The 56,050-nt window shown below is 63.2% G+C and carries 56 protein-coding genes (1 of these 56 cut by a window edge); 25 read left to right on the plus strand and 31 right to left on the minus strand.

All coding sequences use genetic code 11. From position 1 onward, the window contains the following. Positions 1-136: 136 nt before the first annotated feature. A complete protein-coding gene (gene rlmF, locus ACLCGK_RS04470; protein WP_410951374.1) occupies positions 137-1,090 on the plus strand; it encodes a 23S rRNA (adenine(1618)-N(6))-methyltransferase RlmF in 954 nt (317 codons plus the stop codon). 50 nt (positions 1,091-1,140) lie between these two features. Here the strand turns inward: rlmF and ACLCGK_RS04475 are convergent, their stop codons facing one another. Further along, positions 1,141-1,422 carry an HU family DNA-binding protein gene (locus ACLCGK_RS04475; protein WP_003257928.1) on the minus strand — a complete coding sequence of 94 codons (282 nt, stop codon included), beginning with the start codon at positions 1,420-1,422 and terminating at the stop codon, positions 1,141-1,143. A gap of 370 nt (positions 1,423-1,792) precedes the next feature. On the opposite strand from ACLCGK_RS04475, the gene yejK reads away from it, so the two are divergent. After that, positions 1,793-2,800: a nucleoid-associated protein YejK gene (gene yejK / locus ACLCGK_RS04480; protein ID WP_013971093.1), complete on the plus strand. Its 1,008-nt coding sequence runs from the start codon at positions 1,793-1,795 to the stop codon at positions 2,798-2,800. Between the two features lie 137 nt (positions 2,801-2,937). Here yejK and ACLCGK_RS04485 read toward each other — a convergent pair whose 3' ends face one another. The 14 genes from ACLCGK_RS04485 to ACLCGK_RS04550 all read right to left on the minus strand — a co-directional run bounded on the left by ACLCGK_RS04485 (position 2,938) and on the right by ACLCGK_RS04550 (position 14,042). Then, positions 2,938-3,234 (minus strand): GIY-YIG nuclease family protein, encoded by a 297-nt coding sequence (locus tag ACLCGK_RS04485; protein ID WP_054573144.1) that lies wholly within the window; start codon positions 3,232-3,234, stop codon positions 2,938-2,940. Beyond that, positions 3,227-3,703, minus strand: a complete 477-nt coding sequence (locus ACLCGK_RS04490; RefSeq protein ID WP_015269068.1) for a nuclear transport factor 2 family protein — start codon at positions 3,701-3,703, stop codon at positions 3,227-3,229. The genes ACLCGK_RS04485 and ACLCGK_RS04490 overlap by 8 nt, the downstream gene beginning before the upstream one ends. 180 nt (positions 3,704-3,883) lie before the next feature. Next, a complete protein-coding gene (locus ACLCGK_RS04495; protein ID WP_410951375.1) occupies positions 3,884-5,164 on the minus strand; it encodes a CynX/NimT family MFS transporter in 1,281 nt (426 codons plus the stop codon). 13 nt (positions 5,165-5,177) lie between these two features. Continuing rightward, a complete protein-coding gene (locus tag ACLCGK_RS04500; protein ID WP_013971088.1) occupies positions 5,178-5,828 on the minus strand; it encodes a FadR/GntR family transcriptional regulator in 651 nt (216 codons plus the stop codon). Between the two features lie 208 nt (positions 5,829-6,036). Next, the gene (gene hisC, locus ACLCGK_RS04505) at positions 6,037-7,083 is read right to left on the minus strand and encodes a histidinol-phosphate transaminase (protein WP_013971087.1); all 1,047 of its coding nucleotides are present in this window, start codon (positions 7,081-7,083) and stop codon (positions 6,037-6,039) included. Positions 7,084-7,085: 2 nt separating this feature from the next. Further along, entirely contained in the window at positions 7,086-8,411 is a 1,326-nt protein-coding gene (gene hisD / locus ACLCGK_RS04510) for a histidinol dehydrogenase (RefSeq protein ID WP_013971086.1), read from the minus strand. Between the two features lie 134 nt (positions 8,412-8,545). Beyond that, a complete protein-coding gene (gene hisG / locus ACLCGK_RS04515; RefSeq protein ID WP_003257924.1) occupies positions 8,546-9,181 on the minus strand; it encodes an ATP phosphoribosyltransferase in 636 nt (211 codons plus the stop codon). 167 nt (positions 9,182-9,348) lie between these two features. After that, positions 9,349-10,614, minus strand: a complete 1,266-nt coding sequence (murA, locus tag ACLCGK_RS04520; RefSeq protein WP_309672877.1) for a UDP-N-acetylglucosamine 1-carboxyvinyltransferase — start codon at positions 10,612-10,614, stop codon at positions 9,349-9,351. A gap of 23 nt (positions 10,615-10,637) precedes the next feature. Continuing rightward, on the minus strand, positions 10,638-10,877 hold the full coding sequence (locus ACLCGK_RS04525) for a BolA family protein (RefSeq protein ID WP_003255121.1): 240 nt from the start codon (positions 10,875-10,877) through the stop codon (positions 10,638-10,640). A 117-nt stretch (positions 10,878-10,994) separates the two neighbouring features. Next, the gene (locus ACLCGK_RS04530; protein ID WP_015269065.1) at positions 10,995-11,297 is read right to left on the minus strand and encodes a lipid asymmetry maintenance protein MlaB; all 303 of its coding nucleotides are present in this window, start codon (positions 11,295-11,297) and stop codon (positions 10,995-10,997) included. Further along, complete coding sequence (locus ACLCGK_RS04535) at positions 11,294-11,941, minus strand: phospholipid-binding protein MlaC (RefSeq protein ID WP_003257922.1); 648 nt, start codon at positions 11,939-11,941, stop codon at positions 11,294-11,296. The genes ACLCGK_RS04530 and ACLCGK_RS04535 overlap by 4 nt, the downstream gene beginning before the upstream one ends. Positions 11,942-11,950: 9 nt before the next feature. Continuing rightward, entirely contained in the window at positions 11,951-12,436 is a 486-nt protein-coding gene (gene mlaD, locus ACLCGK_RS04540; RefSeq protein WP_003257921.1) for an outer membrane lipid asymmetry maintenance protein MlaD, read from the minus strand. After that, positions 12,436-13,233, minus strand: a complete 798-nt coding sequence (mlaE, locus tag ACLCGK_RS04545) for a lipid asymmetry maintenance ABC transporter permease subunit MlaE (RefSeq protein WP_013971083.1) — start codon at positions 13,231-13,233, stop codon at positions 12,436-12,438. Before mlaE ends, mlaD begins: the two co-directional genes overlap by 1 nt. Then, a complete protein-coding gene (locus ACLCGK_RS04550) occupies positions 13,233-14,042 on the minus strand; it encodes an ATP-binding cassette domain-containing protein (RefSeq protein WP_012270662.1) in 810 nt (269 codons plus the stop codon). The genes mlaE and ACLCGK_RS04550 overlap by 1 nt, the downstream gene beginning before the upstream one ends. Positions 14,043-14,290: 248 nt before the next feature. Between ACLCGK_RS04550 and ACLCGK_RS04555 the strand changes: the two genes are divergently transcribed. The 10 genes from ACLCGK_RS04555 to ACLCGK_RS04600 all read left to right on the plus strand — a co-directional run bounded on the left by ACLCGK_RS04555 (position 14,291) and on the right by ACLCGK_RS04600 (position 21,303). Continuing rightward, on the plus strand, positions 14,291-15,265 hold the full coding sequence (locus tag ACLCGK_RS04555; protein ID WP_410951376.1) for an SIS domain-containing protein: 975 nt from the start codon (positions 14,291-14,293) through the stop codon (positions 15,263-15,265). A 12-nt stretch (positions 15,266-15,277) separates the two neighbouring features. Beyond that, positions 15,278-15,802, plus strand: coding sequence for a KdsC family phosphatase (locus ACLCGK_RS04560; protein WP_410951377.1), 525 nt, complete (start codon positions 15,278-15,280; stop codon positions 15,800-15,802). An 8-nt stretch (positions 15,803-15,810) separates the two neighbouring features. Continuing rightward, positions 15,811-16,383 carry an LPS export ABC transporter periplasmic protein LptC gene (lptC, locus tag ACLCGK_RS04565; RefSeq protein WP_047594728.1) on the plus strand — a complete coding sequence of 191 codons (573 nt, stop codon included), beginning with the start codon at positions 15,811-15,813 and terminating at the stop codon, positions 16,381-16,383. Then, the gene (lptA, locus tag ACLCGK_RS04570; protein WP_023660773.1) at positions 16,370-16,894 is read left to right on the plus strand and encodes a lipopolysaccharide transport periplasmic protein LptA; all 525 of its coding nucleotides are present in this window, start codon (positions 16,370-16,372) and stop codon (positions 16,892-16,894) included. The genes lptC and lptA overlap by 14 nt, the downstream gene beginning before the upstream one ends. Continuing rightward, entirely contained in the window at positions 16,895-17,620 is a 726-nt protein-coding gene (gene lptB, locus ACLCGK_RS04575; protein WP_003257916.1) for an LPS export ABC transporter ATP-binding protein, read from the plus strand. Positions 17,621-17,795: 175 nt separating this feature from the next. After that, positions 17,796-19,289, plus strand: a complete 1,494-nt coding sequence (locus tag ACLCGK_RS04580; protein ID WP_023660774.1) for an RNA polymerase factor sigma-54 — start codon at positions 17,796-17,798, stop codon at positions 19,287-19,289. Between the two features lie 79 nt (positions 19,290-19,368). Then, positions 19,369-19,677: a ribosome hibernation-promoting factor, HPF/YfiA family gene (hpf, locus tag ACLCGK_RS04585; RefSeq protein ID WP_003255135.1), complete on the plus strand. Its 309-nt coding sequence runs from the start codon at positions 19,369-19,371 to the stop codon at positions 19,675-19,677. Positions 19,678-19,689: 12 nt separating this feature from the next. Then, a complete protein-coding gene (ptsN, locus tag ACLCGK_RS04590) occupies positions 19,690-20,154 on the plus strand; it encodes a PTS IIA-like nitrogen regulatory protein PtsN (RefSeq protein ID WP_015269060.1) in 465 nt (154 codons plus the stop codon). Positions 20,155-20,156: 2 nt separating this feature from the next. Further along, on the plus strand, positions 20,157-21,011 hold the full coding sequence (gene rapZ / locus ACLCGK_RS04595) for an RNase adapter RapZ (RefSeq protein WP_013971076.1): 855 nt from the start codon (positions 20,157-20,159) through the stop codon (positions 21,009-21,011). 19 nt (positions 21,012-21,030) lie between these two features. Beyond that, complete coding sequence (locus tag ACLCGK_RS04600; RefSeq protein ID WP_013971075.1) at positions 21,031-21,303, plus strand: HPr family phosphocarrier protein; 273 nt, start codon at positions 21,031-21,033, stop codon at positions 21,301-21,303. A 391-nt stretch (positions 21,304-21,694) separates the two neighbouring features. Here ACLCGK_RS04600 and ACLCGK_RS04605 read toward each other — a convergent pair whose 3' ends face one another. The 4 genes from ACLCGK_RS04605 to pmbA all read right to left on the minus strand — a co-directional run bounded on the left by ACLCGK_RS04605 (position 21,695) and on the right by pmbA (position 25,739). Beyond that, positions 21,695-22,306, minus strand: a complete 612-nt coding sequence (locus tag ACLCGK_RS04605; RefSeq protein WP_410951378.1) for a superoxide dismutase — start codon at positions 22,304-22,306, stop codon at positions 21,695-21,697. 75 nt (positions 22,307-22,381) lie between these two features. Further along, entirely contained in the window at positions 22,382-23,758 is a 1,377-nt protein-coding gene (locus ACLCGK_RS04610; RefSeq protein WP_410951379.1) for a class II fumarate hydratase, read from the minus strand. After that, a complete protein-coding gene (locus tag ACLCGK_RS04615) occupies positions 23,751-24,152 on the minus strand; it encodes a hypothetical protein (protein WP_013971072.1) in 402 nt (133 codons plus the stop codon). The genes ACLCGK_RS04610 and ACLCGK_RS04615 overlap by 8 nt, the downstream gene beginning before the upstream one ends. Before the next feature lie 240 nt (positions 24,153-24,392). After that, positions 24,393-25,739: a metalloprotease PmbA gene (gene pmbA, locus ACLCGK_RS04620; protein ID WP_410951380.1), complete on the minus strand. Its 1,347-nt coding sequence runs from the start codon at positions 25,737-25,739 to the stop codon at positions 24,393-24,395. 108 nt (positions 25,740-25,847) lie between these two features. Between pmbA and yjgA the strand changes: the two genes are divergently transcribed. Continuing rightward, complete coding sequence (gene yjgA, locus ACLCGK_RS04625) at positions 25,848-26,369, plus strand: ribosome biogenesis factor YjgA (RefSeq protein WP_025337817.1); 522 nt, start codon at positions 25,848-25,850, stop codon at positions 26,367-26,369. Between the two features lie 51 nt (positions 26,370-26,420). Here yjgA and tldD read toward each other — a convergent pair whose 3' ends face one another. The 8 genes from tldD to mreB all read right to left on the minus strand — a co-directional run bounded on the left by tldD (position 26,421) and on the right by mreB (position 37,551). Then, complete coding sequence (gene tldD / locus ACLCGK_RS04630; protein WP_024086333.1) at positions 26,421-27,860, minus strand: metalloprotease TldD; 1,440 nt, start codon at positions 27,858-27,860, stop codon at positions 26,421-26,423. 2 nt (positions 27,861-27,862) lie between these two features. After that, complete coding sequence (locus tag ACLCGK_RS04635; RefSeq protein WP_015269054.1) at positions 27,863-28,714, minus strand: carbon-nitrogen hydrolase family protein; 852 nt, start codon at positions 28,712-28,714, stop codon at positions 27,863-27,865. Between the two features lie 8 nt (positions 28,715-28,722). Further along, positions 28,723-32,556, minus strand: coding sequence for a YhdP family protein (locus tag ACLCGK_RS04640; RefSeq protein WP_410951381.1), 3,834 nt, complete (start codon positions 32,554-32,556; stop codon positions 28,723-28,725). 82 nt (positions 32,557-32,638) lie between these two features. After that, on the minus strand, positions 32,639-34,096 hold the full coding sequence (gene rng, locus ACLCGK_RS04645; protein WP_013971067.1) for a ribonuclease G: 1,458 nt from the start codon (positions 34,094-34,096) through the stop codon (positions 32,639-32,641). Between the two features lie 54 nt (positions 34,097-34,150). Next, positions 34,151-34,762 (minus strand): Maf family protein, encoded by a 612-nt coding sequence (locus ACLCGK_RS04650; protein ID WP_410951382.1) that lies wholly within the window; start codon positions 34,760-34,762, stop codon positions 34,151-34,153. A 33-nt stretch (positions 34,763-34,795) separates the two neighbouring features. Continuing rightward, positions 34,796-35,284 (minus strand): rod shape-determining protein MreD, encoded by a 489-nt coding sequence (mreD, locus tag ACLCGK_RS04655; RefSeq protein WP_015269051.1) that lies wholly within the window; start codon positions 35,282-35,284, stop codon positions 34,796-34,798. Continuing rightward, entirely contained in the window at positions 35,284-36,288 is a 1,005-nt protein-coding gene (gene mreC, locus ACLCGK_RS04660) for a rod shape-determining protein MreC (RefSeq protein WP_410951383.1), read from the minus strand. The genes mreD and mreC overlap by 1 nt, the downstream gene beginning before the upstream one ends. A 225-nt stretch (positions 36,289-36,513) precedes the next feature. Further along, a complete protein-coding gene (gene mreB / locus ACLCGK_RS04665) occupies positions 36,514-37,551 on the minus strand; it encodes a rod shape-determining protein MreB (protein WP_003255163.1) in 1,038 nt (345 codons plus the stop codon). A gap of 205 nt (positions 37,552-37,756) precedes the next feature. Here mreB and gatC point away from each other — a divergent pair, with 205 nt between their 5' ends. From gatC to ACLCGK_RS04695, 6 genes are all read left to right on the plus strand, one after another. Continuing rightward, complete coding sequence (gatC, locus tag ACLCGK_RS04670; protein ID WP_003255165.1) at positions 37,757-38,044, plus strand: Asp-tRNA(Asn)/Glu-tRNA(Gln) amidotransferase subunit GatC; 288 nt, start codon at positions 37,757-37,759, stop codon at positions 38,042-38,044. A 15-nt stretch (positions 38,045-38,059) separates the two neighbouring features. After that, positions 38,060-39,511, plus strand: coding sequence for an Asp-tRNA(Asn)/Glu-tRNA(Gln) amidotransferase subunit GatA (gene gatA, locus ACLCGK_RS04675; protein ID WP_410951384.1), 1,452 nt, complete (start codon positions 38,060-38,062; stop codon positions 39,509-39,511). Positions 39,512-39,522: 11 nt separating this feature from the next. Beyond that, positions 39,523-40,968 (plus strand): Asp-tRNA(Asn)/Glu-tRNA(Gln) amidotransferase subunit GatB, encoded by a 1,446-nt coding sequence (gatB, locus tag ACLCGK_RS04680; protein WP_013971062.1) that lies wholly within the window; start codon positions 39,523-39,525, stop codon positions 40,966-40,968. 136 nt (positions 40,969-41,104) lie between these two features. Further along, positions 41,105-41,479, plus strand: a complete 375-nt coding sequence (locus tag ACLCGK_RS04685; RefSeq protein WP_038408756.1) for a septal ring lytic transglycosylase RlpA family protein — start codon at positions 41,105-41,107, stop codon at positions 41,477-41,479. Positions 41,480-41,539: 60 nt separating this feature from the next. Beyond that, positions 41,540-42,583 carry a calcium/sodium antiporter gene (locus ACLCGK_RS04690; RefSeq protein ID WP_039612734.1) on the plus strand — a complete coding sequence of 348 codons (1,044 nt, stop codon included), beginning with the start codon at positions 41,540-41,542 and terminating at the stop codon, positions 42,581-42,583. Positions 42,584-42,593: 10 nt separating this feature from the next. Next, positions 42,594-42,965, plus strand: a complete 372-nt coding sequence (locus ACLCGK_RS04695) for a carboxymuconolactone decarboxylase family protein (protein WP_046615782.1) — start codon at positions 42,594-42,596, stop codon at positions 42,963-42,965. A 119-nt stretch (positions 42,966-43,084) separates the two neighbouring features. Here ACLCGK_RS04695 and ACLCGK_RS04700 read toward each other — a convergent pair whose 3' ends face one another. The 4 genes from ACLCGK_RS04700 to ACLCGK_RS04715 all read right to left on the minus strand — a co-directional run bounded on the left by ACLCGK_RS04700 (position 43,085) and on the right by ACLCGK_RS04715 (position 47,474). After that, positions 43,085-44,443, minus strand: a complete 1,359-nt coding sequence (locus ACLCGK_RS04700) for an amino acid permease (RefSeq protein ID WP_013971058.1) — start codon at positions 44,441-44,443, stop codon at positions 43,085-43,087. A 55-nt stretch (positions 44,444-44,498) separates the two neighbouring features. Beyond that, entirely contained in the window at positions 44,499-45,440 is a 942-nt protein-coding gene (locus tag ACLCGK_RS04705) for an AEC family transporter (RefSeq protein ID WP_015269046.1), read from the minus strand. A gap of 217 nt (positions 45,441-45,657) precedes the next feature. Further along, positions 45,658-46,218: a response regulator transcription factor gene (locus tag ACLCGK_RS04710; protein WP_015269045.1), complete on the minus strand. Its 561-nt coding sequence runs from the start codon at positions 46,216-46,218 to the stop codon at positions 45,658-45,660. Further along, positions 46,218-47,474 carry an ATP-binding protein gene (locus ACLCGK_RS04715; RefSeq protein WP_003257889.1) on the minus strand — a complete coding sequence of 419 codons (1,257 nt, stop codon included), beginning with the start codon at positions 47,472-47,474 and terminating at the stop codon, positions 46,218-46,220. The genes ACLCGK_RS04710 and ACLCGK_RS04715 overlap by 1 nt, the downstream gene beginning before the upstream one ends. Before the next feature lie 202 nt (positions 47,475-47,676). Between ACLCGK_RS04715 and ACLCGK_RS04720 the strand changes: the two genes are divergently transcribed. From ACLCGK_RS04720 to ACLCGK_RS04745, 6 genes are all read left to right on the plus strand, one after another. Further along, positions 47,677-48,393 carry an SIMPL domain-containing protein gene (locus tag ACLCGK_RS04720; protein WP_015269044.1) on the plus strand — a complete coding sequence of 239 codons (717 nt, stop codon included), beginning with the start codon at positions 47,677-47,679 and terminating at the stop codon, positions 48,391-48,393. 392 nt (positions 48,394-48,785) lie between these two features. After that, positions 48,786-50,411 (plus strand): ABC transporter substrate-binding protein, encoded by a 1,626-nt coding sequence (locus ACLCGK_RS04725; protein ID WP_013971054.1) that lies wholly within the window; start codon positions 48,786-48,788, stop codon positions 50,409-50,411. 146 nt (positions 50,412-50,557) lie between these two features. Continuing rightward, positions 50,558-52,150 (plus strand): ABC transporter substrate-binding protein, encoded by a 1,593-nt coding sequence (locus tag ACLCGK_RS04730; RefSeq protein ID WP_054573151.1) that lies wholly within the window; start codon positions 50,558-50,560, stop codon positions 52,148-52,150. Between the two features lie 224 nt (positions 52,151-52,374). After that, positions 52,375-53,754, plus strand: a complete 1,380-nt coding sequence (locus ACLCGK_RS04735) for an OprD family porin (protein WP_061551942.1) — start codon at positions 52,375-52,377, stop codon at positions 53,752-53,754. Between the two features lie 77 nt (positions 53,755-53,831). Continuing rightward, entirely contained in the window at positions 53,832-55,442 is a 1,611-nt protein-coding gene (locus ACLCGK_RS04740; protein WP_410951385.1) for an ABC transporter substrate-binding protein, read from the plus strand. 91 nt (positions 55,443-55,533) lie between these two features. Continuing rightward, positions 55,534-56,050, plus strand: the 5' portion of a protein-coding gene (locus ACLCGK_RS04745; RefSeq protein WP_012316108.1) for an ABC transporter permease subunit. Its footprint extends 494 nt past the window's final position; the window shows 517 of its 1,011 coding nt (coding positions 1-517); the start codon lies at positions 55,534-55,536; its stop codon lies beyond the right edge, outside the window.

The raw sequence follows: 56,050 nt of genomic DNA on the forward strand, positions 1-56,050 counted from the left end.
GAAAGGGCTTTCCTGAGGGGGCGGCGTTTTTTGGGAGGGGCGCTTTTTTTTGGGGGGAGCGGCTTTGTGTCGCGAAAGGGCTGCAAAGCAGCCCCAGGCTCTATCAGCCACCGCTCGTATAGGGCTGGACACTGCCATGACCCCGAACAAACCCACCCTGCACCCGCGCAACCGCCACCAGGGCCGCTACGACTTCCCCAGCCTGATCAAGGCCCACCCTGACCTGGCGCGCTTCACCATCACCAACCCCCACGGCAAACCCAGCATCGACTTCGCCAACCCCGAGGCCGTGCGGGTGTTCAACCGTGCGCTGCTGAAGGCCCAGTACGGCATCCAGCACTGGGATATCCCCGCCGACTACCTGTGCCCGCCGATTCCTGGCCGCGCCGACTACATCCACGTCGCCGCCGACCTGCTGGCCGATGACAATGCCGGCGAGATCCCCAAGGGCGCCCAGGTGCGTACGCTGGACATCGGCGTGGGTGCCAACTGCATCTACCCGCTGCTGGGCTACAGCGATTACCGCTGGCGCTTCCTTGGCTCGGACATCGACCCCGTAGCCCTGGCTTCGGCCAAGGCCATCGTCCAGGCCAACGGCCTGGGCAAGGCCATCACCCTGCGCCAACAGGCCAACCGTGCGCACATCCTCAGCGGCCTGCTGCAGGAGGGCGAACGCTTCGACCTGACCCTGTGCAACCCGCCCTTCCATGCCTCACGCGACGAAGCCACCCGTGGCAGCCAGCGCAAGTGGAAGAACCTCGGCAAACAGGACCCCAAGCGCAAGCTGCCGGTGCTCAACTTCGGTGGCCAGAACAACGAACTGTGGTGCGAAGGCGGCGAGATCCGCTTTGTCAGCCAACTGGTCAGTGAAAGCGTGCAGTACGCCGAACGGGTACTGTGGTTCACCAGCCTGGTGTCCAAGGCCAGCAACTTGCCGGGGATCGAGGCTGCGCTCAGGAAAGCGGGCGCCAAGGCCGTGCGCATCAGTGAAATGGGCCAGGGGCAGAAGCAAAGCCGCATGGTCGCCTGGAGCTTCCACGACGACGAGGCGCGCCAGGCCTGGCACGCCGCGCGTAAAACCCAGGCATGAAAAAACCGCGTCCGGGCAAGCCGGGCGCGGTTTCGTCAAAGCTTCAACAATTACTTGTTGATGGCGTCGGTCAGCACTTTGGCCGGAACGAACTTGACGACTTTCTTGGCAGCGATTTCGATGGCAGCGCCAGTCGAAGGGTTGCGGCCGGTACGGGCAGGACGCTCAGCGACTTTCAGTTTGCCGATACCTGGCAGAGTGATTTCAGCGCCGTTTTCCAGCTGGTCGGCAACGATCTGGCCCAGTTGCTCCAGAGCATTCTTGGCGGTGGCTTTTGGCGCGGCGATCGATTCGGCGATGTCGGCAATCAGTTGGTCTTTGGTCAATGCCATGGTGGTGTTCCTTCCCTATCAAATTCGATGGTTATGCAGCGGACTACGACGTTATCGGGCCAGCCCCTGAAAGTGGAGGGCCGCGCCAATCGCGTATGTAGATACGCAAATCGACGTTTGGTTCGACACGACGACAGCACGCTGCCAGCAATGCGCCACACAAGGGGCGCAAGACCGCGCAAAACTACCACAGGAGCAGATAAATATCCGCTGCACGCTTCGATTTAATGCAGGTTTTTCGGGGGTTTTAGCCCAAAACGCACAAAATTGAACAAAAAACGAACAACCGGCATTTCTGCCAACATCCGGCCACTGCATCACCTGGTGTCTAGGGTAAACTGGATGACTTTTGCAGCTCGCCGAGAATTCCATGCCAATCCGTCATTGCATCGTTCACCTGATCGACAAAAAGCCCGATGGCAGCCCCGCCGTGCTGCATGCCCGCGATTCCGAACTGGCTGCCTCCGACGCCATCGAAAACCTGCTGGCCGACCTCAATGACAGCTACAACGCCAAGCAAGGCAAGGCCTGGGGCTTTTTCCACGGCGAGTCCGGCGCCTACCCGCTGAGCGGCTGGCTGAAGCAGTACCTGGACGAAGAAAAGGACTTTACTTCCTTCAGCCGTGTGGCCGTGGAGCACCTGCAAAAGCTGATGGAAGAGTCCAACCTGTCCACCGGCGGCCACATCCTTTTTGCCCACTACCAGCAAGGCATGACCGAATACCTGGCGATCGCCCTTCTGCACCACAGCGAAGGTGTGGCAGTGAACGCCGAGCTTGATGTGACGCCTTCGCGGCACCTCGACCTTGGCCAACTGCACCTGGCGGCGCGCATCAACCTGTCGGAGTGGAAGAACAACCAGAACTCCAAACAGTACATTTCGTTCATCAAGGGCAAGAACGGCAAGAAGGTCTCGGACTACTTCCGTGACTTCATCGGCTGCCAGGAGGGCGTCGACGGCCCGGGCGAAACCCGCACCCTGCTCAAGGCCTTCAGCGACTTCGTCGAGAGCGAAGACCTGCCGGAAGAGTCCGCCCGCGAAAAAACCCAGACCCTGGTCGAGTACGCCACTACCCAGACCAAGCTGGGCGAACCGGTCACGCTGGAGGAGCTGTCCAGCCTGATCGACGAGGATCGACCCAAGGCGTTCTACGACCACATCCGCAACAAGGACTACGGTCTGTCGCCGGAAATCCCTGCGGACAAGCGCACCCTCAACCAGTTCCGCCGCTTCACCGGCCGTGCCGAGGGGTTGTCGATCAGCTTCGAAGCGCACCTGCTGGGGGACAAGGTCGAGTATGACGAAGCGGCAGGGACCTTGATCATCAAGGGCCTTCCGACCACCTTGGTGGATCAGTTGAAGCGGCGCAAGGACTGATGACCCCGGGGCTGCTGCGCAGCCCATCGCCGGCAAGCCAGCTCCCACAGGTACTGCACAGGCCTGAGGTCTATGCAGTCGAAGTGGGAGCTGGCTAAGTGGGAGCTGGCTTGCCGGCGATGGGGCGCGAAGCGGCCCTAATTAGCAGCCACTACTGCGCCATAGGAGGCCACCAACGCCTCCTTCGCCGACTTGCGCAGCCGCTTCACCAGCCGCTCCTGGCGTAACGCCTCGCCCTTGTCCGGCCATTGCTCCACATACACCAGCGCCTGGGCCGGGCTGGTCTTGAAGTAACGCGCGCCCTGCCCTTTCTGGTGCGCCAGAAAGCGCCGCTGCGGGTCATCGCTGATACCGCAATACAGCGATCCATTGGCAGCCCTTACCAAGTAGACATACCAGGGTTTGCTGGCGGCAATTTCAACGGGGTCACTCACCCTGGGCCTGCTGGAATGCTCGCAATCCTTTGAACGCCTGCTGGCGTACCTTGTTCTGCACCAGCGGCGACCAGCCCAGCAGCATGCCAGGCACACCCAGCGCCTGCCGCGACCAACGCCACAAGTCGAAGTGGTCATCGTGCTGGCAGATCAAACCGTCACGGATCACGAAACGCGCCTGGATATCATTGACCACGATGCGGCCGGTCTGGCTGAACAGGTAGGTGGCCACCCAATGTGCGGCGCCCGTGCGTTCATCGGCGCGAACGTTGTCGAAGGTCAGGGTGAAGTCCTTGGCCCGGCTGGTGAGCATTCGCCACATGTCGCCTGCATCCTTGCCACGCAAGGTGCCGAAGACCGGGTCGCTGAAGACGATATCGTCGCTGTAGCAGGCGACCATGGCCTCGGCGTCCAGGCGCTGGAAGGCTTGGTAGAAGCGGGTGATCAGGTCGCGGTTGGCGTCGCTCATGGGGGCTGGTCCGTCCTGGGAGTCGAAAGCAGCACGATAATCTGCCCCGGTTGCTTATGCCAGTACCGGCCTCTTCGCGGGCGCGCCCGCTCCCACAAGATCCATGCATGCTTTGATCCTGTGGCTCTCCTGTGGGAGCGGGCGTGCCCGCGAAGAGGCCGGCACTGCCAACATACCCCTTCAGACTTTCTCGCTGCTCACCTGCACATGCAAAGCCCGCCCGGCGCCCAGGCCGAACACGATGGCCCCCACCCCCAGCACGGCAAAGATCCACCCCACTGCCGCCCAGCCCCCGGTCAGGTCATGCACCAGCCCCACCGCAAACGGCCCCATCGACGCCAGGGTATAACCCACCCCCTGCGCCATGCTCGACAGGTTCGCCGCGACATGGGCATCCTTCGAGCGCAGCACGATCAAGGTCAGCGCCAGGGCAAAGGTACCGCCCTGCCCCAGGCCCAGCACAACCGCCCAGCCCCACAGCCCGGAAAGCGGCGCATACAGGCAACCGAACAGGCCGGTCAGGGTAATCAGCATGACCAGCACGATGGCCAGGCGCTGGTCCTTGCCGCGAGTGGCCAGCCAGGGCGCACTGAGCGAACTGACCAGCTGCACGATTACCGACCCCGACAGCACCAGCCCCGCCTCGGTCGGGCTCAGGCCGCGACCGATCAGGATCGATGGCAACCAGCCAAAGACGATATAGGCCAGTGACGACTGCAGGCCCATGTACAGGGTCACCTGCCAGGCCAGCGGGTCCCGCCATAGCCCACGCACGCGATAAGCCACCTTGTGCAGGCCATGACCCTGGCGGGCCTGCGGCAGCCATACCAGCATGGCCAGCAGGGCCGGCAGCATCCAGAAGCCAAGCCCCAGCGCCCAGCTGTCGTTGAAGTGCTGGGCCAGAGGCACCGTGGCGCCTGCAGCCATGGCGGCGCCAAGGCACAGCGCCATGGTGTATACGCCGGTCAAGGTGCCAGCGTGTTGCGGGAAATCGCGCTTGACGATGCCCGGCAACAGCACGCCAATGATGCCGATACTGGCCCCGGCCATCAGGCTGCCGAGGAACACCCCGGTGGCCCCCAGGCTACTGCGCACGACGATACCAAGCGCCAGGGTGGCGAGGATGCCGAGGATCACCCGCTCGCTGCCAAAGCGCCTCGCCAGCACCGGCGCCAAGGGGGCGAACAGGCCCAGGCACAGCACTGGCAAGGTGGTCAGCAAACCGGCCTGTGAGGCATTCAGCCCCAAGCCTTCGGACACCTGGCCCAGCACCGGCGCCATGCTCGACAATGCTGGGCGCAGGTTCAATGCCACCAGCACCAGGCCGAGCAACAACAGCCAAGGCCGCTGTATCTGTACCGGCTGCTGTTGGACCTGCTCGTCGTCAGCCTCGGCGTCGATCAGCAACTCATCGAGGTCCCGCTCGCTCGGTGGGGTGTTACGGGTGATGGAATCAGCCATGGCCTTCTCGGAGTCAGGATTCGATAAGGGTACGGCTCAGGCGCTTGGCCTGCTCCGCATCGCGTTGCTCGATTGCGGCAAGGATCTGCCCGTGCAGGTCGAACGTGGCCTGGCAGCGCGGCACGGTTGCCATGTTGTGCTGCAGCGCGGCAGCCACCACCCCGGAAAAGTATCGATACAGCTCACTCAAGGCCGGGTTGTGGGCGGCATCGACCAGCCGCTGGTGAAACACCAGGTCGCAGGCCACATAAGCATCGATATCACCGTGAAAATGCCCGGCACTGTTGGCCAGGGCATCACGAAGCGCCTGAAGATCGGCGTCGGTTCGGCGCAGCGCGGCCAGGCCGATGGCCTCGGCTTCGAGGATGTGCCGGGTTTCACGGGCCTGCTCGGGCGTGCAGCGCGACATCGCCTGCACCGCCTGTAGCGGGTCCTGGGCCGTGCGCAGGTAGCTGCCATCCCCCTGGCGAATCTCCACCAGGCCACTGAACGCCAGCACACGCATGGCCTCGCGTACGGTGTTGCGGCTTATGCCCAACTGCAGGGCCAGTTCCGGCTCGGTCGGCAAACGCTGGCCAACCTGCCAGTCGCCCAGCAGGATGCGTTCTCGCATGCGCTCGACGGCCAGTTCGACCAGGGAGCGCTTGGTCAATTCGGTACTCATGAAACTCAACCAATCATCCGATGAATTTGGTTAGCATAATGTATACCGGCAATACAGCAAACATTGATGGTTTCTGGCGATAGTGGAAATCCCTGTGGGAGCGGGCATGCCCGCGAAGAATCCAACGCGATGGATGGCACCGGCGTTGCCGGTGTTCGCGGGCACGCCCGCTCCCACAAGGGCCGCGTCACGGCAGCTTGCAATACCGTCAGTTCAATGCATCAAGCAGCGCCTGGTTCATCTCTGGCGTACCGATGGTGATGCGCAGGAACTGGGCAATGCGCGGCTGCTTGAAGTGGCGCACGATCACGCCCTGCTCGCGCAGGCGTGCAGCCAACTCACCGGCATCGTGCTGCGGATGGCGGGCGAAGATGAAGTTGGCCGCCGACGGCAGCACTTCGAAGCCCTTGGCCCGCAGTTGCCCGACCAATACCTCGCGGCTGTCGATCACCTTGCGGCAGGTTTCTTCGAAGTACTCGCGGTCCTCGAACGCCACCGCTGCGCCGACGATCGCGGCACGGTCCAGCGGGTAGGAGTTGAAGCTGTTCTTGATCCGCTCCAGCGCTTCGATCAGGTCCGGGTGGCCAACCGCCAGGCCAACCCGCAGCCCCGCCAGCGAGCGCGACTTCGATAGGGTCTGGGTGACCAGCAGATTGTCGTAGCGGTCCACCAGGCTGATCGCTGTTTCGCCCCCGAAGTCGATGTAGGCTTCATCCACCACCACCACCGAATCACGGTTGGCCTGCAGCAACTGCTCCACCGCCTGCAGCGGCATCAGGCAGCCGGTCGGCGCGTTGGGGTTGGGGAAGATGATGCCGGCGTTGGGCTTGTTGTAGTCCTCGATGCGGATCTGGAACTGCTCGTCCAACGCCACCTGCTCGAAGGCAATACCGTAAAGACCGCAGTAGACCGGGTAGAAGCTGTAGCTGATGTCCGGGAACAGCAGCGGTGCGTCGTGCTGGAACAGCCCGTGGAAGATGTGCGCCAGTACCTCGTCCGAGCCGTTGCCGACGAACACTTGTGCCGGGGTCACGCCGTAGTACTCGGCCACCGCCTGCTTCAGCCGGTCACCATTCGGGTCCGGGTACAGGCGCAGGTTGTCGTTCAGCTCGCCGCGCATGGCCTCCAGCGCCTTGGGCGACGGGCCGTAGGGGTTTTCGTTGGTGTTCAGCTTGACCAGGCGGGCCAGCTTGGGCTGTTCGCCCGGCACGTAAGGCACCAGGTCCTTGACGAAGGGGCTCCAGAATCGACTCATGCTCAGTTCCCCTTCTCTTGGGTCAGAATGCGGTATTCAGCGCTACGGGCGTGGGCGGTAAGCGACTCGCCACGGGCCAGGACCGAGGCGGTGTGGCCCAGTTCGGACGCGCCCTGCTCGGAGCAGAAAATGATCGACGAACGCTTCTGGAAGTCATACACCCCCAGCGGCGACGAGAAACGCGCGGTACCGGAGGTCGGCAGCACGTGGTTGGGCCCTGCGCAGTAGTCGCCGAGCGCTTCGCTGGTGTGGCGGCCCATGAAGATCGCGCCAGCGTGGCGGATGTGCGGCAGCCAGGCCTGCGGGTCGGCGACCGACAGTTCCAGGTGCTCCGGGGCAATGCGGTTGGCCACTTCCATGGCCTGCTGCATGTCACGCACCTGGATCAGCGCGCCACGGCCATTGATCGACTTCTCGATGATCTCGGCACGTTCCATGGTCGGCAGCAACTTGTCGATGCTGGCGGCAACGCGGTCGAGGAAGGCGGCGTCCGGGCTGACCAGGATGGCCTGGGCATCTTCATCGTGCTCGGCCTGGGAGAACAGGTCCATGGCGATCCAGTCCGGGTCGGTCTGGCCGTCGCATACCACGAGGATTTCCGACGGACCGGCGATCATGTCGATACCCACCTGGCCGAACACATGGCGCTTGGCGGTGGCGACGTAGATGTTGCCCGGGCCGACGATCTTGTCCACCTGCGGCACGCTTTCGGTACCGTAGGCCAGCGCGGCAACAGCCTGGGCGCCACCGACGGTGAACACACGGTCGACACCGGCGATGCAGGCAGCCGCCAGCACCAGTTCGTTGACCTCGCCACGCGGGGTCGGCACCACCATCACCACTTCGGCCACGCCGGCGACCTTGGCCGGGATGGCGTTCATCAGCACCGACGATGGGTACGACGCCTTGCCACCCGGCACATACAGGCCGGCGCGGTCCAGCGGGGTGACCTTCTGGCCGAGCACGGTGCCGTCGGCCTCAGTGTACTGCCAGGAGTCCTGCTTCTGCCGCTCGTGGTACATGCGCACACGGTTGGCAGCCTTTTCCAGGGCTTCGCGCTGGGCCGGGGTAATGCGGGTCAGCGCCAGTTCCAGGCGCTCGCGACCGAGGATCAGGTCATCGATGGACTTGGCATCGACACCATCGAAACGCTGGGTGAATTCCACCAGTGCCGCATCGCCGCGCTCGCGCACGGCCTTGATGATGTCGAGCACGCGCTGGTTGACCGCGTCATCGGACACACTTTCCCAGCTCAGCAGATGATCCAGATGTCGGGCGAAATCCGGATCAGCAGCGTTGAGACGGGCAATTGCAGTGGACACGGTCATGGCGAGGGCCTCGATTATTGGCGAATGCTCAGGCGCCCTAGGCTACCAGTCCATCCGCGCGGGCACCCGAGAAAAATGGCTATGACGCGGATAGACGGGCGCGGCAGCGAAGGCCGCGCGCAGTCGGTAGAGAGTCAGCCGCGGTGTCGCGATTCGACCGCTCCGCGCAGCGTGTCGATCAGGCTCTGGATACGGGCGTGCTGCATTTTCATGGAGGCCTTGTTGACCACCAGGCGCGAGCTGATCGTGGCGATCAGTTCCTGGGGCTCCAGGCCGTTGGCACGCAGGGTGTTGCCGGTGTCGACCACGTCGATGATCTTGTCGGCGAGGTTGATCAGCGGTGCCAGTTCCATCGAGCCGTACAGCTTGATGATGTCGACCTGGCGGCCCTGTTCGGCGTAGTAGCGCTTGGCTACGTTGACGAACTTGGTAGCCACGCGCAGACGGCCCTTGGGCTCGGGTGCGCCGACCACGCCAGCGGTCATCAGCTTGCAACGGGCAATCTGCAGGTCCAGGGGCTCGTAAAGGCCCTGGCCGCCGTACTCCATCAGCACATCCTTGCCGGCCACACCCAGGTCGGCGGCACCATGCTCGACATAGGTCGGCACGTCGGTCGCACGCACGATCAGCAGGCGCACATCGTCCTGCGTGGTGGGGATGATCAGTTTGCGGCTCTTGTCCGGGTTCTCGGTCGGCACGATACCGGCCTCGGCCAGCAACGGCAGGGTATCGTCGAGAATACGGCCTTTGGAAAGCGCGATGGTCAACATTGGAACGTCGGTCCTTAAGCGGCTACTGCCGGCCGGGCGTCGAGCCCGACCGCATTTGATTCATTGTGGGAGCGGGCTTGCCCGCAAAGCAACCACCGCGGTGCATGGCACCGGCTCTGCCGGTATTCGCGGGCAGGCCCGCTCCCACACGGTATGCCGACGGGCTACTAGCCCGGTACGCGACGGATCTTCGCGCCCAGCATCTGCAGTTTTTCTTCGATGCACTCGTAACCACGGTCGATGTGGTAGATGCGATCGATCAGGGTATCGCCTTCGGCTACCAGCGCCGACAGCACCAGGCTGGCGGAAGCACGCAGGTCGGTGGCCATTACCGGGGCACCCTTCAGCGCCTTGACGCCAGTGACGATGGCAGTGTTGCCTTCGACCTGGATCTGCGCGCCCATGCGGTGCATTTCGTAGACGTGCATGAAGCGGTTTTCGAAGATCGTCTCGATCACTGCACCGGTGCCTTCGGCAATGGCGTTGAGCGAGATGAACTGCGCCTGCATGTCGGTCGGGAACGCCGGGTACGGGGCGGTACGCAGGTTGACGGCTTTCGGCCGCTTGCCGTGCATGTCCAGCTCGATCCAGTCTTCGCCAGTGTTGATGTCGGCGCCGGCTTCCTTGAGTTTTTCCAGTACGGCTTCAAGGATGGTCGGGTCGGTGTCCTTGACCTTGACGCGGCCGCCGGTCACGGCAGCGGCAACCAGGTAGGTACCGGTCTCGATACGGTCCGGCATCACGCGGTAGTTGGCCGAGTGCAGGCGCTCGACGCCATCGATGACGATGGTGTCGGTACCAGCGCCCTGGACCTTGCCGCCCATGGCGTTGATGAAGTTGGCCAGGTCGACCACTTCCGGCTCGCGCGCGGCGTTCTGCAGCACGCTGCGGCCCTTGGCCAGGGCAGCGGCCATCATGATGTTCTCGGTACCGGTCACGCTGACGGTGTCGAAGAAGAAGTGCGCACCGCGCAGGCCACCCTCAGGTGCCTTGGCCTTGATGTAGCCGCCTTCGACTTCGATCTTCGCGCCCATGGCCTCGAGGCCACGGATGTGCAGGTCGACCGGGCGCGAACCAATGGCGCAACCGCCAGGCAGGGCCACTTCGGCCTCGCCGAAACGGGCAACCATCGGGCCCAGCACCAGAATCGAGGCGCGCATGGTCTTGACCAGCTCGTAAGGTGCAACCAGTGTCTTGATGGTGCGAGGGTCGATCTCGACCGCCAGCTTTTCGTCGATCACCGGCTCGATGCCCATGCGCCCGAACAGCTCGATCATGGTGGTGATGTCGTGCAGGTGCGGCAGGTTGCCCACGGTGACCGGGCCGTCGGCCAGCAGGGTCGCCGCCAGAATCGGCAGGGCTGCGTTCTTCGCGCCCGAAATGCGGATCTCGCCATCAAGGCGAGCGCCGCCAGTAATAATCAGTTTGTCCATTGGAATCTCGCCGCCACGTTGGCTCAGGTGCGCTCAGCCCAGGCTGCGCTGCTGAAAAATTTCATGGTTACCGCATGGATGCTGCCATTGGCGATCCACGGATTCAGGTGAGCATAGATCGCCTGCTGGCGTTTGACCGGGCTCAGGCCAGCCAACTCGTCGCTGATCACGTTCAACTGGAAGTTGCAGCCTTCGCCTTCAACTTCGACCCGGGAACCCGGCAATTTCTCTTCAAGGAAGCTTTTAACTTCTACGGCCTGCATGCTCAACCTCAATCGGCGCCCGATGCGCACGGGTCGGCCATCATACAAAAAAGCCCCCCGCCTGCGAAGCCCAACGAGGGCTTCGCTGACCGAGGGGCCATCATCCGTGCCGGGCCATCAGGTTGCCAGCACTTCATCGAGGTCATAGACCTCGGCAATTTCCCGCATGTCGTCTGGCATGCTGCGCACCTGGCAACCCTTGCCTGCGGCCTGGGCATCGCGCATGAAGGCCAGCAGCAACGACAGGCCGACACTGGTGGAACGCTGCACTGCCGAACAATCGAGCACCAGCTGCGCCTCGCGGCAGGCCGCGATCAGCGCCTTGCCCTGCTTGCGCAGGACCGGCCCGCTGCGGTAGTCCAGCACGCCGGCCAGGCGCAGCACGCCCGGCTCGGCCATGCTTACACCGGCCTCACTCATTTGACGGTCTTCTCCGGGGAGTTGTCGGCGGCCTGCTTGGCCTTGGCCACTTCACCGGCCCAGCCGTCGATGGTCTTGTCCAGGTCGTTGCCATTGCGCTGCATGGCGTCGGCGAACTGGTCGCGGAACAGCTTGCCGATGTTGATGCCGTTGACGATCACGTTGCGCACCTTCCACTCGCCACCGATGTTCTCCAGGGTGTACTGCACTGGATACACGGCACCGTTGTTGCCGGTGACCTTCATCCCAACGCTGGCGCGCTTGCCGTCATCAGCCTTGGCCGGGTCGACGGTGATGCCCTGGTTGTTGTACTCGAGCAGGGCATTGCCATAGAACTGCATCAGGCTGCGCTTGAAGTTTTCCTGGAAGCGCTGCATCTGCTCGGGGGTGGCCTTGCGCGAGTACTTGACGGTCATGATGCTCTTGGAAATACCGTCAGCGTCCACCACCGGGCCGAGGATGCGGTTCAGCGCATCATAGAAGGCATTGGGGTTGGACTTGTACTGTTCCTTGTTGGCCTTGAGGTCGCCCAGCAGTTCAGTGGTGGTGCCCTGAACCACATCGTGTGGCGTCTGCGCAGCCACGGTCAGCAGGGGGAAGGCCGCCAGCAGGACCAGCAGGCCACGTCGCAGGATGGAAATCATGGAAACTCCTTAATTAGCCGGTTGCGCTTCTTTCGGTTCCTTGCCAACGGAGTTGAGCAGGAACTTGCCAATCAGATCTTCCAGCACCAGTGCCGACTGGGTGTCGTGGATGGTCCCGCCGTCCTTGAGCACCTGGTCCTCACCGCCCACGCTGATGCCGATGTACTTCTCGCCAAGCAACCCGGCGGTCAGGATCGAGGCAGTGGAGTCGGTCGGCAGATTGTCCACCGACTTGTCCAGCTGCAGCGTCACCCGACCGGTGTAGGAATCGCGGTCCAGATCGATGGCGGTAACCTTGCCGATGGTCACACCGGCCATGGTCACTTTAGCTCTGACCGTCAAACCGGCGATATTGTCGAAGTAGGCATAAACTTTATAGGTATCGCTGCTCGGGCTGGCCGACAGCCCGCTGACACGCAGGGCCAGCAGCAGCAGCGCCAGGATCCCGGCCAGAAGGAACAGGCCGACACCGATTTCCAGGGTGCGGTTTTGCATCAGAAATCTCCAAACATCAAGGCGGTCAGAATAAAGTCCAGACCCAGCACTGCCAACGAGGCATAGACCACGGTCTTGGTGGTGGCACGGCTGATCCCTTCTGAGGTGGGCTCACAGTCGTACCCCTGGAATACGGCGATCCAGGTCGTGACGAAGGCAAATACCAGGCTCTTGATCAGCCCGTTGAGCACATCGTCCGTGAACGAAACACTGTTCTGCATGTTGGCCCAGAACGAGCCCTCATAGACGCCCAGCCAGTCCACCGCCACCCACGAGCCACCCCAGATGCCGACCACGCTGAAAATCAGCGCCAGCAACGGCAGCGAGATGAAACCGGCCCACAGGCGCGGCGCGACGATGTACTTGAGCGGGTCGACGCCGATCATTTCAAGGCTCGACAACTGCTCGGTGGACTTCATGTTGCCGATTTCTGCGGTCAGCGCCGAACCGGCACGGCCGGCGAACAGCAACGCCGTCACCACCGGGCCGAGCTCACGCAGCAGGGTCAGGGCGACCATCTGCCCCACCGCCTGCTCCGAGCCGTACTTGGTCAGGATGCTGAAGCCCTGTAGCGCCAGCACCATGCCGATGAACACCCCGGACACGACGATGATCGCCAGCGACAGCACGCCCACCGAATACAGCTGCTTGGTCAGCAGCTGGAAGCCGCCGCCGATGCCGCCACGGCCGATCAGCGCATGGAACAGGAACAGGCAGGAGCGCCCCAGCACCGCCAATACGTCGATGGCCGAGCGCCCCAGCAGGCGGACACGTTCGAGTAAGGATTTTCTGCGCATCAACGCGCTCCCAGCAGGTCGGCGCGGTAGTCAGGCGCAGGGAAATGGAAAGGCACCGGGCCGTCCGGGTCGCCCTTCATGAACTGGCGAATCCGCGGATTGTCCGACCCCATCAGCTCGTCAGGCGTCCCCTGGCCCAGCACCTGGCCATCACCTACGACATAGATGTAGTCGGCGATGCTGGCTGTTTCCGCCAGGTCGTGGGAAACGACGATGCTGGTGATACCCAAGGCGTCGTTGAGCAGGCGGATCAGACGCACCAATACACCCATGGCGATCGGGTCCTGGCCGACGAACGGCTCGTCGTACATGAGGATCTGCGGGTCGAGGGCAATCGCCCGGGCCAAGGCCACACGGCGCTTCATGCCACCGGACAGCTCGTCGGGCATCAGGTCGATGGCACCGCGCAGCCCCACGGCCTGCAGCTTCATCAGCACGATATCGCGGATCATCTCATCCGACAGCTGGGTATGCACGCGCAGCGGGAACGCGACGTTCTCGAACACATCGAGATCGGTGAACAGCGCGCCGCTCTGGAACAGCACCCCCATTTGCTTGCGGGCGTCGAACAGGTCGCTGCGCGACAACGTCGGCAGGTTCTGCCCGGCAACCCAGACCTCACCGCTGGAGGGGCGCAACTGCGCGCCCATCAGGCGGAGCAACGTGGTCTTGCCGCAACCCGATGGCCCCATGATGCCGGTGACCTTGCCGCGCGGGATGCGAATGTCGACGTTGCTGAAAATGCTGCGCGAACCACGTTTGAAGGTAACCCCCTTCAACTCGACCGCGTAGGCGCTATCCACACTCATCTAGACTCCTTGCTAGTGCAGCCTCGTCCTAATGGACGTCGGCCTCCATCTGGAAGGCACAAGCGCCCCTGGCAGGCCGAATAGCGGCGAACTATAGCACCGCTGACAGCGCCGCCCCAAGGTCGGCTAGCGAGTCGTTCAGCCCTGCGACAGGCTGGCGAGACATTCACCCCGGCAATCGAAAGCGTGAGGGTTTCTTTCATTGCAGCTATAATCGCCGCCTTTTCATCAGGCATTGCTTTTTCGACATGAGCCAATCCAGCGAGCTGATCCAATCCGCACAACGCACCCTGCGCCTGGAACTCGAGGCCGTAGAGGCCCTGCTGGCGCGCATCGACGAAAATTTCGTCAAGGCCTGCGAACTGATCCTGGCCAGCAAGGGCCGGGTCGTCGTGGTCGGCATGGGCAAGTCCGGGCACATCGGCAACAAGATCGCCGCCACCCTGGCAAGCACTGGTACACCGGCGTTTTTCGTGCACCCGGCCGAAGCCAGCCATGGCGACATGGGCATGATCACCCGCGATGATGTCATCCTTGCCCTGTCGAATTCCGGCAGCACTGCCGAAATCGTCACCCTGCTGCCGCTGATCAAGCGCCTGGGCATCAAGCTGATCAGCCTGACCGGCAACCCGGACTCGCCCCTGGCCCAGGCTGCCGAGGTCAACCTCGACGCCCGCGTCGAGCAAGAGGCCTGCCCGCTGAACCTGGCCCCCACCTCCTCCACCACCGCATCGCTGGTGCTGGGCGACGCGCTGGCCATTGCCCTGCTCGAAGCCCGCGGTTTCACCGCCGAGGACTTTGCCTTCTCGCACCCGGGTGGTGCATTGGGCCGCCGCTTGCTTCTCAAGGTGGAGAACGTGATGCACGCTGGCGACGAACTGCCCCAGGTGCCCCGCGGCACCCTGCTAAAGGACGCGCTCCTTGAAATGTCCCGAAAAAGCCTGGGCATGACCGTGATCGTCGAAGCCGACGGCAAGCTGGCCGGGATCTTCACCGACGGCGACCTGCGCCGCAGCCTGGACCGCAACATCGACATCCACACCACCCTGATCGACCAGGTCATGACCGTGCACGGCAAGACGGCCCGCGCCGAAATGCTCGCGGCCGAGGCACTGAAGATCATGGAAGACCACAAGATCAACGCCCTGGTGGTGGTGGACCGCGAGGACCGCCCCACCGGCGCCCTGAACATGCACGACCTGCTGCGCGCCGGCGTGATGTAAGAGAGCGATGGAATGAACCAGAACCTCATGCAACGCGGCAAGCACATCAAGCTGGCAGTGTTCGACGTGGACGGCGTGCTCACCGACGGGCGCCTGTACTTCCTCGAGGACGGCAGCGAGTTCAAGACCTTCAACACCCTCGACGGCCAGGGCATCAAGATGCTCATGGCCTCGGGCGTGACCACCGCTATCATCAGCGGGCGCAAGACCCCGGTGGTCGAGCGCCGGGCGAAGAACCTCGGCATCCCGCACCTGTATCAGGGCCGCGAAGACAAACTGGTGGTGCTGGACGGCCTGCTCGCCGAACTGGGCCTGGGCTATGATGAAGTGGCCTACCTTGGCGACGACCTGCCCGACCTGCCGGTGATCCGCCGGGTCGCCCTGGGCATGGCGGTGGCCAACGCCGCGCCGTTCGTTCGCCAGCACGCACATGGCGTGACCCAGGCACGTGGCGGCGAAGGCGCGGCCCGTGAATTCTGCGAACTGATCATGCAGGCCCAGGGCACCCTGGACGCTGCCAACGCCAACTACCTGTAAGGCTGCCCATGTTCAGCAAGAAAGCCCGCAACATTACGCTGCTCGCAGTGATCGCCGCCCTGCTGGTGGCGATCGGCTACTGGAATGTCAGCCCGGAAAGCTTCCTCGACAAACCTGTGGCCCAGGTCGACGAAAGCGCCATCGACTACTACGCGGTCAACGCCCACAGCGTGCAGTTCCTGCCCGACGGCAAGCTGCAGTACGAAATGACCGCTGACAAGGTCGAACACCTGAAAGCCAGCGAAATCACCCTGCTGACCACGCCGGACCTGCACCTGTACCGCGGTACCGAATACCCGTGGCACGTACAGAGCACCCGCGCCGAGGTCAACCCGGACGGCAGCGAAGTCGAACTGATCGACAACGTACGGGTCGCCCGCACCGACGAAAAGCAGCGTGAAATGATCATTACCAGCGCACGCATGACCGTGTTCCCGCAGAAGCAATATGCGCAGACCGAGCAAGCCGTTAGAATCGACGGCGCCGGTGGCACAACTACGGGCAAAGGTATGAAAGCGTATTTGAAAGAAGGCAAGATGGACTTGCTCTCTAACGTAAGAGGACAGTATGAGGCTCGTTAAAACCCTCCCCCTTTTGCTCAGCCTGAGCGCAGCACTGGGAAGCGCGAGCGCCCTCGCCCTGCCGAATGACCGTGACCAGCCTATCCGCATCCAGGCCGACAACGCCCACCTGGACGACAAGCAGGGCGTGGCCACCTACACCGGCGACGTGATCATCACCCAGGGTTCGATGATGATCAAAGGCAACACCGTGACCATCACCCGTTCCGCCTCCGGCGACATCGACGTGGTGACCTCGGTGGGCAACCTGGCCTACTTCGAGCAACAGCAGAGCGCAGCCAAGCCAGACAAGATGAAAGGCTGGGCGGTGACCATCCAGTACCAGTCGCAGAAGGACATGGTGATCCTCACCGACCGCGCCAAGGTCGAGAGCGAAGGCAACACCACCGAAGGCGAGAAGATCGTCTACAACACCCAGACCCAGGTGGCGACCGCCGGTCGTGGTGGCAACGTGACCTCGCCGCGTCAGCGTATCGACATGGTGATCCAGCCCAAGAAGAAGGCCGAGTAAATGGCAACCCTCAAAGCCCAGCACCTGGCCAAGAGCTACAAGGGGCGGCAAGTCGTACGCGACGTCAGCCTGTCGATCGACAGCGGCCAGATCGTCGGCCTGCTCGGCCCCAACGGCGCCGGCAAGACCACCTGCTTCTACATGATTGTCGGCCTGGTCCAGGCCGATCAGGGGCGCGTGCTGATCGACAACCTCGATGTCAGCCACCAGCCCATGCACGGTCGCGCCCGCGCCGGCATCGGCTATCTTCCGCAAGAAGCCTCGATCTTCCGCAAGCTGTCGGTGGCCGACAACATCATGGCCATCCTCGAGACCCGCAAGGACCTCGACCGCGACGGCCGGCGCAAAGAGCTGGAAAGCCTGCTGCAGGAGTTCCACATCAGCCACATTCGCGACAACCTCGGCATGAGCCTGTCCGGTGGTGAGCGCCGCCGCGTGGAAATTGCCCGCGCGCTGGCGACCGCCCCCAAGTTCATCCTGCTGGACGAACCGTTTGCCGGTGTCGACCCGATTTCGGTCGGTGACATCAAGCAGATCATCCACCACCTCAAGGCCAAGGGCATCGGTGTACTGATCACCGACCACAATGTGCGTGAGACCCTGGATATCTGCGAAACCGCCTATATCGTCAATGATGGCCGACTGATCGCCGAAGGCGACGCTGAAACCATCCTGGCCAACGACCTGGTCAAAGAAGTTTACCTGGGCCACGAGTTCCGACTCTGAGCCTGGCACGCGCCTGGAGTACTGGCAAATCGCCCTGAAACCCGGGGTAAAGTGTTACGGTACTCTAGGCAAACGCTACAATTTAAGGCATAAAACTTGCTTGATCTGGCGCCCCGGCGCCCTCGTGTAGTGGATGGCGCATGCGCGCCGGCGAACAAGGTATTAAGCCCCAGCCATGAAACCATCGCTCGTCCTTAAAATGGGCCAGCAACTGACGATGACACCGCAGTTGCAACAGGCCATCCGCCTGCTCCAGCTCTCCACCCTGGACCTCCAACAGGAAATCCAGGAAGCGCTGGAGTCGAATCCGATGCTCGAACGTCAGGAAGACGGCGACGACTTCGACAACAGCGATCCGATGGCGGACAACGCCGAAAACAAGCCGGTCGCCGAAGTCCAGGACAACAGCTTCCAGGAAAGCACCACCAGTGCCGACACTCTGGAAGACGGTGAATGGAGCGAGCGCATCCCCAACGAGCTGCCGGTCGACACCGCCTGGGAAGACATCTACCAGACCAGTGCCAGCAGCCTGCCAAGCAACGACGACGACGAGTGGGACTTCACCACCCGCACATCGGCCGGCGAGAGCCTGCAAAGCCACCTGCTGTGGCAACTGAACCTGGCTCCGATGTCCGACACCGACCGCCTGATCGCCGTCACCCTGATCGACAGCATCAACGGCCAGGGCTACCTGGAAGACACCCTCGAGGAGATCTGCGCCGGTTTCGATCCGGAGCTGGATATCGAGCTGGACGAGGTCGAAGCGGTTCTGCACCGCATCCAGCAGTTCGAGCCAGCAGGCGTTGCCGCCCGCACCCTTGGCGAATGCCTGTTGCTGCAATTGCGCCAGCTGCCCGCCAGCACCCCGTGGATGACGGAAGCCAAGCGCCTGGTCACCGACTTCATCGACCTGCTCGGCAGCCGTGATTACAGCCAGCTGATGCGTCGCATGAAAATCAAGGAAGACGAGCTGCGCCAGGTCATCGAGCTGGTACAAAGCCTCAACCCGCGCCCCGGCTCGCAGATCGAGTCCAGCGAGCCTGAGTACGTGGTGCCCGACGTCATCGTGCGCAAGGACAGCGACCGCTGGCTGGTGGAGCTGAACCAGGAGGCCATTCCGCGCCTGCGCGTCAACCCGCAGTACGCCGGTTTTGTGCGCCGGGCCGACACCAGCGCCGACAACACCTTCATGCGCAACCAGTTGCAGGAAGCGCGCTGGTTCATCAAGAGCCTGCAAAGCCGCAACGAAACCCTGATGAAGGTGGCCACGCAGATCGTCGAGCACCAGCGCGGCTTCCTCGACCACGGCGACGAAGCGATGAAGCCCTTGGTACTGCATGACATTGCCGAAGCGGTGGGCATGCACGAGTCGACCATTTCGCGGGTAACCACGCAGAAATACATGCACACCCCGCGTGGCATCTACGAACTGAAATACTTTTTCTCCAGCCACGTCAGCACCTCCGAAGGCGGAGAATGCTCGTCTACGGCTATCCGCGCGATCATCAAGAAACTGGTTGCGGCGGAAAATCAGAAAAAGCCATTGAGTGACAGCAAGATCGCTGGTTTACTGGAGGCACAAGGCATCCAGGTAGCCCGTCGCACCGTCGCCAAGTACCGCGAGTCTCTCGGCATCGCACCGTCGAGCGAGCGCAAGCGACTGATGTAGCCCCTGAGATGTGCCACAGCGTTTGTGGGGCAGGTGCAAGACCTGCCTCTTTATGCACGGGCAACAAAGGAGAAGCTGTATGCAAGTCAATATCAGTGGACAGCATGTAGAAGTCACCCAGCCACTGCGCGATTATGTGCTTGAAAAGCTCGCTCGCGTGGAAAGTCACTTCGACAAGATCACCAACGTGCAGGTCATCATGAAAGTCGAGAAGCTGCAGCAGAAGGTCGAGGCGACCTTGCAGATTCCCGGCGGCGAAGTGGTTGCCAACGCCGAACACGAAGACATGTATGCAGCGATCGACGCCTTGGCAGACAAGCTCGACCGCCAACTGAAAAAACACAAGGAAAAACAGCAAAGCCTGCTGCAAGGTGCAGCTGCCCGCTGATCCCCCTCATCCATGATCCGACTTGAAACCATCCTGACCCCCGGCCGTTCCCTCGTGAACGTGCCGGGCGGCAGCAAGAAGCGCGCCCTGGAAAAGGTCGCCACCGTCATCGCCGAACAAGTGCCCGAACTGGAGATGCAGGACGTCTTCGAAAAACTGGTCGCCCGGGAAAAACTCGGTTCGACCGGTTTCGGCAACGGCATCGCCATCCCGCACTGCCGGCTTGAAGGATGTTCCGCTCCGGTCAGCGCCCTGCTGCACCTGGAAGCGCCTATCGACTACGACGCCATCGATGGCGCGCCGGTGGACCTGCTGTTCGTCCTGTTGGTGCCAGAAGCCGCCACCGATGCCCATCTGGAATTGCTGCGCCAGATTGCCAGCATGCTCGATCGCAAGGAGGTCCGTGATCGCCTGCGTGCGGCCACCAGCAGCGAGGCCCTGTTCCAGGTTGTCCTGGACGTACAGAACGAGCACTGAACATGCGCCTGATCATCGTCAGCGGCCGGTCCGGCTCCGGCAAGAGCACCGCCCTCGATGTCCTGGAAGACAACGGTTTCTACTGCATTGACAACCTGCCCGCCGGGCTGCTGCCGCAACTGGCGGAAAATGCGCTGATCAACACCGAGTTGCAGCAACCCAAGGTCGCCGTGTCGATCGACGCGCGCAACTTGCCAAGCCACCTGACGCGTTTTCCCGAGTTGCTCGAAGAAGCCCGCGCCCGGCATATCCAGTGCGACGTGCTGTACCTGGATGCCGACGAAGACGTACTGCTCAAGCGCTTCTCGGAAACCCGCCGACGCCACCCGCTGACCAACGCCAACCGCTCGCTCGCGGAAGCGATCCGGGTGGAAAGCGAATTGTTGGGGCCGATTGCAGACCTGGCCGACCTGAAGATCGACACCACCAGCCTGAACCTGTACCAGCTGCGTGATTCGATCAAGCTGCGCCTGCTCAACCAGCCAGAGCCTGGCACCGCGTTCCTGGTCGAGTCGTTCGGTTTCAAGCGCGGAATGCCGGTCGATGCCGACCTGGTGTTCGATGTGCGCTGCCTGCCCAACCCCTACTGGAAGCCCGAGCTGCGTGAGCACTCCGGCCTCGACCAGCCGGTGATCGACTACCTGGCCGCACAGCCGGATGTCGAAGAGATGTTCAACGACATTTCCAGCTACCTGCTCAAGTGGCTGCCCCGCTTCGCCGCCAGCAACCGTGCCTACGTCACCATTGCCATTGGCTGCACCGGCGGCCACCACCGCTCGGTGTACATCACCGAACGCCTTGGCCAGTTGTTGCAGCAATCCCTGAAAAACGTCCAGGTCCGCCACCGCGACCTCTAGCCCAAGGATCCGCCCCACGATGCCCGCCCGTGAAATCACCATCATCAACAAGCTGGGTCTGCATGCCCGGGCGGCAGCCAAGTTCGTCGGCGTTGCCGGCCGCTTCCCCTGCCAGGTCAGGGTTGGCCGTGCGCCGGACAAGCTGGTGGATGGCAAGAGCATCATGGCGGTGATGATGCTGGCGGCCGGCAAAGGTACCCAGGTGCACCTGCATACCGAAGGCGAGCAGGACGACGATGCCATGGCAGCGCTGGTCGAACTGATCAACAATTATTTCGACGAAGGCGAATAAAGTTCGCAGGCCCGCACGGTCCGTGTGGGAACAGCTTTTTAGCACAAAACGCCTGTGGGAGATTGCCCAATCCTTTGGGCTGCGCTGTGTGGGAGCGGGCGTGCCCGCGAAGGCAGACGACGCGGTGTATGGCACCGGCTTCGCCGGTGTTCGCGGCGGTTCGACGCCTCGGCACGCCCGCTCCCACAGCGAAGCCGGTGAACACCCCATCATCCGGCGCAAACCGATGCACAGCCCCAAGCTGGCCAAGCCAGGTCCAACCAGGCGAAGCCGCGCGCCAATAGCAACGCAGTGCCTGCCAGCAACAGCAAAGTCCCGAGCGCCAGGCGAAACAGGCGAAACAGGCGCACGCGGCTGACGGACATCATCTGGGAGCGCATACCGGGGAGACTCACTTCAGGGTTTCGAGGTAGCGGCGCTCCACTTCCGCCCAGTCAATGACGTTGTAGAAAGCACCGATGTATTCCGGACGACGGTTCTGGTACTTCAGGTAATAGGCATGCTCCCACACGTCCAGGCCGAGGATTGGCGTGTTGCCGTGCATCAGCGGGCTGTCCTGGTTGCCGCTGCTTTCCACTACCAGGTTTTTCTGCGGGGTCACGCTGAGCCAGGCCCAGCCACTGCCGAAGCGGGTCAGCGCAGCCTTGGTGAAAGCCTCCTTGAAGGCATCGAAGCCGCCCAGTTGGGCATCTATGGCCTGCGCCAGAGCGCCGTGCGGCTCTCCCCCACCCTGCGGCGACATCACGGTCCAGAACAGGCTGTGGTTGGCGTGCCCGCCGCCATGGTTGGTCACTGCACCACGCAGGTTTTCCGGCAGTTGCCCGACCGCGCCGAGCAGTTTTTCCACCGGCCACTCAGCCCACTCGGTGCCTTCGATGGCGGCGTTGAGGCCAGTGACGTAGGTCTGGTGGTGCTTGGTGTGGTGGATTTCCATGGTCTGCGCGTCGATGTGCGGTTCCAGCGCAGCGTAAGCGTAAGGCAGTGCAGGCAAGGTATGGGGCATATCAGTGAATTCCGTAAGCATGGGTTGGGCGATGACCAACGCGGCCACCGCTGGCGCTTGGGCCGTGACTCAGTGTCAGATACCACCGGCGGTGAGTTTTTCCGGGTCCAGTAGCGTTTCCAGCTGGTCACGCGACAGGTCGGTGTGCTCCAGCGCCACGTCGATGATCGGACGGCCTTGCTTGTAAGCGGTCTTGGCGATTTCGGCGGCCTTGAGGTAGCCGATGATCGGGTTCAGCGCCGTGACCAGAATCGGGTTGCGTGCCAGGGCTTCCTTGAGCTTGCTTTCGTTGACCTTGAAGCTGGCGATGGCCTTGTCGGCCAGCAGGCGGCTAACGTTCGCCATCAGCTCGATGCTCTCCAGCAGGTTGCGGGCGATCACCGGCAGCATCACGTTCAGCTCGAAGTTGCCGGACTGGCCAGCGATGGCGATGGTGGCGTCATTGCCGATCACTTGGGCGGCGACCATGGCGGTGGCCTCTGGAATCACCGGGTTGACCTTGCCCGGCATGATCGAAGAGCCCGGCTGCAGGCCTTGCAGCTCGATTTCGCCCAGCCCTGCCAGCGGGCCAGAGTTCATCCAGCGCAGGTCGTTGGCAATCTTCATGAGCGCCACGGCGGTAGTCTTGAGCTGGCCGGACAGGGCCACTGCGGTGTCCTGCGAGCCGATCAGGGCGAACAGGTTCTGCCCGGGGGTGAACTCGACCTGGGTCAGGCCGCTGAGCTGGCGGGCGAAACCAGCAGCGAATTGCGGGTGGGCGTTGATGCCGGTACCCACGGCCGTGCCGCCCTGGGCCAGGGCCTGCAGTCTCGGCAGGGTAGCTTCGATGTGTGTCTTGGCGCCATTGATCTGCGCCGCCCAGCCATCCAGCACCTGGCTCATGCGTACCGGCATGGCGTCCATCAGGTGGGTGCGGCCGGTCTTCACGTACTGATGCACCTGTGCCGACTTGGCCTCGATCACCTGTACCAGATGCGCCAGGGCGGGCAGTAGCTGCTCGTGCAAGGCCAGGGCGGCGCTGACGTGAATCGTGGTGGGGATGATGTCGTTGCTGCTCTGGCCGCAGTTGACGTGGTCGTTGGCGTTGACGACCTCACCCAGCACGCGACTGGCCAGTGTGGCGATCACCTCGTTGGCGTTCATGTTCGAGCTGGTTCCGGAGCCTGTCTGGAACACATCCACCGGGAAATGCTGGATGAAGTCACCCGCCAGGAGTTGCTCGACTGCCGTTACGATGGCCTGGCCTTGCGTGCTCGACAACTGTTCCAGTTCAACGTTGGCCTTGGCCGCGGCAGCCTTGGCCAGCAGTAGTGCACGAATGAACTGGGCCGGCATGCGCTGGCCGCTGATCGGGAAATTGTCGACCGCGCGTTGGGTCTGGGCGCCGTACAGGGCCTGGGCCGGCACCTGCAGTTCGCCCATGCTGTCACGCTCGATACGGGTATCACTCATCATCAAATCCTTGCATCAGTTCATCGGGAGAAATCGACGGCAGCAGGCGGCAATTGGCCAACTGCATGGCGTAGGGCTGCCAGCGCTGGTTCTGTGCCTCGCGGTCGAGGTTGCGCAGGTCCAGCAGAGGGCGCCAGGCCTGGTCCAGGCACAGGCAGCGCCAATGCCAGGGCAGCATGCGGTCGCAGGCGGTATCCAGCAGCAGGCGGAAGGAAGTCAGCGCCACCGTCCATGAAGAGGTCTCGGTACAGCACACCAGGTAGCGGCCTTCAGCCAAGTAGTGCTCGATCAGGCGCGGTTCGTCGGGCTCGAGCGCACAGCGGATGCGTCGGCTGAGCCAGCGCCAGTTTTCCAGGTAGGGCAGTTCGCGGAGGACGGGTTTCATGAACATCATCGCCGAGTTACTGGTTAATGATATTCATTATTAAGTGATAAATATAATCACTTCAAGAGAGGTGATGAAACAAAAAACCCGGCATGGGGCCGGGTCTTCGGTTTCATTGAAAATTCTGTAGTGCCTGCACCGGCCTCTTCGCGGGTAAACCCGCTCCTACAGATTCTGCATAAGACTGGAGCCTTATGCGATTCCTGTAGGAGCGGGTTTACCCGCGAAGAGGCCGGTACAGGCTATGAATCAGCTACCCGCCACAGTCATCCGCTCGATCAGCACCGACCCGGTATGAATGTTGCTGCGGGTCTCAAGATTGCTGCCAATCGCGACAATCTGCTGGAACATGTCTTTCATGTTCCCGGCAATGGTCACTTCCTGCACTGCGTGCTGAATCTCGCCATTCTCGACCCAGAAGCCTGCCGCGCCACGGGAATAATCCCCCGTCACCATGTTCAGGCCATGCCCCATCAACTCGGTCACCAGCAGCCCACGGCCCATGCGCCGGATCAGCGCCGCCTGGTCTTCGACACCATGGCTGACGAACAGATTGTGCACACCACCAGCGTTGGCAGTGCTTGGCAAACCCAGCTTGCGCCCGGAATAGGTACCCAGCAGGTACGACACCAGCTCACCCTTGTCGACGAACGGCTTGGCATAGGTAGCCAGGCCATCGCCGTCGAATGCGGCACTGCCCAGTGCCCGCGGAATGTGCGGACGCTCGTCGAGGGTCAGCCAGGTGGGGAACAGGCGCTGGCCGATGGTCCCCTCCAGGAACGACGACTTGCGGTACAGGTTGCCGCCGGAGATGGCCGACAGGAAGCTGCCGAACAAGCCACCGGCCAGCTCGGCCGAGAACAGCACCGGCACCTCGCAGGTCGGCACCGGACGCGCACCCAGGCGGCTGGCGGCACGCTGGGCAGCGCGCACGCCGATGCTACGCGGGTCGGCCAGCAGGTTGCCCTGGCGGTTCACGTCGTACCAGTAGTCACGCTGCATCTGGCCGTCGCCTTCGGCGATCATCACGCAACTCAGGCTGTGCCGGGTCGAGGCGTAGCCACCGATGAAACCATGGCTGTTGCCATACACGCGGCAACCCTGGTGGGTATTGAGGGTGGTGCCGTCGGCATTGAGGATGCGCGGGTCGGCGTCGAACGCCGCCGCCTCGCAGGCCAGGGCCATCTCGATGGCCTTCTCTGGCTCGAGGTTCCAGTCGTGATACAGGTCCAGGTCCGGGATCTCGCGTGCCATCAACGCTGCGTCGGCCAGGCCGGAACATTCGTCCTCGGAGGTATGCCTGGCAATCGCCAAGGCCGCGGCGACGGTTTCGCGGATCGCTTCCGGGCCACTGGCCGAGGTGCTTGCCGAGCCTTTGCGCTGGCCCACATAGAGGGTGATGCCAAAGCCCTGGTCGCGATTGAATTCGACCGTCTCGACCTCTCGCTGACGTACCGTGGTGGACAGGCCCTGCTCCAGCGACACCGCCACCTCGCAGGCACTGGCCCCCTGGCGGCGCGCCTCGGCGATGATCGCCTCGACCTGCTCCTGCAATGCTGGCAGGTCCTTCGGACCTACGCTCTGGACTGCACTCATGGTTCTCTCCACTCAAATTCTGCGTTCGGCGAGGGTCATTCTACGACCGGGCCGGACAAGCGGCCCCCGACTGGTTATCATGGCGGCGATTTCTAGCGGACTGCCACCATGGTTGATTCAAACGACGACGCCTTCGACGGCGAAAAAAGCAAAACTCAGATCAAGCGCGAGCTGCATGCGCTGGTCGAACTCGGCGAGCGCCTTACCACGCTCAAGGCCGATACTCTGGCTCGCCTGCCGTTGACCGACGAGCTGCGCAAGGCCCTGGCCGAAGCCAGCAAGCACACCGCTCACGGTGCCCGCAAACGCCACATGTCGTTTGTCGGCAAGCTGATGCGCGTGCAGGATCTGGATGCCATCCACGCCCTGCTCGAACAGATGGACAGCTCGACCCGCCAGTACAACGAGCGCTTCCACGGCCTGGAGCGCTGGCGCGACCGGCTGATCGACGGTAACGACGAAGACCTCGAGCGCTTCGTCAGCGAATACCCCGACACCGACCGCCAGCAACTGCGCTCGCTGGTACGCCATGCCCAGCACGAGAAGGCGCGGAACAAACCGCCTGCCGCCGCGCGCAAGGTGTTCAAGTACATCCGCGATCTCGACGAGCTGCAGCGCGGGTTGCGCTGACAGGCTGGGCCCCTGTGGGAGCGGGCAAGCCCGCTCCCACACCCGAAGCCATCACGCCCCTGTACCGCCCACGGTGATCGCATCCAGCTTCAAGGTTGGCTGCCCGACCCCCACCGGCACCGACTGCCCGTCCTTGCCGCAAGTCCCTACCCCGCTGTCCAGCGCCAGGTCGTTACCGACCATCGACACCCGGCTCATCGCCTCCGGGCCGTTGCCGATCAGGGTCGCCCCCTTCACCGGCGCGGTAATCTTGCCGTCTTCGATCAGGTAGGCCTCACTGGTCGAGAACACGAACTTGCCGCTGGTAATGTCCACCTGGCCACCGCCGAGGTTGGCGCAGTAGATACCCTTCTTCACCGAAGCGATGATTTCCTGCGGGTCGCTTTCGCCCGCACGCATGTAGGTGTTGGTCATGCGCGGCATCGGCAGGTGCGCGTAGGATTCGCGGCGGCCGTTGCCGGTCACCGCCATGCCCATCAGGCGCGCGTTCAGCTTGTCCTGCATGTAGCCCTTGAGCACACCGTTCTCGATCAATGTGGTGCACTCGGTCGGGGTGCCTTCGTCATCCACGCTCAGCGAGCCACGGCGGCCTTCGAGGGTGCCGTCGTCGACAATGGTGCACAGGCTCGACGCCACTTTCTCGCCAATGCGGCCGCTGAACGCCGAACTGCCCTTGCGGTTGAAGTCACCCTCCAGGCCATGGCCGACAGCCTCGTGCAGCAGCACGCCCGACCAGCCCGAACCCAGCACCACCGGTAGAGTACCAGCCGGTGCCGGGATCGCCTCCAGGTTCACCAGGGCCTGGCGCAGCGCTTCGCGGGCATAGCCCATGACCCGCTCTTCGGTGAAGAAGCGGTAGTCGGTACGCCCGCCACCACCCTGCCCGCCACGCTCGCGGCGGCCATTCTGCTCGACGATGACGCTGACGTTGAAGCGCACCAGCGGGCGCACGTCGGCGGCCAGGCTGCCATCGGCCGCAGCGATCAGGATGCGCTCCCAGACCCCGGCCATGCTCACACTGACCTGCTGGATACGCGGGTCCAGGGCACGGGTGGCGGCGTCGACACGCTTGAGCAGCTCGACCTTCTCGGCACGGCTGAGCACATCCAGCGGGTTGTCCGCCGGGTAAAGCGCGGTCACGTCCTGGCTGCGGAAGGCCTGCACCTTGCCGTTCTGCCCGGCACGCGAGATCGAACGGGCGGCACGGGCGGCAGAGGTCAGCGCTTCGAGGTTGATCGCGTTGCTGTAGGCAAAGCCGGTCTTTTCACCGGACTGGGCACGCACGCCCACGCCTTGGTCGAGGTTGAAACTGCCCTCTTTGACGATGCCGTCTTCCAGCGCCCAGGTTTCCGAGATCTGGCCCTGGAAATACAGGTCGGCGGCGTCGATGCCGGGGCCGGCCAACTCACCCAGCACGCTCTGCAGGCTGTCCAGGGTCAAGCCGCCTGGGGCCAGGAGCTGCTCGCTGACGGTGGATAACATCTGGCTCATAGTCACTCCGAGGTGTGCGCAGGCCGCAACGCGCCCTGCGAGAAAAAGCGCCGGTGCGATACCACCGGCATGCGCGCCCGGATGGACGCTTGTTCGTCAATGTCGCGTTCGGCGAGCAATACTGCTTCACCTTGCGCCTGTTCAGCGACGATGCGCCCCCAGGGGTCGACGATCGCCGCATGGCCATGGGTTTCCCGTGGCCCCGGGTGGGTGCCGCCCTGTGCCGCAGCCAGCAGGTAGCACTGGGTCTCGATGGCACGGGCGCGCACAAGCACTTCCCAATGTGCCGCGCCCGTTACCGCAGTGAAGGCGGCTGGCGCAGTGATAAGTTCCGCGCCGGCGGCGCGCAGTGCGCTGTACAGTTCGGGGAAGCGCAGGTCGTAGCACACGCTCAGCCCCAGCCGCCCTACTGGCGTATCGGCCACTACCACTTGGGCGCCGTGGGCATAGTCGTCGGACTCGCGGTAACGGCCACGATTGTCGGCAACGTCCACATCGAACAGGTGCAGCTTGTCATAGCGTGCCGCTACCTCACCGTGTTCGTCGATCAGCAGCGAGCAGGCATGGGCCTTGGCTTCAGGTTGGCCGACCGGTGGCAATGGCAAGGTACCGGCGACAATCCATAACTTGAGGTCGCGGGCGGTGCGTTTCAACCATGGCAGGATCGGCCCTTCGCCCAACGCTTCGGCGCGGCCGATGGCAGCGGCGTCCTTGCGGCCCATGGCAGCGAAGTTTTCCGGCAGCACCGCCAGCCGTGCGCCGCCAGAGGCGGCCTGCTCCAACAGGGCACCGGCGCGCTGCAGGTTGGCCAGCACATCGTCCTGGCTGACCATCTGGATTACCGCTGCCTTCATGGGCACTCCTAACGGGATTTCTCGAAAGGTTTCACAAATGTGATTCTAGGCTCTTTCACCGGACCTTCGACACGGTAGTGCACGCTGGCGAAGCGTGACACCCGGTCACCGATCAGCCGGTCCACCAGGAATAGCGCCCCGCCCACGGCTGGCGCGCCGACAATCAGGGCTGCCAGCGGCAGGTTATTGGTCACTGGCAGACTTACCTGCAGGTTGGCATCGACCCGGTCGCGCACCAGGTCCAAGGTGCCGTCCAGCTCGAAGTTGCTCGACGGGCCAGTCACGGCGATTGGCTCGCGGGTCACATAGACACCGTCACTGGCTACCAGCAAGCCTTTGACACGGTCGTAGGCCAGGCCCTTGTCGAACAGGTCGGAGAAGTCCAGGCGCAAGCGCCGGCCGATGGAGTTGAAGTTCAGCAGGCCGAACACCCGCAGCGCCTGGGCACTGCCCTCGACCTCCACGAACTGGCCGGTGCGCAGGGCTGCGTCCATGCTGCCGGAGAAGCGCTTGAGGCTCACCGAGGCCGGCGAACCCGGCCAGCGGCCATCCACATCCAGGCGGAAGTCGCGGCTGGTCACGGTCGGCGCAAAGCCCCAGGCCTTGAGCACATCCGCCAGGTTGTTGCCGTCCAGGCGCCCTTTGTACCAACTGCCGGTTTTTCCCGGTTCGCCTTCCCAGCCACCGCCACCATCGATACGCAGGCCTTTGAAGTCGAGGTCTATATCGCTGGCGGTCACGCCACGCGCGGTCGGCCGCAGCTTGAGCGACGCACTGCCGTACAGGTCGTCACCGCGATAGAGCTTGTCGATGCTCAGGTCCAGTGCCGGAACCTTGCGCGGGTCGAACGAAGCCAGCGGGTCCGGGCCCTCCTCGGCCTGTGCCTCTGCCTGCTTTTCAGCCGCGCTGGCGGCGGGCAGGCGCAAGGTCTGCATGCGCACCACCATTGGCGCGCCCTTGGCATCCGGCACCCGGGCGTTGCCGATGACTTCCTTGCTATCGAAGCGCAGATCCCAGGCGGGGCCACCACGGGCCAGGCGCACCACGGCCTGGTTCAGGTCGAGGCCAAAGGCTTTCAGCTGGCCGATGCTCAGGTCTACGCCTTGCAGGTTCTGCCTCGCGCTACCGCCCGGGTCATCGCCAGCCAGGCGCGCCGCCTGTTCCTGCCAGGGCCCCAGGTCCAGCGTCTCCAGGTGCCCGCGCACTCGCAGGCCCTGGCCGGCAGGTACCTGGGCATCACCGGCGCCCAGCAGCAACTCGCCACGCCCCTGCCCCAGCTTCTCTGCCGGTGCGGCATAGGCAAAGCGGGCAAGGTCGGTGTAGGCGACATCGAAGCGCCGCTCCGGCCCCTGGAGGGTCATGCTGAAGCGTGTGTCACGGGTATCAGCCACTGCCTTGCCGAACGGTGCCGGCAGGTCTATGGCCAAGCCCTTGAGGCTGGAATCGACACTCAGACGGTTGTCCCGGCTACCCAGGCTGAGCTGCAACTGGTAAGGCAGGTCGCCGGACGCCGGCAAGGCCTGCTTGAACTGCAGCCAGTCGGTCAGAGCCTTGAGTGACACCTGGCCGCTGGCGTTGACGCGTGTCTGCATCTGCCCGGGCTGGCCTTCGGCGGTGATTTGTGCCGTAACAGGCTTGCCGAACGCTTGCAGGCTGATGCCCTTGCCGCTCAAGCCCTTGTCCAAATCAAAGCTGAAGTCACCCTTCAGGCGGCTCAACTCCAGACTCGGCGGCGCAACCTTCAACCGCGCATCGTCGGTGGCAAAGTCTACCTGCACTTTCGGCCGCTGCCCGCGGGCCAACGGGATGTCGAGCTTGACCTTGCCCTTGAGCGGCCCCTCGCCCTCCCAGCCGGCAAATATCTCGCCAGTGCCGATTGGCGCCTCCTTGAGGATCTTCAGGCCATCGCCCAGGCTCCCGTCGAAGTCACCATCGAGGTACAGGTGGCTTTGCTGGCCCTCATCGACATGCGGGATATCGACGCTCACATTACTGACCTTGGTGTCGAGCAGTACGCCACGCTGGGCCTTGATGCGCACACCACTGTCCTCGATGAACACATCGCCATCCACGTGCTGCACCTGCGGCCAGCCCGGCTGGAAGTCCAGGGCTGCATCACGCACCTTGAAGAACAGGCTGATGCTGCGGGCTTCCGGCGCGACACCATGGTTCAGCGAGCCTTGGTACTGGAAGTAGCCTTCGTCCACCGTGCCTTTGACGATCGCACTGCGCAGCCATTCGTCGAGTGCCGGGCTGAGCACCTCGGGCAGGTACTTGGCGGTGTAGCGGCCATCGCCTTCGGTCAGGCCGACGCGCAGGTCCATGTAGTCTTCACGGCCTTCTTCGAACAACAGGCGAATGAGGAAGTCACCGGCGATCTTGCCCTCCTCGCCCAGTACCTTGAGGTAAGGCGCGACCAGGGTGAAACCCTCCTTGTCCAGGGCCCAGGTCAGGCGCGCATTGGCCTTCTGGTAATGCCAGGGTTTGGCGAAGATCGGGTACAGGTGCAGCATGAACGCATCGGTATCAAGGCGCAGTTCGCCATGACCAAGGTCTCCGCTGATGCTGCCGCTGACATTACCGGCTGCCGGGGCATTGTGATAGGCATCGAAACCGACCTTCTCCAGGTTGGCTTCGAACTGCAGGCGCTGGTCACCCTCAGCCTTGGGCCGGGCTACCAGACGCACATTGCGCAACGCGCCGGTCACATTCAGGCCATCGACCACGGCCATGACCTTGTCCGGCAGTGGCGCCAGGGCATCGACGAGCGGTGTCAACGGCGTGAGGTCGAGGCGGTCGGCCTGCACGTTCCAGCTTTCCGCGGCAGCGTCCTCGCCTGGACGCTGCTGCAATTGCAGGTGCGACTCCCAACGGGTCTTGCCGACGTCCATGGCCAGGGAGTCGACTACCACATCGAAGCCTTGCTCCTGGCGCTGGAACCAGGCACCCAGGGCCAGATTGTTCAGCTTGGCCGCCTTGCGCCCGGCATAGGCACCGTGCAGCTCCGGTGCATTGAGGCGTACAACGGCCTGCTGCAACTGCCCCTTGCTCCAGTCCACCCAGAACTCGCCGCCCGCCCGCAGGGCGTCGGCATGCCACTGGCCCAGCAGGCGTGGCGGCAACCAACGCGCCCAGTCACTCTGTGGCAGGCTCAAATAGGCTTCGACCTGGCCGTCGCGCCAGGCGCTGGGCGTGGCACGACTGCGCAGGTTCAGCGACAAGGGTTGGCCATCGGGCAGGGTCGCGCGCAGGTCCAGGGCATGGCGCGAAGCTCCGGCCTGCAGGCCAACGCTCACATAAGTGAGGGTCAACGGGTCGCGCTGCCAGGGGTGCAGGGTGACCTGGCTGTCGAACACATCGATGCGGCCCAACTGGCGCAGGCGCTGCAACAACTCGGCGGGGTCGAGCGGCGCATCGTCCTTCTTCGGCAGGCCTTCGAGGCTCCAGGCGCCCTGCTCGTTCTCGCGCAGAATCAACTGCAGGCCGCCCAACTGAATGCGTGCCAGGCGTACTTCTCGGGCAGTGAGGCTGGCCCAGACATCGGGGACTACCTTGACGTCGTCCAAGCGCAGGGCTGTCGCCCCATCGCCCAGTTGCAGGTCGCGCACCCGCAGCACCGGTGCCAGGCCGCTCCAGCGACCTTCCAGGGCACCAACGTGCACGGGCAGGCCCAAAGCCTGCTCGGCCTTGCTTTCCACATCGGCTCGATACTCGGCCACCAACGGCACCAGTTCGCGGCCGAGGCTGACATACAGCGCCACCAGTACCGCCAGCAGGGCGCAAACGCCCAGCGCCCAGCGGGTCAAGGCGACAAGAACGCGGGTCAGACGTCCCATGGCCATGGCCCTCCAGGTCGTTTATCCATGATGGCCCGTAGCCCCGGATTTTCCAGCCCGGGCCACCTGCGGCGCGTTTCAGAAGGCCTCAGAGCAGCACCACATCGTATTGTTCCTGCGAATACATCGACTCCACCTGGAAACGAATGGTTCGGCCGATAAAGGCTTCCAGCTCCGCGACGTTACCGGATTCTTCATCCAGCAACCGATCGACCACCTTCTGGTTGGCCAGCACGCGGTAGCCTTCGGCCTGGTAGGCACGGGCCTCGCGCAGGATCTCGCGGAAGATTTCGTAACAGATGGTCTCGGGGGTTTTCAGCTTGCCACGGCCCTGACAGGCCAGGCAGGGCTCGCACAGCACCTGTTCCAGGCTTTCGCGTGTGCGCTTGCGGGTCATCTGAACCAGGCCCAGCTCGGTGATGCCGATGATGTTGGTCTTGGCGTGATCGCGCTCCAGCTGCTTTTCCAGAGTACGCAGCACCTGGCGCTGGTGCTCCTCGTCTTCCATGTCGATGAAGTCGATGATGATGATGCCGCCGATGTTGCGCAGGCGCAGTTGCCGGGCGATCGCGGTGGCGGCCTCGAGGTTGGTCTTGAAGATGGTCTCTTCAAGGTTGCGATGGCCGACGAAGGCGCCGGTGTTCACATCGATGGTGGTCATCGCTTCAGCCGGGTCGACCACCAGGTAGCCACCGGACTTCAGCGGCACCTTGCGCTCCAGTGCACGCTGGATCTCGTCCTCGACGCCGTACAGGTCGAAAATCGGCCGTTCGCCCGGGTAATGTTCGAGGCGGTCGGCGATTTCCGGCATCAGTTCGCCAACGAACTGCGTGGTCTTCTGGAAGGTTTCCCGCGAGTCGATGCGGATCTTCTCGATCTTCGGGTTGACCAGGTCACGCAAGGTACGCAGGGCCAGGCCCAGGTCCTCGTAGATGACCGTGGGCGCACCGCAGGTCTTGATCTGGGTGCCGATCTGTTCCCACAGGCGGCGCAGGTAGCGAATGTCCTGCAGAATCTCTTCAGCGCGTGCGCCTTCGGCGGCGGTGCGCAGGATGAAGCCACCGGCGTCCTTGATGTTCTCGCTTTCCATGCAGTCGCTGACTACCTGCTTGAGGCGCTCGCGCTCGGCTTCGTCTTCGATCTTCAGGGAAATGCCGACATGGCTGCTGCGCGGCATGTACACCAGGTAGCGCGACGGGATCGACAGCTGGGTGGTCAGGCGCGCGCCCTTGGTGCCGATCGGGTCCTTGGTCACCTGCACCACCAGGGCCTGGCCCTCGTGCACCAGGGCGGTGATGTTCTCTACCGCCGAGCCTTCGCGCTGGGATATCTCCGAGGCATGGATGAATGCCGCGCGCTCCAGGCCGATGTCGACAAAGGCCGCCTGCATGCCCGGCAGCACGCGCACCACCTTGCCTTTGTAGATATTGCCGACGATGCCCCGGCGCTGGGTGCGCTCGACATGTACTTCCTGCAGCACCCCGTTTTCCACCACCGCCACGCGCGACTCCATCGGGGTGATGTTGATCAGGATCTCTTCACTCATGGCAGGCTCTCGTCAAAGGTCTTGGGTAATGATGGATGGCGTATGCAGTGCTGGCTACCGCTGGTTTGTTACCTCTGGCGTATGCGCAAGCGATTGCCAGCAGGCAATGCCGAATTGGCCAAGCAGTTCGGCCGTTTCGCTGAGGGGCAAGCCGACCACCGCCGAGTAGCTACCGGAAAGGCCGGTGACGAACACCGCGCCCAAGCCCTGGATGGCATAGCCGCCGGCCTTGTCCGCGGGCTCGCCGCTGGCCCAGTAGCGTTGCGCTTCCTCGGCGCTGATTGCACGGAAGCGCACCTTGCTGGTGACGCACAGGCTGTGCACGCGCTGGCCATCGCTCAGGGCGACCGCGGTCAAAACCTGGTGCTCGCGGCCCGACAGGCCGGCCAGCATGGCCAGGGCATCTTCGCGGTTTTCCGGTTTGCCGAGAATACGACCATCGAGCACCACGGCAGTGTCTGCACCAAGCACCACAGCCGGGCCTTCGAGGCAGGCCAGGCCAGCGGCAGCCTTGGCCCGGGCCAGGCGCTCGACGTAGGCCGGTGCGCTTTCATCGGGCAGTGGGGTTTCATCGATGGGGGCACTGACGACGCTGAACGGCACACCGATCTGGGTCAGCAGTTCACGACGACGGGGCGAGCCGGAGGCCAGGTATAGCGGGTTCATGCAGACATCTCCCTGTCAGTCGCGGCAGCGCCGTCAGTTGATATGCAAGCGTCGGCGCAGGTCGCGCAGGGCGAAGCTGATCCACGGCCAGAGCAAGGCACTGATCACCGCCGACCAGACCAGCGCTAGGGTGGGCAGACGGTTGCCGGTCAGCGCGCTGAGCCACAGCTGGATCAGCTGGGCAATGCCGAAGATCACCAGGATCACCAGGCTCTGCTGCCACATGGGGAACATGCGCAGGCGCTGCTGCAACGACAGCACCAGGAAGGTGATGAGGGTGAGGATCAGCGCGTTCTGCCCCAGCAGGGTGCCGTACAGCACATCCTCGGCCAGGCCCAGCACGAACGCGGTGGTCATGCCGACCTTGTTCGGGACGGCGAGGGTCCAGAACGACACCAGCAAGGCCAGCCACATGGGCCGGAACACTTCCATGAACTGCGGCATGGGCGAGACGCTGAGCAGCAGGCCGATGGCGAAAGTCAGCCAGATGACCCAGCCGTTGTTGCGGCGTGATGCAGCCATCATTGCCTCCGGGTGTGAGCGGGTGCGGCAGGCGCGGTAGCCGGCGTGGCAGGTGCCGCCGCCGGAGCTGCAGGCTGAGCAGCCGGGGTTGTCGGGGCCGCTGATGTGGCCGGCGCGGCAGGGGCGCTGCCAGCTGGTGCGCCCTGCTCACCCGTCGTGGCCGGCTGGCCTGCGGCCGAGGTGCCCTTGCGGTCAGCCTCTTCCTGGGCAATGGCGGCATCGGTGGCGCGCTGTTCCGGGCTGCGTCGGTCGCTGAACACCAGCAGCATGTAGCGGCTACGGTTGAGCGCGGCGGTGGGGATGGCACGAACGATGGCGAACGGCTGGCCGGAATCGTGGATCACTTCGTTGACCGTGGCCACCGGGTAGCCGGCCGGGAACCGTTGCCCCATGCCGGAACTGACCAGCAGGTCGCCTTCCTTGATGTCGGCGGTATCGGCCACATGGCGCAGCTCCAGGCGCTCCGGGTTGCCGGTGCCGCTGGCGATGGCGCGCAGGCCGTTGCGGTTGACCTGCACCGGGATGCTGTGGGTGGTATCGGTCAGCAACAGTACCCGCGAGGTGTACGGCATCAGCTCGACCACCTGGCCCATGAGGCCACGGGCATCGAGCACCGGCTGGCCAAGGAACACGCCATCACGCTCGCCCTTGTTGATCAGGATGCGGTGAGTGAACGGGTTGGGGTCGACACCGATAAGCTCGGCCACTTCGACCTTTTCGTTGACCAGCGCCGAGGAGTTGAGCAGTTCGCGCAGGCGCACGTTCTGCTCGGTCAGGGCCGCCAGCTTCTGCAGGCGCCCCTGCAGCAGCAGGGCTTCGGTCTTGAGCTTTTCGTTCTCGGCGATCAGTTCCGTACGGCTGCCGAACTGGCCGGCCACACCTTGCCACGCACGCTGCGGCAGGTCGGTGATCCAGTACGACTCCATGAGTACCAGGCCCATCTGGCTGCGCACTGGTTTGAGCACGTCGAAGCGCGCGTCGACAACCATCAACGCGACCGACATCACCACCAGGACGAGCAGGCGAACGCCCAGCGAAGGGCCCTTGGAGAAAAGCGGTTTAATGGGCCGTTCCTCGTGGACGACTCAGGAGGTCATTGGACATGGGACAACGCACCAGCCTGGTTGCGGGTTGACGGATACGGCGCCACGAACGGGCGCCAGCCCAGCACATACAGGTAGCACTGTGCGTACTACCTGTAAACCGGGGCTCGTGAACAGCGAGCGGAATCACTCGCTGGAGAGCAGGTCCATCGCGTGCTTGTCCATCATCTCCAGGGCGCGACCACCGCCACGGGCGACACAGGTCAGCGGGTCTTCGGCGACGATCACCGGCAGGCCGGTTTCCTGGGCCAGCAGCTTGTCCAGGTCACGCAGCAGTGCGCCACCACCGGTCAGCACCAGGCCACGCTCGGCGATGTCCGAAGCCAGCTCGGGCGGCGATTGCTCCAGGGCACTCTTGACCGCCTGGACGATGGTCGCCAGGGACTCCTGCAGCGCTTCGAGCACTTCGTTGGAGTTCAGGGTGAAGGCACGCGGTACGCCCTCGGCCAGGTTGCGGCCGCGCACGTCGACTTCGCGTACTTCGCCGCCCGGGTAGGCGGTACCGATTTCCTGCTTGATGCGCTCGGCGGTGGACTCGCCGATCAGGCTGCCGTAGTTGCGGCGCACGTAGGTGACGATGGCTTCGTCGAAGCGGTCGCCGCCAACGCGGACGGATTCGGCATAGACCACGCCGTTCAGGGAGATCAGTGCGATTTCAGTGGTACCACCACCGATATCGACGACCATCGAACCGCGGGCTTCTTCGACCGGCAGGCCGGCACCGATGGCGGCGGCCATCGGCTCTTCGATCAGGAACACTTCACGGGCACCGGCACCCAGCGCCGATTCGCGAATGGCGCGGCGCTCTACCTGGGTCGACTTGCACGGCACGCAGATCAGCACGCGCGGGCTCGGCTGCAGGAAGCTGTTCTCGTGAACCTTGTTGATAAAATATTGCAACATTTTTTCGCAGACGCTGAAGTCGGCGATGACGCCGTCCTTCATCGGACGAATGGCAGCAATGTTGCCAGGCGTACGGCCCAGCATGCGCTTGGCTTCGGTACCGACGGCGACGACGCTTTTCTGGTTGCCATGGGTACGGATGGCAACAACCGAGGGCTCATTCAGGACGATACCGCGCTCACGCACGTAAATAAGGGTGTTGGCAGTACCCAGGTCGATGGACAGATCGCTGGAAAACATGCCACGCAGTTTCTTGAACATGGGAAAGTGACCCTGGGGAAAGCGTGGGTAAAAAAGTGCGGCAAACTCTAACAATGGCAGGGATTTTGGGCAAGGAGCCAATATGTTAAATTGGCTGTTTTTCCGAGCACGCCAGCAGAATTTCGCGGCCGTTAGACCGCCAGAAAGCTGACATGTTCCTCACTGCGGACCCGAATTCCGGTCTTTGTTTCCCCTGGAGATCCCCATGGCGCTTGAACGCTGCGACGTGGAAAAGATCGCCCATCTGGCCCGTCTGGGCCTGAATGATGGCGAACTGCCACGCATTACTGACGCACTGAACAGCATTCTCGGGCTGGTCGACCAGATGCAAGCGGTCGACACTACTGGCATCGAGCCACTGGCCCACCCCCTGGAGGCCAGCCAGCGCCTGCGTCCCGACCAGGTCACCGAGAGCAACCAGCGCGACGCCTACCAGGCCATCGCGCCGTCGACCGAAAGCGGTCTGTACCTGGTTCCCAAAGTCATCGAGTAAGGGATAGTGCCTGCCATGCATCAATTGACCCTGGCCGAGATCGCCCGCGGACTCGCCGACAAGTCGTTTTCCTCCGAAGAGCTGACCGGCGCCCTACTGGCGCGCATCAAGCAGCTCGACCCGCAGATCAACAGCTTCATCAGCGTCACCGACGACCTGGCCCTGGGCCAGGCGCGTGCCGCCGACGCCCGTCGCGCCGCTGGCGAAACCGGCGCGCTGCTGGGTGCCCCCATCGCCCACAAGGACCTGTTCTGCACCAACGGCATACGCACCAGCTGCGGCTCGAAGATGCTCGACAACTTCAAGGCGCCGTATGACGCCACCGTGGTTGCCAAGCTGGCTGAAGCCGGCATGGTCACCCTGGGCAAGACCAACATGGACGAATTCGCCATGGGTTCGGCCAACGAATCCAGCCATTACGGCGCGGTGAAGAACCCATGGAACCTTGAGCACGTCCCGGGCGGCTCGTCGGGCGGTTCGGCCGCGGCAGTGGCTGCACGCCTGCTGCCAGCCACCACCGGCACCGACACCGGCGGCTCCATCCGCCAACCGGCGGCACTGACCAACCTCACCGGCCTCAAGCCAACCTACGGCCGCGTGTCGCGCTGGGGCATGATCGCCTACGCCTCCAGCCTCGACCAGGGTGGCCCACTGGCCCGTACCGCCGAGGACTGCGCCCTGCTGCTGCAAGGCATGGCTGGTTTCGACGCCAAGGACTCCACCAGCATCGAAGAACCGGTGCCGGACTACAGCGCCAACCTCAATGCTTCGCTGCAAGGCCTGCGCATCGGCCTGCCGAAGGAGTACTTCGGTGCCGGCCTCGACCCACGCATCGCCGACCTGGTCCAGGCCAGCGTCAAGGAGCTGGAAAAGCTCGGCGCGGTGGTCAAGGAAATCAGCCTGCCGAACATGCAGCACGCCATCCCGGCCTACTACGTGATCGCCCCCGCTGAAGCCTCGTCCAACCTGTCGCGTTTCGATGGCGTGCGCTTCGGCTACCGCTGCGAGAACCCGAAAGACCTGACCGACCTGTACAAGCGTTCGCGTGGCGAAGGCTTCGGTGTCGAAGTGCAGCGCCGCATCATGGTCGGCACCTACGCCCTGTCGGCCGGCTACTACGACGCCTACTACGTGAAGGCGCAGCAGATCCGCCGCCTGATCAAGAACGACTTCATGGCCGCCTTCAACGACGTCGACCTGATCCTCGGCCCGACCACGCCAAACCCGGCCTGGAAGCTCGGCGCCAAGAGCAGCGACCCGGTCGCCGCCTATCTGGAAGACGTCTACACCATCACCGCCAACCTGGCGGGCCTGCCGGGCCTGTCGATGCCGGCCGGCTTCGTCGATGGCCTGCCGGTCGGCGTGCAGCTGCTGGCGCCATACTTCCAGGAAGGCCGCCTGCTCAACGTCGCGCACCGCTACCAGCAAGTGACCGACTGGCACACCCGCGCCCCCAACGGCTTCTGAGGAATTCACACATGCAATGGGAAGTTGTGATCGGGCTGGAAATCCACACTCAGCTCGCCACCCAGTCGAAGATCTTCTCCGGCAGCGCCACCACCTTCGGTTCCGAGCCGAACACCCAGGCCAGCCTGGTTGACCTGGGCATGCCTGGCGTACTGCCAGTACTGAACCAGGAAGCCGTGCGCATGGCGTGCATGTTCGGCCTGGCCATCGATGCCGAGATCGGCAAGCGCAACGTGTTCGCGCGCAAGAACTACTTCTACCCGGACCTGCCAAAGGGCTACCAGATCAGCCAGATGGACTTGCCGATCGTCGGCAAGGGCCACCTCGACATCGCCCTGGAAGACGGCACCATCAAGCGCATCGGGGTAACCCGCGCGCACCTGGAAGAAGATGCCGGCAAGAGCCTGCACGAAGACTTCAGCGGCTCCACCGGCATCGACCTGAACCGTGCCGGCACCCCGCTGCTGGAAATCGTCTCCGAGCCCGACATGCGCAGCGCCAAGGAAGCCGTGGCCTACGTCAAGGCAATCCACGCGCTGGTGCGTTACCTGGGCATCTGCGACGGCAACATGGCCGAAGGCTCGCTGCGTTGCGACTGCAACGTGTCGATCCGCCCGAAAGGCCAGGCCGAGTTCGGCACCCGCTGCGAGATCAAGAACGTCAACTCGTTCCGCTTCATCGAACGCGCGATCAATAGCGAGATCCAGCGCCAGATCGACCTGATCGAGGACGGCGGCAAGGTGGTACAGGAAACCCGTCTGTACGACCCGAACAAGGACGAGACCCGCTCCATGCGCAGCAAGGAGGAAGCCAACGACTACCGTTACTTCCCCGACCCGGACCTGCTGCCGGTGGTGATCGAGGACAGCTTCCTCGAAACCGTCCGCGCCGGCTTGCCGGAACTGCCGACGCAGAAGGTCGAGCGCTTCCAGAACCAGTACGGCCTGTCGGCCTACGACGCCAACGTGCTGGCTTCCAGCCGCGAGCAGGCGGACTACTTCGAGGAAGTGGTGAAGATCGGTGGCGATGCCAAGCTGGCTGCCAACTGGGTCATGGTCGAGCTGGGTAGCCTGCTGAACAAGCTGGGCATCGAGATCGACCAGGCGCCGGTCAGCGCCGCACAGCTGGGCGGCATGCTGCTGCGTATCCGTGACAACACCATCAGCGGCAAGATCGCCAAGACCGTGTTCGAGGCCATGGCCGCCGGTGAAGGCGATGCCGACAGCATCATCGAAAGCAAGGGCCTGAAGCAGGTCACCGATACCGGTGCGATCGACAAGATGCTCGACGAAGTGCTGGCGGCCAACGCCGAGCAGGTCGAACAGTACCGCGCAGCCGACGAGGCCAAGCGTGGCAAGATGTTCGGCTTCTTCGTCGGCCAGGCGATGAAAGCCTCCAAAGGCAAAGCCAACCCGGGGCAAGTGAACCAATTGCTCAAGGCCAAGCTCGAAGGGTGACCTGAATATGCTGCGAGGGCTTTGCCCTCGTTCGCGGGCTTGCCCGCTCACACAGATACTGCGCCGCTTACACAGGCGGTGATATACCTGTGGGAGCGGGCAAGCCCGTGAATGGCTGCACTGGAGACCTCCTGACTTGCTAAAGCGATCCCTGAGCACCCTCGCCCTCTTCTCCCTGCTGGCCGGCTGCGCCAGCCAGGACATCGACCCCGACGGTTACGACAAGACCGGCACCGCCTCCTATTACGGCTCTCGCCACCACGGCAAACGCACCGCCAGCGGCGAACCGTTCAACCAGCACGGCCTCACCGCCGCTCACCGCAGCCTGCCCTTCGGCAGTCGGGTACGGGTGACCAACCTGGCCAACCAGCGCAGCGTCGTGGTGCGCATCAATGACCGTGGCCCACATACCCGCGGCCGCCTGATCGATCTTTCACGTGCCGCCGCAGAAAAAATCGGCATGATCCGTAGCGGAACCGCGCGCGTGCGAGTACAAGGGCTTAGCGACTGACGCGACAGGAGTCCGACCATTTTCGACCTGGCTACCCTACCTACCTCCAGCCTCCTGCAACTGGGCATCGCCCTGCTGTTGCTGGTCGGCGGTGCCGAACTGCTGGTACGCGCAGCCCTGCGCCTGGCCCAGCGCCTGCACGTACGCCCGCTGATCATCGGCCTTAGCCTGGTGGCCTTCGGCAGCACTGCCCCGCAAATGACCGTGAGCCTGCAGGCCGCCTACCAGGGCGCGCCGGACGTGGCGGTGGGCAGCGTTATCGGCAGCAACATATTCAACGTATTGGTCATTCTCGGCCTGGCCGCACTGATCATCCCGCTGCGCGTGTCGCGGCAACTGGTGCGCCTGGACATTCCACTGATGATCGTCGCCAGCGGCCTGGTCTACGCGTTATCCGCCAACGGCCACCTGGGCCGGGCCGAAGGGGTGTTGCTGCTGACCGGACTGGTCGGCTACCTGGCAATGCTTTGGCACCAGTCGCGCCACTACGCCCGCACCTACCCCGCACCGACCACCGTCACCAGCAGCGCCGGGCGCTTCTGGTCGGGCACGCTGCTGCAGGTGCTGGCCGGCCTGGGCCTGCTCAGCCTGGCAGGTCACTTGTTGCTGGAAGCCGCCGTGGAGGTGGCCACCGACCTGGGCCTGTCCGAGCGCATCATCGGCCTGACTGTCGTTGCCATTTGCACCTCCCTGCCGGAACTGGCCGCTGCGCTGATCGCCGCCCTGCGCGGTGAACGGGAAATCGCCGTGGGCACAGTGATCGGCAGCAACCTGTTCAATCTGCTGGCCGTGCTGGGCCTGACCGCGCTGGTCACTCCCGAGCCGCTGTCGATCTCGCCCAACGCCTTGGCCTTCGATCTGCCGGTAATGCTGGGTGTTGCTGCGCTGAGCCTGCCGGTGTTCTATTCCGGCTACCGCATCACTCGCGCCGAAGGCCTGGTGTTCCTCTGCCTGTACCTGGCCTATGGGCTGCACGTGGCGGCGTTTACCATGGGCATGCCACTGGCCGGCCGCCTGGAGCGGTTGATGCTGTTCTACGTACTGCCGGTGCTCGCCATGGTGTTGCTGTACACCACCGCACGAGCCTGGCGCCGCCAACACTAAGGAAAACAACATGGCTGATAGCAAGAAAACCGGCGAACAGATTCGGCGCCAGGTGATGGGCGATGCATTCGTCGACCGCGCCCTGGGCAATGCCACCGACTTTACCCAGCCGCTGCAGGACTTCGTCAACGAACATGCCTGGGGCAGCGTGTGGGCCCGCGACGGGCTGCCGTTGAAAACCCGCAGCCTGATTACCCTGGCCACGCTCACGGCACTCAAGTGCCCGCAGGAGCTCAAGGGACATGTGCGCGGGGCGTTGAACAATGGCTGCACGGTGGAGGAAATTCGCGAAGCGCTGCTGCATTGCGCGGTGTATGCGGGGGTGCCCGCGGCGATTGATGCGTTCCGTGCGGCACAGGAAGTGATCGACAGTTACCAATAGGTAGCCTGTACCGGCCTCTTCGCGGACACGCCAGCTCCTACAGAGACCCTACAGGCTCTGAGACCTGTGCAGTATCTGTGGGAGCGGGCGTGCCCGCGAAGAGGCCGATACTGTGTTACTTACCTGGCCTGGCGAGCCTTCTTCATCTTGAAGGCCACCCACAGCACCAGGATCCACCCCGGAATCAGCATTACCGAGATGCGAATCGGCGGGGTCAGGTACATCACCACCAGGATCAGCACGATGAACGCCAGGCACAGGTAGTTGGTTACCGGGTGCCCCCAGCTTTTGTAGAACGGGGTAATCCCGGCCGCCAGCTTGGCCTTGCGGAACTTCAGGTGGGTGATGCTGATGCTCGCCCAGTTGATTACCAGCGCCGACACCGCCAGGGCCATCAGCAGACCAAAGGCTTCACCCGGCATCAGGTAGTTGATCAGCACGCACAGCCCGGTGGCAAAAGCCGACACACCCAGCGCGGTCAGCGGCACGCCGCTACGGCTTACCTTCAGCAACTGACGCGGAGCGTCGCCCTGGCTGGCCAGGCCGAACAGCATGCGGCTGTTGGCGTACACACAGCTGTTGTACACCGACAGTGCGGCCGTCAGCACCACGATATTGAGGATGGTCGCCACCAGGTCACTGTCCAGTTCATGGAAGATCATCACGAACGGGCTGCCACCCTGCACCACCTTCTGCCATGGGTACAGCGACAGCAGCACCGCCAGGGCACCGATATAGAAAATGAGGATACGGTACACCACCTGGTTGGTGGCCTTTGGGATGCTCTGACGCGGGTTGTCGGCCTCGGCGGCGGTGATACCCACCAGCTCCAGGCCACCAAACGAGAACATGATCACTGCCAGTGCCATCACCAAGCCGGTGACGCCGTTGGGGAAAAAGCCGCCGTACTGCCAGAGGTTGGCCACGCTGGCGTCCGGGCCGCCATGGCCGCTGGTCAGCAGCCAGGCGCCGAAGCCGATCATGCTGACGATGGCCACCACCTTGACCAGGGCGAACCAGAACTCCATCTCGCCGTAGACCTTAACCTGGGTGAGGTTGATCAGGTTGATCACCACGAAGAAGATCGCCGCCGTGGCCCAGGTGGGGAAGCCGGGCCACCAGTACTGCACGTAGATGCCCACCGCGGTAAGCTCGGCCATGCCGACCAGTACGTACACCACCCAGTAGTTCCAGCCCGAAACAAACCCGGCAAACTCGCTCCAGTACTGGTGGGCGAAGTGGCTGAAGCTGCCGGCCACGGGCTCTTCAACAACCATTTCACCGAGCTGGCGCATGATCAGGAAGGCCATCAGGCCGGCAATGGCGTAGCCCAGCAGGACGGAGGGGCCCGCCAGCTGGATGGTCTGGGCAATGCCCAGGAACAACCCGGTACCGATGGCCCCGCCCAGCGCGATCAGCTGGATATGGCGATTCTTCAGCCCGCGCTGTAACCGCTCGGGCGTGCTCTGGTCTTGCATGAAGTGTCCTTTAGCTCAGTGAGGCTGTGTTTTTGTGTTGTTTGCAGTCAAGGATCTAGATCCATCCGCCCCACTGCAAGATGAAAATACCAATGTTGGTGGTGATCGCCGCCATTAGCGTGGTAATCACGATGATCGATGCAGCCAGCTCATGGTTGCCGTTCGCCGCCCGCGCCATGACGTAGCTGGCAGCTGCAGTCGGGCTGCCGATGTACAGGAACAGGATGCCCAGCTCGGCGCCGCGGAAGCCGCATAGCCAGGCTCCGAGGGTACCCAGCAGCGGTAGCCAGACCATCTTCACCAGGCTGGCGTCGATGGCCAGCCTGCCACTGTCGCGCAGTGCCGCCATCGACAGCGTGCCACCGATGCAGATCAGCGCCAGCGGCAGGGTCATCTGCGCCAGGTAGTCGCCCGAGGTCAGCAGCCAGTTGGGCAACGGCACCTGGCCGTAGGCCATGGGCGTGGCCACCAGCACACTGATGATCAGCGGGTTGCTGAAGATGCTCTTGCAGATGCTCCACGGGTCGGATTTCAGGTCCGGGCTGTAAACCGCCAGCACCACTGCCGACAACGAGTTGTACATGAGGATGACCAGGCCGGCGAGTACCGCCCCCAGGGAGATGCCGTAGTCGCCGTAGAGACTGGCGGCCAGGGCCAGGCCGATCACGCCGTTGTTCCCACGGAATGCGCCCTGGGTATAGATGCCCCGGTCGGCCAGCGGGCTGCGCCAGATGGCCATGCCCCAGGCAATGGCGAAGCCGGCCAGGGTGGCGACGATGAAATAGAGAAGGACGCCGGGTTTGACCGCCGTGGCCAGGTCGGCGTGATAGATGCCGAGGAACAGCAACGCCGGCATGCACACGTTGAACACCAGTTGCGAGGCTACGCGGTTGAAATTGTCGTCGATCAGGCGGATACGCTTGAGCAGCACGCCCATGAACAGCATGGCGAAGACCGGGGCCGTGATGTTCAACGTCTGGATAAGAAGGGCGAGCATGCGCAAGCGATCCTGGAAGGGTTGCCGTTAGGGGGCTAATGATACGCCAACGGCCGGGACTTGCGGGGATCGTGGGGTGTTACAGAGAAATTTCTGTCAGTACCGGCCTCTTCGCGGGCTTGCCCGCTCCCACAGGTACTCCACAAGCCTCAAGACCTGTGCAGTACCTGTGGGAGCGGGCAAGCCCGCGAAGAGGTCGGTACAAGCCCTGCAGGAATCAGCGCCGGACCGGGCGCTTCTGCAGTTTGCGCTGCAAGGTCCGCCGGTGCATGCCCAGCGCCCGCGCGGTGGCCGAGATATTGCCCTCGTGCTCGTTCAGTACGCGCTGGATATGCTCCCACTGCAGGCGGTCGACCGACATCGGGTTTTCCGGCACCAGGCTGTCCAGGTCGGTGTGCTCTGACAGCAACGCAGCCAGCACATCATCGGCATCGGCCGGCTTGCACAGGTAGTTGCAGGCACCACGCTTGACCGCTTCCACCGCAGTGGCAATGCTCGAGTAACCGGTCAGGATCACCACGCGCATTTCCGGGTCCAGCTCCAGCAGCTTGGGCAGCAGCACCAGGCCGGAGTCGCCTTCCATCTTCAGGTCCAGTGTGGCGTAGTCCGGCAGGTCTTGCTGGGCCAGGATCAACCCTTCCTCGGCAGAGCTGGCGGTGCTGACGCGGAAACCGCGGCGGCTCATGGCCCGGGCCATGACCCGGGTGAAGGTGGCATCGTCATCCACCAGCAGCAGGTGCGGCAGCTCTTCGCCTTCGACCTGGTTTTCTTCGCTCATCATTCATCTCCTCGCTTGCCATAGGGCAGGCGCAGTTCGGTAAGGGTGCCACCCTGTTCATGACTATAGAGTTTCACCGAACCGCCCGCACGGGTCACGCTGGCCTTGCTCAAGAACAGGCCCAGGCCGAAGCCTTTGCCCTTGGTGGTAATGAAGGGTTTGCCGATGGCCTCGGCGATTGCCGGCGGTACGCCGGGGCCGTGGTCACGGATGCTGATGACGATGTCATGGGTGTCCCAGTCCAGGCGCACTTCAAGGTCGTCGGGGCAGGCATCGGCGGCATTGTTCAACAGGTTCAACAACGCTTGGGTCAGGTCCGGCGGCGGGGTCAGGCGCGGCACCTGGCCGTCGCGCAAGCGCTGGAAGCGGTAGCTGGCTTCCGGGCGCATCAGGTGCCAACGGTTGAGCGCCTCGTCCAGCCATGCCGTGACATCCTGCTCCACCACGGCCAGGCGGCGGTTGGCTTCGGCGGCGCGTACCAGCTGTTGCAGGGTTTCCTTGCACAGCTTCACCTGGTCCTGAAGGATCTGCAGGTCTTCCTGCAGCAACGGGTCGGCGTGGTCCTGGCGCATTTCGTTCAGCAGCACGCTCATGGTCGCCAACGGTGTGCCCAGCTCATGGGCGGCACCGGCGGCCTGGGTGGCCACGGCCAGCAGCTGCTCGTCGCGCAGGCTTTCTTCACGCCGCTCGGAACGCAGTTGCTCCTGGCGGCGCAGCTCTTCGGCCATGCGTGCGGCAAAGAAGGTGATCACCGCCGCGGCCAGGGCAATACTCAGCCACATGCCATACACCTGCATCTTGTCCCGCGCCATCGGCAGGCCTTCGAGCGGGTAGAACTGCACCAGCAGCAGGCTGTAGGCGGTCAGGGCAATGCCGGACAGGATCAGCGAATACAGCCACGGCAAGGTAACTGCGGCAATCGCCAGCGGCACCAGGTAATACGAAACGAACGGGTTGGTCGAGCCGCCGGAGTAGTACAGCAAGGCACTGTGGATCAGCAGGTCGCAGGCCAGTTGCAGGGCATATTCCAGCTCGGTGACAGGCAACGACAGGCGCAGGCGCAGGGCCGTGAAGGCGCACAGCAGCGAAGACAAGGCCAAGGTGCCGGCCAGCGACAGCCAGGGCAAAGGCAGCAGTTCGGTCCAGTAGGCGACGCCCACGGAGCCGGCCTGGGCAGCCAGGACCAGGACCCGAATGACGGTCAGGCGCCAGAGGTTCTGGCGAGTAGCAGACAGCGGTTGTACGGCGGCGAGCATGAGCTCTCCTGATGAGTGCTCCAGAAAAATCGGCTGGAGTATACCGAAGCCAGGCGCCTCGCTGCAGCGATGCGGCAAAGCGCCACACTTTGTCACAGGTTCATGATGGCACTTTTGAACCCACTACACTGTTGCCGGTCTGATGGGCCATGCGTGGAATGGATGGCCACAACCCACGCCTTATATTGCCAAGGAGTACCACATGCAAATCCCACGTCGCGGCACCGCCCTGATCCTGTCCTGCGGCCTGCTCGCCAGCCTGCCGGCGCTGGCTGCCGATGAGCCGCGCTACAATCAGGTCTCGCTGCGTGCCGAGGTCAGCAAGGAAGTGGCGCGCGACCTGATGGTCGTTACCCTGTACAGCGAAGCGCAGAACACCGACCCGGGCAAGCTCGCCAAGCAGATCACCGAAACCATGAACAAGGCCGTACAGCAGTCGCGCCAGGTCAAGGACGTGAAGATCAGCCAGGGTAGCCGCAACAGCTACCCGGTATATGACAGCAAGGGCCAGAAGATCACCGGCTGGCGCGAGCGCGCCGAGTTGCGCCTGGAAAGCGCCAACTTCCCTGCCCTGTCGCAGCTGACCGCCGACTTGCTGCAAGAGCTGAAGATGGGGGGCATGGACTTCTCCATCGCCCCGGCCACGCGCAAGGCCAGCGAGGATGCACTGCTCAAGGATGCGGTGGATGCCTTCAAGGCACGCGCGCAACTGGCTACCGAGGCACTGGGTGGCAAGGGCTACAAGGTGGTCAGCCTGAACCTCAACAGCAGCGGTTACCCGCGCCCTTACCTGCGCAGTGCGCCGATGGCGATGAAGGCAATGGGGGCTGATGAGTCGGCACCGGCGCCGGATATCGAGGCCGGGACCAGTGAAGTGAGCATGAATGCCGATGGCCTGATCGAAGTGCAGATGCCTTGAGTTCGCCGGGGGCGCATTGCGCCCCCATCGCCGGCAAGCCAGCTCCCACAGATACACCACAGGTTTCAGCCCTTGTGTTGTACCTGTGGGAGCTGGCTTGCCGGCGATGAGGTCAGTCGAAAAAGCGCAGATTCAGACATTTCCTACGCACCAATAAGGTGCTTCCTACGCCAACCCCGCCTCGAAATATCCCGCAAAAAGCCATCATTTTGCCTACGCAAACGTTTAACTTCTTCGAAAGTTATATCAATGCGACATCCATGTACGCTCGTACCACTTTTCTGGCGCCAACTATCCCTCCGCATATTGCATTGGGAACACCCCCTGCATAAGTATCCGCAGGTCGGCTCACGAGGCCACCTCAATCGAAAAATGACAACAATGAGGCCACCATGCTCAAACACGCAGTCATTCCGTTCCTGCTAGGCGCAGGCTTGCTCTCCGGCGCACCGTCGGCCCTCGCAGCGTCCAACCTGGTGTTCTGCTCCGAAGGCAGCCCGGCCGGCTTCGACCCGGGCCAATACACCACAGGGACTGACTTTGACGCCTCGGCCGAGACCGTGTTCAACCGCTTGACCCAGTTCGAACGTGGCGGCACGGCAGTCATCCCGGGGCTGGCGACCAAGTGGGAAGTCTCCGACGACGGAAAGACCTACACCTTCCACCTGCGCGAAGGGGTCAAGTTCCACACCACCGACTACTTCAAGCCCACCCGCAACTTCAACGCCGACGACGTGCTGTTCACCTTCAACCGCATGCTCGACAAGGACCACCCGTTCCGCAAGGCCTACCCCACCGAGTTCCCATACTTCACCGACATGGGCATGGACAAGAACATCGCCAAGCTGGAGAAGCTCGACGAACATACCGTCAGGTTCACCCTCAACGAAGTCGACGCCGCATTCATTCAGAACCTGGCCATGAGCTTCGCCTCGATCCAGTCCGCCGAATACGCCGACCAGTTGCTCAAGGACGGCAAGGCCGCCGACATCAACCAGAAGCCGATCGGCACTGGCCCGTTCGTGTTCAGCAAGTACCAGAAGGACGCGCAGATCCGCTTCAAGGGCAACAAAGACTACTGGCAACCTGATGACGTGAAGATCGACAACCTGATCTTCGCCATTACCACCGACGCCTCTGTGCGCATGCAGAAGCTGAAGAAGAACGAGTGCCAGGTCACCCTGTTCCCGCGCCCTGCCGACATCCAGCCGCTGAAACAGGACCCCAAGCTGCAGATGCCGCAGCAAGCCGGCTTCAACCTCGGCTACATCGCCTACAACGTGATGGACAAGGTCAAGGGCAGCAACGAGCCTAACCCGCTGGCCCAGCTGAAAGTCCGCGAGGCGCTGGATATGGCCGTGGACAAGAAAAAGATCATCGAGTCGGTCTACCAGGGCGCCGGCCAACTGGCGGTCAACGCCATGCCCCCGACCCAGTGGTCCTATGACGACAGCATCAAGGACGCGCCATTCGACCCTGAAAAAGCCAAGCAACTGCTCAAGGAAGCCGGCATCAAGGAAGGCACCGAAATCACCCTGTGGGCGATGCCTGTGCAACGCCCGTACAACCCCAATGCCAAGCTGATGGCCGAGATGCTGCAATCCGACTGGGCCAAGGTCGGCATCAAGGCCAAGATCGTCAGCTATGAATGGGGCGAGTACATCAAGCGCTCCAAAGGCGGCGAACAGGGCGCCATGCTGATCGGCTGGAGCGGTGACAACGGTGACCCGGACAACTGGCTGGGCACCCTGTACGGCTGCGACGCCATGAACGGCAACAACTTCTCCAAATGGTGCTACAAGCCCTACGACGACCTGATCAAGCAGGCCAAGGCCACTTCCGACCAGGCCAAGCGCACCGAGTTGTATCAGCAGGCACAGCACATCCTCAAGGAGCAGGTGCCGATCACCCCGATCGCCCACTCCACCGTGTACCAGCCCATGAGCGCCAAGGTGAAGGACTTCAAGATCAGCCCGTTCGCGCTGAACTCCTTCTACGGCGTCAGCGTGGACAAATAGGCTAGCCAAGGCACCCGCCGAGCTGCGGGTGCCCCGCCAACCTCGTCCCCCTCCATGTCGTCCCGCTGCCATCCGCAGCGGGGTCGGCGACCTGTTGCCGCCATTCGTACCCCGAGGCGGCGCAAACAGACGTAAAAGGACTTGCCATGCGCCATACCACCCGAGTTTCCGCCCTGCTGGCCCTGGGCCTGATCAGCCAATCGCCGGCCCTGCTGGCCAACAACCTGGTGTTCTGTTCCGAAGGCAGCCCTGCCGGCTTCGACACTGCCCAGTACACCAGCGCCACCGACAACGACGCCGCCGAACCGATCTACAACCGCCTGGTCGAGTTCGAACGCGGCGGCACTGCCGTGCACCCTGCCCTGGCGACCCGCTGGGAGGTGTCCGAAGATGGCCTGCGCTACACCTTCCACCTGCGCGAAGGGGTGAAGTTCCACAGCAACAAGGCCTTTGCACCGAGCCGCGACTTCAACGCCGACGACGTGCTGTTCACCTTCAACCGCATGCTCGACAAGAACCACCCGTTCCGCCAGGCCTACCCGACCGAGTTCCCCTATTTCATCAGCATGGGCCTGGACAAGAACATCGCCCGTGTCGAAAAGACCGGTCCACTGACCGTGGTGTTCACCCTGAACAAGGTCGATGCCGCGTTCATCCAGAACCTGGCCATGAGCTTCGCCTCGATCCTCTCTGCCGAATACGCCGAACAGTTGATGACCAGCGGGCGCCCCAGCGACATCAACCAGCAACCGATCGGCACCGGCCCGTTCGTGTTCCAGCGTTATCAGAAGGATTCGCAGATCCGCTACAAGGGCAACAAGGCCTATTGGTCACCGCAGGACGTGAAGATCGACAACCTGGTGTTCTCGATCAACATCGACCCTTCGGTGCGCATCCAGAAGCTGCGCCGCAACGAATGCCAGGTCACCCTGAACCCGCGCCCCGCAGACCTCCCTGCGCTCAAGGCCGACAGCAAACTGCAGGTGCTGCAACAGCCTGGCTTCAACCTCGGCTATATCGCCTACAACACTCAACACCCACCGTTCGACCGGTTGGAAGTGCGCCAGGCAATGGATATGGCAGTGAACAAGCAGGCGATCATCCAGGCTGTGTATCAGGATTCCGGCCAGCTGGCAGTCAACGCCATGCCGCCAACCCAATGGTCCTATGACGACAGCATCAAGGACGCCCCCTTCGATCCGGAAAAGGCCAAACAGCTACTGCAGCAGGCCGGAGTCAAGCCGGGCACCGAGATCACCCTGTGGGCCATGCCGGTGCAGCGCCCGTACAACCCAAACGCCAAGCTGATGGCGGAAATGCTCCAGGCCGACTGGAGCAAGCTCGGCTTCAAGGTGCGCATTGTCAGCTATGAATGGGGCGAGTACCTCAAGCGCATGAAAAGCGGCGAGCACGATATCGCCCTGATCGGCTGGACCGGGGACAACGGTGACCCGGACAACTGGCTGGGCACCCTCTACAACTGCGATGCCATCGGCAGCAACAACTACTCGCTGTGGTGCGATCCGCAGTACGACAGCCTGGTCAAGCAGGCCAAGCAGGTCACCGACCGCGCGCAGCGCACCGCCCTGTACCAGCAGGCCCAGCAGCGGCTCAAGCAGCAGGTGCCGATTACCCCGGTGGCACATTCAACGGTCAACCAACCGCTGAGCATCAAGGTTTCCGAATTCAAGGTCAGCCCTTTCGGGCGCAACGATTTTTCCGGTGTGAGTGTTGATTGAGCATTAGCCGGTACCGGCCTCTTCGCGGGTAAACCCGCTCCCACAGTGTTCTCCTCAGGTTCACGAAACCTGTGGGAGCGGGCGCGCCCGCGAAGAGGCCGGCACAGCCAACACAACGCCCCGATTCTGCCCGGTGACCCCGGGCAACCCTGGCAACACCGCAGCAAGAAGCCCGGCCCACAAGGCCAGGCAATAACTAGAAGAACAGAAAGGGAGCTTTAACCTTGAGACTATTCACCTTGACCGCACTGGCTTTATCCATCAGTGCCTTATCCACCGTGACCCAGGCCGACCCGCAAAGCCAGGAATACGTGCCCATCACACTAAAAGGCAGCAGCGAGCAGGAGCAGGCCAGCGGCTTCGTCGACGGCCAGAGCCTGTCCGGCAGCACCCGCAACTGGTATGCCCGCGAGCGCGCCACACGCGCCCCGCTGTGGAAGTACTACAAGAGCGACGGCACCCGCCACGACACCCACAGCCGCGAGAACTGGGTGCAGGGCACCATCCTCAACTACAGCTCCGGTTTCACCCAGGGCACCGTCGGCTTCGCCGTCGAAGCCGCCGGTTACAATGCCATCGCCCTGCTGCAGAACCGCGAGGACGTCGCCGGCCCCAACAACCGCACCCTGACCCACAGCGACGGCGACCCGGTCGGCCAGTGGAGCAAGATGGGCCTGGCCAACGTCAAGGCGCGGGTGTCCAACACCACCCTCACCGTCGGCCGCCAATCGGTGGACACGCCGATGATCGCCTACATCGGCAACCGCGCCCTGCCCTCGAGTTTCCAGGGCGCGTTCCTGCACAGTGCCGAATTCGACAACCTGAGCTTCGACCTGGGCACCTTCGACCGCGTCTCGCCACGTACCGAACAGAGCCTCAGCAAGTTCCGCACCGAGTACAGTGCCACTGGCGTGGAAACCGACCGCGCCAGCACCGCCGGCATCAACTACCAGCCGTTCAAGAGCCTGAGCACCAGCCTGTACGCCACCAAGGTCGACGACTTCTGGAACCAGTACTACTTCGGCGCCAACCACGTGCTCGGCGACAGCGCAGTGCTCAGCCTGAGCACCGGCCTGAACTACTACAAGACCGTCGACGCCGGCAGCAAGAAGATGGGCGAGATCGACAACGACACCTACAGCCTGTCGTTCGGCCTGACCCACCAGGCCCACACCCTCAGCGCCTCCTGGCAGCAGGTCAACGGCAACGAGTACTTCGACTACCTGCACGAAACCAACGGCATCTACCTGGCCAACTCGCTGCTGTCGGACTTCAACGGCCCCAACGAGAAATCGCTGCAGATTTCCTACGTGCTGAACATGGCGCCGTACGGCGTGCCGGGCCTGAAGTTCAACCTGTACAACGCCCGCGGCTGGGGCATCGATGGTACCCATTACCGCGGTACCGCCTACGACGTGAACGGCCTGGATGGCGAAACCCACTACGAGTGGGGCTTCGGCACCAGCTACGCGGTACAGAGCGGGCCATTGAAAGACACCAGCATCCGTGCCACCTACACCGCGCACCGCGCCAGCAAGGCCCAGGGCGATGGCAGCCTGGATGAGTTCCGGGTGGTTACCACCATTCCATTCAACATTCTCTGACCGCCGGCGCCACGGCCTGCTTCGCTGCGGGCCGTGGCGGCTACGCTGGAATCAATGCAAGCAGGGAGTTTCAACCCATGCAGAGAGCTTTCATGAAATCGCGGCCACTGCGCCTGGCCCTGGCCGCACTGCTTCTGGGCGGTGCCACGCAACTGGCGGCCAAACCATTGGTGGTGTGCACCGAAGCCAGCCCGGAAGGGTTCGACATCGTCCAGTACACCACTGCGGTCACCGCCGATGCCTCGGCCGAGACGGTGTTCAATCGCCTGGTCGACTTCAAGCCCGGTACCACCGAAGTCCAGCCGGCCCTGGCCGAGCGTTGGGACATTTCAGCCGATGGCCTGACCTACACCTTCCATCTGCGCCAGGGCGTGAAGTTCCACACTACCGACTACTTCAAGCCGACCCGCGACTTCAACGCCGATGACGTCCTGTGGAGCCTCAATCGCCAGCTCGATCCGAACCATCCATGGCATGACAAGACCAGCGTCGGATACCCGTACTTCGAGAGCATGGGCTTCAAGGACCTGCTCAAGTCGGTCAGCAAGGCCGACGAGCACACCGTGGTGATTACCCTTACCCGACCGGAAGCGCCGTTCCTGCGCGACATGGCCATGGGCTTCACCTCGATCTACTCCGCCGAATACGGCGACCAGTTGCTCAAGGCTGGCAAGGCTGCCGAGTTGAACAGCAAGCCGATCGGCACCGGCCCGTTCATCTTCCAGCGTTACAACAAGGATGCCCAGGTTCGCTTCAAGCCCAACCCGGACTATTTCCGCGGCAAGCCACCGGCCGATGCGCTGGTCTTCGCCATCGCTACCGACAGCAATGTGCGCCTGCAGAAACTGCGCGCCAACGAGTGCCAGGTAGCGCTCTATCCCAAGCCCGATGACGTGCCGTCGATCAAGCAGGACCCGAAACTCAAGGTCGAGGAGATCGAGGCCTTGGTCACCGGTTACATCTCGATGAACACCGAACACAAATACCTGAGCGACGTTCGCGTGCGCAAAGCCATCAACATGGCCTTCGACCGCCAGACCCATGTCGACCAGTTGTTCGGCAAAGGCAACGCATTGGTCGGCGTGAACCCGTACCCGCCGACCATGATTGGCTACAACAACGAGAACAGAAACCCACCCCGCGACCTGGCCAAGGCGCGCGATCTGCTCAAGCAGGCGGGCGTGCCCGAAGGTACGGTAATCACCCTGTTCACGCGCAACGGCGGCGGCCCGACCAACCCCAACCCGCGCTTGTCTGCCGAGATGCTGCAGGCTGACCTCAAGCAGATCGGACTGAAGCTGGACATCCGCGTGATGGAGTGGGCCGAAATGCTGCGCCGGGCCAAGAAGGGCGAGGCCGACCTGGTGTCCACCGGCTGGGCCGGCGACAACGGCGACCCGGACAATTTCCTCAGCCCGCTGCTCAGTTGCGATGCCGCCAAAAGCGGTGAGAACTATGCACGCTGGTGCAACCCCAAGTTCCAGGAGCTGATCAGCCGCGCCCGCGAAGTGATCGACAACGACGAGCGTGCAAGGCTCTATAACGAGGCATTGAAAGTGTACGATGACGAACAACCCTGGATCAGCATGGCCCATCCGAAGATGTTCACCGCCATGCGTGACAACGTGGAGGGCTACGTGATCAACCCTCTGAACAACAACAACTTCGCCACCACCAAGGTGAAGTAGAACAACAACGACCGCCGGCAACCCACACGGGAACCGGCGGCACCACCGTAGCGGGCTGATCGCCCCACGGCCTGATGAGGTAACCCCGACAATGTTGAGCTTTATTGCCCGGCGCCTTGGCCTGCTGATACCGACCTTTTTCGGCATCACCTTGCTGACCTTCGCGCTCATACGCCTGATCCCCGGCGACCCGGTGGAAGTGATGATGGGCGAGCGCAGGGTCGACCCCGAAATGCATGCCCAGGCCATGGAGCGCCTGGGGTTGAACAAGCCGCTGCCGGTACAGTACCTGGACTACGTCGGCAAGCTGGCCCAGGGTGACCTCGGTGAATCGCTGCGTACCCGCGAGAGCGTGTGGAGCGAGTTCCTCACCCTGTTCCCGGCCACACTCGAACTGGCCTTCGCCGCCCTGCTGTTCGCTGGCATCGTCGGCCTGCTGGCCGGGGTGATCGCCGCGCTCAAACGTGGTTCGCTGTTCGACCACGGGGTGATGGGCATTTCGCTGGCGGGTTATTCGATGCCGATCTTCTGGTGGGGCCTGATCCTGATCATGTTCTTCTCGGTAAGCCTGGGCTGGACCCCGGTGTCCGGGCGCATCGACCTGCTCT

The sequence above is a fragment of the Pseudomonas sp. S1(2024) genome (genome assembly GCF_046557535.1).

Bases quoted from the DNA above. Each gene is read 5' to 3' on its own strand.
- ACLCGK_RS04700 (WP_013971058.1), bottom strand. From the start codon at position 44,443: ATGCAAGACCAGAGCACGCCCGAGCGGTTACAGCGCGGGCTGAAGAAT.
- ACLCGK_RS04610 (WP_410951379.1), bottom strand. From the start codon at position 23,758: ATGAGTGATACCCGTATCGAGCGTGACAGCATGGGCGAACTGCAGGTG.
- ACLCGK_RS04550 (WP_012270662.1), bottom strand. From the start codon at position 14,042: ATGAGTGTGGATAGCGCCTACGCGGTCGAGTTGAAGGGGGTTACCTTC.
- ACLCGK_RS04555 (WP_410951376.1), top strand. From the start codon at position 14,291: ATGAGCCAATCCAGCGAGCTGATCCAATCCGCACAACGCACCCTGCGC.
- ACLCGK_RS04740 (WP_410951385.1), top strand. From the start codon at position 53,832: ATGCAGAGAGCTTTCATGAAATCGCGGCCACTGCGCCTGGCCCTGGCC.
- ACLCGK_RS04650 (WP_410951382.1), bottom strand. From the start codon at position 34,762: ATGAACCCGCTATACCTGGCCTCCGGCTCGCCCCGTCGTCGTGAACTG.
- gatC (WP_003255165.1), top strand. From the start codon at position 37,757: ATGGCGCTTGAACGCTGCGACGTGGAAAAGATCGCCCATCTGGCCCGT.
- hisD (WP_013971086.1), bottom strand. From the start codon at position 8,411: ATGACCGTGTCCACTGCAATTGCCCGTCTCAACGCTGCTGATCCGGAT.
- ACLCGK_RS04705 (WP_015269046.1), bottom strand. From the start codon at position 45,440: ATGCTCGCCCTTCTTATCCAGACGTTGAACATCACGGCCCCGGTCTTC.
- ACLCGK_RS04725 (WP_013971054.1), top strand. From the start codon at position 48,786: ATGCTCAAACACGCAGTCATTCCGTTCCTGCTAGGCGCAGGCTTGCTC.
- ACLCGK_RS04500 (WP_013971088.1), bottom strand. From the start codon at position 5,828: ATGAGTACCGAATTGACCAAGCGCTCCCTGGTCGAACTGGCCGTCGAG.
- ACLCGK_RS04525 (WP_003255121.1), bottom strand. From the start codon at position 10,877: ATGCAGGCCGTAGAAGTTAAAAGCTTCCTTGAAGAGAAATTGCCGGGT.
- ACLCGK_RS04600 (WP_013971075.1), top strand. From the start codon at position 21,031: ATGCCCGCCCGTGAAATCACCATCATCAACAAGCTGGGTCTGCATGCC.
- ACLCGK_RS04615 (WP_013971072.1), bottom strand. From the start codon at position 24,152: ATGATGTTCATGAAACCCGTCCTCCGCGAACTGCCCTACCTGGAAAAC.
- ACLCGK_RS04640 (WP_410951381.1), bottom strand. From the start codon at position 32,556: ATGGCCATGGGACGTCTGACCCGCGTTCTTGTCGCCTTGACCCGCTGG.
- ACLCGK_RS04635 (WP_015269054.1), bottom strand. From the start codon at position 28,714: ATGAAGGCAGCGGTAATCCAGATGGTCAGCCAGGACGATGTGCTGGCC.
- ACLCGK_RS04535 (WP_003257922.1), bottom strand. From the start codon at position 11,941: ATGATTTCCATCCTGCGACGTGGCCTGCTGGTCCTGCTGGCGGCCTTC.
- hisC (WP_013971087.1), bottom strand. From the start codon at position 7,083: ATGAGTCGATTCTGGAGCCCCTTCGTCAAGGACCTGGTGCCTTACGTG.
- ACLCGK_RS04710 (WP_015269045.1), bottom strand. From the start codon at position 46,218: ATGAGCGAAGAAAACCAGGTCGAAGGCGAAGAGCTGCCGCACCTGCTG.
- ACLCGK_RS04495 (WP_410951375.1), bottom strand. From the start codon at position 5,164: ATGGCTGATTCCATCACCCGTAACACCCCACCGAGCGAGCGGGACCTC.
- lptC (WP_047594728.1), top strand. From the start codon at position 15,811: ATGTTCAGCAAGAAAGCCCGCAACATTACGCTGCTCGCAGTGATCGCC.
- mreC (WP_410951383.1), bottom strand. From the start codon at position 36,288: ATGTCGGTCGCGTTGATGGTTGTCGACGCGCGCTTCGACGTGCTCAAA.
- yjgA (WP_025337817.1), top strand. From the start codon at position 25,848: ATGGTTGATTCAAACGACGACGCCTTCGACGGCGAAAAAAGCAAAACT.
- tldD (WP_024086333.1), bottom strand. From the start codon at position 27,860: ATGAGCCAGATGTTATCCACCGTCAGCGAGCAGCTCCTGGCCCCAGGC.
- gatA (WP_410951384.1), top strand. From the start codon at position 38,060: ATGCATCAATTGACCCTGGCCGAGATCGCCCGCGGACTCGCCGACAAG.
- hpf (WP_003255135.1), top strand. From the start codon at position 19,369: ATGCAAGTCAATATCAGTGGACAGCATGTAGAAGTCACCCAGCCACTG.
- ACLCGK_RS04475 (WP_003257928.1), bottom strand. From the start codon at position 1,422: ATGGCATTGACCAAAGACCAACTGATTGCCGACATCGCCGAATCGATC.
- ACLCGK_RS04580 (WP_023660774.1), top strand. From the start codon at position 17,796: ATGAAACCATCGCTCGTCCTTAAAATGGGCCAGCAACTGACGATGACA.
- gatB (WP_013971062.1), top strand. From the start codon at position 39,523: ATGCAATGGGAAGTTGTGATCGGGCTGGAAATCCACACTCAGCTCGCC.
- yejK (WP_013971093.1), top strand. From the start codon at position 1,793: ATGCCAATCCGTCATTGCATCGTTCACCTGATCGACAAAAAGCCCGAT.
- lptB (WP_003257916.1), top strand. From the start codon at position 16,895: ATGGCAACCCTCAAAGCCCAGCACCTGGCCAAGAGCTACAAGGGGCGG.
- ACLCGK_RS04490 (WP_015269068.1), bottom strand. From the start codon at position 3,703: ATGAGCGACGCCAACCGCGACCTGATCACCCGCTTCTACCAAGCCTTC.
- ACLCGK_RS04720 (WP_015269044.1), top strand. From the start codon at position 47,677: ATGCAAATCCCACGTCGCGGCACCGCCCTGATCCTGTCCTGCGGCCTG.
- rlmF (WP_410951374.1), top strand. From the start codon at position 137: ATGACCCCGAACAAACCCACCCTGCACCCGCGCAACCGCCACCAGGGC.
- lptA (WP_023660773.1), top strand. From the start codon at position 16,370: ATGAGGCTCGTTAAAACCCTCCCCCTTTTGCTCAGCCTGAGCGCAGCA.
- ACLCGK_RS04730 (WP_054573151.1), top strand. From the start codon at position 50,558: ATGCGCCATACCACCCGAGTTTCCGCCCTGCTGGCCCTGGGCCTGATC.
- rng (WP_013971067.1), bottom strand. From the start codon at position 34,096: ATGAGTGAAGAGATCCTGATCAACATCACCCCGATGGAGTCGCGCGTG.
- mlaD (WP_003257921.1), bottom strand. From the start codon at position 12,436: ATGCAAAACCGCACCCTGGAAATCGGTGTCGGCCTGTTCCTTCTGGCC.
- ACLCGK_RS04605 (WP_410951378.1), bottom strand. From the start codon at position 22,306: ATGCCCCATACCTTGCCTGCACTGCCTTACGCTTACGCTGCGCTGGAA.
- murA (WP_309672877.1), bottom strand. From the start codon at position 10,614: ATGGACAAACTGATTATTACTGGCGGCGCTCGCCTTGATGGCGAGATC.
- ACLCGK_RS04530 (WP_015269065.1), bottom strand. From the start codon at position 11,297: ATGAGTGAGGCCGGTGTAAGCATGGCCGAGCCGGGCGTGCTGCGCCTG.
- ACLCGK_RS04560 (WP_410951377.1), top strand. From the start codon at position 15,278: ATGAACCAGAACCTCATGCAACGCGGCAAGCACATCAAGCTGGCAGTG.
- mreD (WP_015269051.1), bottom strand. From the start codon at position 35,284: ATGGCTGCATCACGCCGCAACAACGGCTGGGTCATCTGGCTGACTTTC.
- rapZ (WP_013971076.1), top strand. From the start codon at position 20,157: ATGCGCCTGATCATCGTCAGCGGCCGGTCCGGCTCCGGCAAGAGCACC.
- hisG (WP_003257924.1), bottom strand. From the start codon at position 9,181: ATGTTGACCATCGCGCTTTCCAAAGGCCGTATTCTCGACGATACCCTG.
- mlaE (WP_013971083.1), bottom strand. From the start codon at position 13,233: ATGCGCAGAAAATCCTTACTCGAACGTGTCCGCCTGCTGGGGCGCTCG.
- ptsN (WP_015269060.1), top strand. From the start codon at position 19,690: ATGATCCGACTTGAAACCATCCTGACCCCCGGCCGTTCCCTCGTGAAC.
- pmbA (WP_410951380.1), bottom strand. From the start codon at position 25,739: ATGAGTGCAGTCCAGAGCGTAGGTCCGAAGGACCTGCCAGCATTGCAG.
- ACLCGK_RS04695 (WP_046615782.1), top strand. From the start codon at position 42,594: ATGGCTGATAGCAAGAAAACCGGCGAACAGATTCGGCGCCAGGTGATG.
- ACLCGK_RS04715 (WP_003257889.1), bottom strand. From the start codon at position 47,474: ATGCTCGCCGCCGTACAACCGCTGTCTGCTACTCGCCAGAACCTCTGG.
- mreB (WP_003255163.1), bottom strand. From the start codon at position 37,551: ATGTTCAAGAAACTGCGTGGCATGTTTTCCAGCGATCTGTCCATCGAC.